The sequence below is a fragment of the Pedobacter sp. T50_32 genome (assembly GCF_057652195.1).
Genome location: NZ_JBYFBY010000002.1, coordinates 865,074 through 922,744, shown reverse-complemented (window position 1 = coordinate 922,744; position 57,671 = coordinate 865,074). Strand labels below are relative to the sequence as shown.

Genomic DNA, 57,671 nt, shown 5'->3' with positions numbered 1-57,671 from the left:
AATCGTTGGTTTTTAAGAAATATCAATATGAAAACGATAAAATATTTGATGGGAGTTGGGTTGTGCATGAGTTTGATAGTTTCATCTTGTACAAAAGACTTTTCGGAGATGAACACCAATCCGAATACGTCTGAAAAGGTATTGCCAGAAAATTTGCTTTCTAGGGCTTTGGTGCAAACCGTAAATAGTAATATGAACAGAAGCCGAACCATTACCAATGAGCTAATGCAGGTAACTGTAAACACTTTGGTAGAAACTGATCGTATTTTTAGATATGATATTAGGCGTAATATTGCCGAAGCCCCTTGGACTGGTTGGTATACGCAATTAACCAATTTTAAGGATATCTACATCTTATCAAAAGAAAACACGGTTGATGAAAACAACAGCAAGGCTTACATGGCTATATCGCTAATTTGCCAAGCTTGGGTGCATTCTATCATCACCGATACTTATGGAGATACGCCTTATAGTGAAGCTAACAGGGGGAAAGAAGGTATTTATACGCCAAAATTCGATCTTCAAAAAGATATCTATGCAGATATGTTTGCGAAACTGGAAGAGGCTAACAGTCTGCTAAAAACTGTGACCAAAAACGTAAGTTCTGTTCACGATCCGGTTTATAAAGGTAATGTAGCTTTGTGGCGTAAATTTGGCAATTCTCTATATCTACGTTTGTTATTAAGGGTTTCGGGCAAGGCCGAAGTTGCTGCGGATGCCGTGGCAAAAATTAAAGAAATAGTAGATGTAAGCCCTGCAAATTATCCAATCATCAACACAAATGATGAGTCTGCAATTTTAAGGTGGACGGGATTGACGCCATTTAATTCGCCTTTTGCTAATATGCAAGATTCAGATTGGCGTTATCCAAAGGCTTGCAGTTACTTTGTAGATAAATTGGATTTGTCTTCAGATCCTTGTCTAAGTAGATGGGTTACTGAATTTAATGGTCTTTATGAGGGAATTCCGAGTGGATATACTTACGGAGAAACTCCTGCGGCAAAGTCTAATTTGGTTTACCTAAGAACCGAGCCGCTTTTGGGAAATATGTTAAACTATGCAGAGGTGCAGCTAATTTTAGCCGAAGCTGCTGCAAAAGGTTGGGTTACCGCTAGAACTACAAAATCTTATTACGATGCTGGTACTACAGCTCGTATCACGCTATGGGGTAGGTCTGTAGGGAGCTACTTAAATGGCGCAATGGTAGTTTGGAATGATGCCGCAAGTTTAGAGAGTAAAATGGAGAAAATTCATTGGCAGAAATATTTGGCGCTTTTCTATACTGATATGCAGGCTTGGGTAGAGTACCGTAGAACAGGTTATCCGGTTTTGCCAAAAGGTATAGGTTTAAGAAATGATGGTGTGATGCCAACACGACTTTTTTACCCAATTTCTATTCAGGCGGCAAACGTAACAAATTATAACAACGCTGTTTCGGCTCAAGGGGCTGATGATTTAAAAACATTAATGTGGTGGCAAAAACCTTAATCATGTTAAAATCTAAAAAGATGAAAAATATATTATCAATTTTATTTGTATTGAGCGTATGCTTTGCGGTTTCGTGCAAAAAAGAAGAAAAGATAACGGGAAAGCCAAGTCCATTAATTTCTGTAGCTGATATTAAATCGATGTATCAGGAGACTCCATTGTTGTTAAAAACTGATAACATGATGGGGGCTACAAGCATCTGTGGAATTGTAATTTCAGATCCTGGAAACGGCAATGCGCCGAATGGATTGGTGATCATGCAAAGTTATCGTCGTAAGCAGCTTCGCGGAATTGCCTTGGCACTAGGTGCAGAGGCAAGCCAATATACTGCTGGCGATTCTATTGTTGTGAGAGTAGATGGGTCTACTTTGGAGAGGGTGAACGGTATTTTGCAGATTTCTAAGCTGCCAGCAGGTGCAGTAGCTAAAATATCTAGTGGCAACCCACAAAAAATACACACGTCAGCTACAACTTTTACTTCTGTAACTAACAGTATGGCTATTTATGAAAGCACTTTGGTTCAGTTAAGGTCGGCGGTGGTAGAAAACATGACCGTAGGACAAACTTTTGCAGGAGAAATACCGCTTAGCGATTGGGCGAATACAATTTTGATGCACACCGAAGCTGCGGCTAGTTTTGCGAGCAAGCCAGTGCCAGGATTGGGAGATTACACGGGTATTGCATTGTTTAACACAGCTAACAAGCCGAGTTTCTGGTTAAGGAGCGAAAATGATTATGTGGGACAGTCTTTAGAACCGTACAAGCCAGATCAATTGTACCTCAATTTCCCAGAGGGATGGGAAACGCACACTACAAATCCAGCTCGTAAAAGCGCTTATGCAGGTGCTTCAGATGTTTTTCCGTCTGGCGAATGGTTGATGTCTGATATGTATTCTATCAGCTCTGCTAACATTGTAAATAAGAACGGCACTTGGGCAGTAATGATGAGAAACAATTCGGCACCATCTTTGGTAATGAATTTTAACTTGCCTTATGGAGCTTCTAAGTTCTCTTTTTACTACGGTGCGGCTACTTTGTCTGCAACCGATGCTAACTTGCCAATTACGGTAAAGGCAGAATATTCGCAAGATTCAGGTAACACTTGGCAGTCACTGGGCGATGATTTGTTGGTGACGGTTCAAAATATGAAGTATTTCAAAGAGTATGTGCTTGATATTAAAGGGCCGATAAGGTTTAGAATAACCAAAGATGCAGCAAATGCGAGGTTGTTTGTTGATGATATTGCAGTTTATCAAAATTAATTTTTCTATCAAAAGGTATTTGGTTAACTTTCCAAATACCTTTTAATTTATTTCAAATGATTACATATCCTAATTTTTCATCGAGCATTTTAAAGAAGAGATTAGTTGTTCTTTACACTTTTTTAAGCTTGTTGGTGCTTACACAAGGTGTAAGGCATTTGGGTTTTTTTACCAAAGAGGCAGCGCTGATAGCTCAAACTGCAGACGATCGGTATTTTCAAATTGCCGTACTGGGTGACACGCAATATTATACTGCAGAGAAACATAATGGCACCATGGCTATGTTTTATAATCAAATCGATTGGATAACTGCAAATGCCGAAAAGGAAAAAATAGCGTATGTGGTGCATGTAGGCGATATTACCGATCATGGTGATAAAACACCCGAAGAATGGGAACGAGCAAAAGACGCAATGTATCGTTTAGAAAAACCCCGACCAGGTTTGCCGCATGGTATTCCGTACGGTGTTGCAGTAGGTAATCACGATGTACGACCAAACGGTGATCCAAACGGTACAAAAATTGGCTACACAAAATACTTTGGACGCAAGCACTTCGAAGGTAAGCCACATTATGGAGGATCGTTTGAAAACAATGAATCAAGCGATAGCCATTTTGATCTGTTTACTGCAAACGGAGAGAAATTTATTGTGCTTTACCTAATGTATAATGATCCTGGTAAGAAAGAGCTTTATGATGCTGCTTTAGAAGAAAAAGTGCATAATTGGGGTGCTGAGGTGTTATCGAAACATGCCGATCGTAAAGCGATCGTAGTTAGCCATACTATCCTTAGGCCAGACACTTCTAGCAAGAGCAATTTTATAGCTGGTGCTGGAAAAGCACCAAAACCAGGTAATTTCACTAAGCAAGGCAAGCGTATCATAGATAAGTTTAAGCATTCGCCAAATGTGTTTATGATGCTTTGTGGTCATATTAGTGGCGAAGCGCTAAAAGAAGTAGAGTTCGAAGGTAGGAAAATCAAGGTTTTGTTAACCGATTATCAAGGCAGAAGAAATCCAGAGTATACCGAAAAAGATAGAAATGGTGGTAATGGTATTTTAAGGTTGATGAAGTTTAACCAAACCCAGCAAACTTTAAATATTAGAACTTTTATTCCGCATGCCGATGGTGTGCAGGAAGAAAATGATGAAGACAGCAACTTCTCACTCCCACTTTATAAATAGATGATGAAAAAGATTTGGATGCTCCTTATTGCTCTCTTTTGTGGGGTAGATCTAGTTGCGCAAGATAAAAATTTGCATACTTTATCAATAAAGTCTACTAAAGATTTAAGGGAGTTTTTTCGATATACGCCAGATAGAATTCCTTTAGTATGTGGACATAGAGGCGGTGCACAAGAACTTTATCCAGAAAATTCCATTGCTGGGTTGGAGTATATCCTTACCAAGATGCCTGCTTTTTTCGAAATAGATCCGCGACTGACTAAAGACAGTGTTGCCGTGGTGCTGCATGATGCCACTTTGGATCGAACTACCAATGGCAAAGGAAAGCTATCCGACTATACGTGGGATGAAGTGAAGAAGTTAAGGTTGAAAGATAGTAAGGGTAAGTTAACCAATTATCGTATCCATACTTTAGATGACGTTTTGCAATGGGCAAAAGGTAAAACCATCATCATGTTAGATAAAAAAGATGTGCCATTGCCTCAGCTTTACGATATCATCAAAAGAAATAAGGCAGAAAGCAGTGTGCTAATTTCGGCTTACGAGCCTAAAGAAGTCGCCTTTTACTATGCGAAAGATAAAAACCTGATGTTCGAAATTTTTGTAAGCAATGAAGAAAAATTAAAAGCTTACGAAGAAACGGGCGTACCTCCGCAAAATATGGTTGCTTATTTTGGCCAGCCAAAGAAAAAATCATTTTATGAATTGGTGCACAGCAAAGGGATGATGGTTTTTGTGTATACTGCAAAAGTAATGGAAAAGGAAAAGGACAAAGAAGTTAGGGTGAAATCGTACCAAAGCACAATAGAAGGCGGTGCCGATATTCTTTTGAGTGATAGGGCATTGGAAGCCTACGAGTCTATCCAACAATATATGCCCGAAAAAAGTACCAAACGTAAGTTTTTTAAAACAAGTAAACCATAATGAAGAAAACCATTCTTTCGCTATTAACGCTAGCAATTATATCAAACCATATTTGGGCACAGGATAGAGCTAAACCTAAAATAGTTATTGGTTTGGTGGTAGATCAAATGCGTTGGGACTATCTGTATAAATTCAAGGACAGATATGGCTCAGATGGTTTTAAACGATTGCAAAACGAAGGTTTTTCTGTAGAAAATGCCTATATCAACCATATACCTTCTAAAACTGCGGTTGGTCATGCTACTATTTTTACAGGTTCGGTACCGGCTATCCACGGCATTACTGGCAACAGTTGGATAGAGCGTTATACTGGAGAAAAAGTTTACTGCGTTGGTGATACTTCCGTAAAGGCCTTGGGCATAGATAATGTGAAATCAGGCGATGATGGCGACGGAGGGCAAATATCGCCACGTAATTTATTGGTGAATACAGTAGCTGATGAGCTTAAGCTGGCAACTAATTTTCGATCGAAGGTAGTTGGTGTTTCTTTAAAAGACAGGGCTGCTATTTTGCCTTCGGGACATTCGGCAAATGCTGCTTTTTGGTATGATGATAACTCGGCAAAATTCATTACCAGTACTTACTACATGAAAGAATTGCCAGCTTGGGTTGATCAATTCAATCAAAAAAATGAGCCCGCAAAGCTGATGTCACAAGATTGGAAAACACTTTATCCTATCAAAACTTATACGCAAAGCTCGGCTGATGATGTAAAATGGGAAGGTTTGTTTAAAGGGCATGCAAAATCAACATTTCCTTATCCTTTATCAGAAATTTACAAAGCAGACAAATCTGCAATTAGAACTACACCGTTTGGAAACGATTTGACTCTAAGTTTTGCGAAGGCGGCTATCGAAGGTTATCAGTTAGGAGAGGGTGCCGATACAGATTTTTTAACAGTTAATTTGGCTTCGACAGATTATGTGGGGCATAAATTTGGTCCCAATGCTATCGAGATTGAAGATGTTTATTTGAGATTGGACAAGACTATTGCTGGTTTTCTAAAATATCTTGATACTAAATATGGCAAAGGTAATTATCTGATTTTTTTAACTGCAGATCATGGTGTTGCACACTCGCTAGATTTCCTCGAAGAGAATAAAATGCCTAACGGACAATTATTAATGTCGCCGCTAAGAAAATCATTAAATGAATATTTGGAGAAGCAGTTTAAGGTAAAAGGCTTGGTAGAAGGTACTGCTAATTACGGCGTTTATTTCAAAATGGATAGGGTAGAAGGTTTAGATTTTGCACTTGTAAAGCAATCAGCAGTAAAGTTTTTGGAACAGCAAGCTGGTGTGCTTTTCGCTATTGATGTAGACCAGATTGGAAGTTCGCCCGTGCCAGAGCCTTTAAAAACAATGGTTGTTAACGGGAATAATAGGAAACGTACAGGTTCTATTCTAATAGTTCCAAATGCAGCCTATTTAGACGCGAGTAAAAGAAGTGGTTCTACACACGCCGTTTGGAACCCGTACGATACGCATATCCCGCTGTTATTTATGGGCTGGGGTGTTAAGTCTGGTGCAACAAATCGAATATATCACCAAAATGATATTGCCATTACCCTATCCAATTTATTAAAGATACAAGCTCCTAATGGAAATGTGGGTGTGCCGATTTTAGAATTGTTGGGCAAATAATTTTAGTATATGAAAGGAAGAAGAAGTTTTCTGAAAAGCGCAGCGATATTGTCTGTATTGCCAACAATTTCGATTGATGTACTAGCGAGTAATGACAAGGCTGGTAAATTTAGGGTGATGACTGCTAACATTAGAGTAGATCTGAAAGAAGACGAAGAAAAGGGAGTGGGGTGGAAGAAGCGTAAAGATTATTGTTTTGAGGTGATCAAAAAATATAGTCCAGATATTGTGGGGCTTCAAGAGGTATTTTACCAACAAGCGATAGATTTAAGAAATGAATTTAAAGACTATTATGTTTTAGGTTACGATGGTCCCGAAATGGATGGAATTACCGAGTATGCGGGTATTGCTAAAAATCCATTGTTAATTAAAAAATCGAGGTTTGAACTGCTTTCTGTTGGTATATATTGGCTTTCGGAAACACCACATATTGCAGGAAGCGAAGCTTGGGGCACGTATAGGGCTCGTCATGTAAATTATGCTTTGTTAAAAGACTTAACTACTGGAAAATCGTTTAGGTTTTCTAACACACATCTTACTACCGCAAAAAATAGTACAGAAATAGCCAAGACTAAACAGGTAGAAATGATTGTGGCAGAAGCTGGCCAATACAAAAAAGATTTTCCTCAGATTTTGACAGGCGATTTTAACTCTGCGCCAACAAGTGCGGCGTTAAAGATGATAACTGATGCTAACTTTGTTGATGAGTACGCGGCTATCAATGGAACTGAAAATCCTGGCGCTACTGGGCATGGTTTTTTAGGGGATAAGTACAGAACTGCAAGTGGGAAAATGGGAAATAGAATTGATTATATTCTTACCAAAGGAAATGTGAAAGCGAAAAATTGTGTTCTGGTTAAAGATTCTAAGAATGGCTTTTATCCAAGCGATCATTATTTCATGTATTCGGATGTAGAGCTGTAGGTTTCGTTTTTTAAAAAAAAGCCAGCTTCGTTGTTTTTCGGAGCTGGCTTTTTTGTGCTATTTCATCGACACTACTAAGTCTTTCGGACGGTTCATGGTTTCGCTGTAAACATTGCCAAATCTATCGGTAACTCTAACCTCTATAGGTGTGGTAGCCCCGTTAGCTTTTGCTTTAAAGAAATGTGCCGAGTTGGTGGTCACAAAATCTTCGGTAGGAACAGCGTTTGCGTTCACTCTCAACGCTTCGTAAGAAATAATATGCAATGGGTCTAAGGTTCTCACCCTAGAAACTGCTAATGGTGAGCCACTTTCCAGTATTTCCACCTTCCATTGTTTATCAAAACCCCAAACATTTACTAAAATTTCATTGTTGGTGTTGGCATTTGCATAAGGTCCCTTGTAGGGCTGTAATAAAGCTTCGGTGCTTTGTGGTGCATACTTGGCTGCGGTAATATGTACTTTGTTTAAGTCGTAAGCCCTAAACTGGTAATTTTCTTCAAATCCAATAGACTTATACTTCCAGTCATAATTTTTATTGTTGAATTTCCAGATGCCATATCCGCCAGGAGCTCCATCTTTACAAATATGGTTGTTGGCATAACCGCTTCTGCCGGTCCACCACCAAGTGGCGCAAATAGCTCCAGAGTTATGCTCCATAACGCTTGCGCTGTTTTCGTAAGCATAACAAACGTGGGTATGTCCGGTAATTACATTCACATCTGTAAAACCCGCAAGTGTATTGATGAATTCCGTAGAATTATTCAATCGTAATGTAGCAGTTTCATTCTGTCCGCTTAAAGTAGGGGCATTGTTCAGTTGAATATGCATTCCAATAACAATTGGCGTAGATTTATCGGTAATCGTCGCTAAATCTTTTTTTAGCCAAGCAATTTGATCAGCCACAATTACACCGTTGTAGTTTCTGTCGCCTGATGTTCCCTGTTTGCCATTTGTGTTAATGTATTGCACGTTATCTAGTACAATGTAATGGACTTTACCAATATTGAATGAATAGTAAGTAGGTCCTAAACTCGCTCTGTAGGCGGTTTCTGCTTGCCAGTCTGCATTAATGTAGGGGTCATTATCGTGATTTCCCATAGTATGAAACACAGGGATATTGATGCTTTTCATTAGGGCTAAATACTGGCTGAAGCTATAATTGTTTTCATACCAGTAAGTCTCCCAAGTCATATCTCCAAGGGTTAGGCCATAAACTTTGTAGCCTTCGTTTTTATATTTGGTAATCGTTTTTGCTGCATCGGTTAAAAATCCATTTTGAAACTGAGTGACGTCGTTGTTTCTGTTAGCGAGGTGCATATCTCCCAAGGCAAGCATTACGTGTTTGTCATTATTTGCTGTATTAAGTTCAAAATCAATAACCTCTACCGTAGTGGCGTTTGCAGTAAAGCTTTTATGGAATGCGGGTAAAATTGTATTGTTGTTGCTCGCTTCGTATCCTCCCGGGATAGAAACAAAAACAAAATTCTTAGTCTTGTTTGATGGTAAATAGTAAATGCCATTTTGATCGGTCTTGGTAACCTCAACGCCATCAGAAACCACTACGTTTGCCAATCCAACTCCAGCAGCATGTACACTTCCTTTAACGGTCATTCCTGCAACATCTGGTATGTTTTGAAACGCGATTTCTACAGTGCTAGATCCAAGTAGCAAGCTCTCGTTGCCACGGGTAATATTAATGCGGTAACTGCTGGCAATAAAACCTGCTGGTATAGTGAAAGTGCAGCTATTGGCGGTTACAGATTTAATTTCTGCAGTAAAGCTTTTAGTAGCGTCTGTTTGTGAAACAAAAATTAGTTTATCGCCAACAGCAAAACCCTCTCCTTGAAAAGTATGCTCTTTTCCTATGGTGAAGTTTAATTTGTTGGGGATGCTTGCGTTTGTAATCTTCAGTCCGTTTCCTGCTGTTGGCGGTGGGGTTGGTGTGGGTGGTGCCGGTTCCGATTTTTTGCATCCAAAAACGGTGAGGCTTAAGCCAGCAACAGTAGTAGTAATAATAAAGTCTCGCCTAGTTATGGTAGTTCTACTGCGCTTTTCTTTCCTTTTGTTCATTTTGGTTTAATTTAAGATGAAGAGTGTTTAAGCTAAAGTAATAAATAAAAACTTTTTTTGGTTAATTTAATTTCTTTTTGTTTCATTTTAACGTTAATTTAATTTTGATTTGTTTTAGTGGTTTATTATTTAATGATATCGAAACAATAATTTGATGTTGATTTAATAAACTTGTACGCCGTTGCTAGACGTAGGAAATCATGCTTTAAATTGCTAATGATTAAAAGAGTAGAATATGTTGAAATAATTTAAGATGTTTTTGAGTTTCTGAGACCTTCCGATTAGTTTTGTTTTTGATGACTTATTTTTCTAAAAAGTTATTTTAAAATTAAATTTTATTAAATTATCTTTTATTTTGTTTAATTTTTTCTTTTATTTGAATTAGCAATACAGATCAAACCAAATTATCTAGTCATGAACAATTCATCTTACTTTCTTTTTGAAATTCAGAATGTGTAGTCGCTTGGCTTGTGAACAGTGTTTGTCGGATAAAATAAGAGGTGGCTTAGCTGTTGGGCTTTTTATATATTGTATAGCTATATTTTATAAGTAATCCGAGCAGGAGTTAGCAGAAATAAATTGAATAGATTGATACAGAATATGAGAATATTGGTTACTGCACCTTACAATGAAAGTGGCAGAAAATTTATAGCAGAAAATATTGGTGAAGTGATCTACAAACCTTGGAAGGAGCATGGAAGAGCATACAATGAACAGGAGTTAATTGCTTTATTGGCCAGCTCAAAAGCAAATGCTTTAATTACAGAGCACGATCACGTTACAGAAAAAGTAATTGCTGAAAATAACCATCTGCAATTTATTGGTGTATGTAGGGGCACGCCTTCGAATGTGTCGCTAGCTACTGCAGAAAAATTTGGTATTCAGGTGTTTCACACACCGGCACGTAACGCACAAGCTGTGGCAGAGCTATGGATATCTAATGTGATCTGTTTCATGCGTAAGGTGATTTCAAGTGCAGACTGGTTAAAAGCCAAGCACTGGGGAGAAGGAGCGCATACGTCGTATTTGCAATTTAAAGGCAATGAGTTAGCTAATAAAACAGTTGGTATGGTAGGTTTTGGTGCGGTTGGCATGCGAATTGCCGAAATGCTGAAACCTTTTCCGTGCCCGGTTAAGTTTTACGATCCTTTTGTAGAAAAATATGATTCAGCTTATCAGAAAGTAAGTTTGCAAGCCATTTTTACTGATTGTGATATCGTCTCTATTCACTTGCCCGTAAACAAACATACTATTGGAATGATAAATGCCGATCTGATAAATTCCATGCGAAAGGATGCCATATTTATCAATACTGCAAGAGCAAGTGTTGTAGATAGAAATGCCTTGATAGACGCGGTACTGAACCAAAAAATTAAAGGTGCTATTTTGGATGTTTTTGATCATGAACCGCCAGATGAATTAGATTACCAGTTAATTGATGCACCAAACGTACTAGCTACGCCACATACCGCAGGCGCTACTTTTGAGGTTGAAGACCATCACGTAGAGATATTAAATAAACAACTGCTGGCTTGGAAACAAGAAGCTTTAGTAGTTAAATCCTAATCTTATGACAGAAGCTTATTTGGTGATAGATATTGGTACTGGAAATGCTCGTGTAGCCGTAATTGCTACTGATGGCAGTGTGTTAAGTATACAAACACAAGACATCCAATATCACAAAGATCACCTTTATCCAGATGCATTGTATTTCGAGCCCGCATTTTTGTGGCAGCAAATCAAATCAATGTGTGCCGAAATTTTTTCTAGTGTGCCGTGTAAAATCATTGCGGTGACTGCTACCAGCCAAAGAGAAGGAATTGTTTTGGTAGGTAAAGATGAGCAAGCGTTGATAGGCTTACCAAATATCGACCATAGAGGGAGAGAATGGGAAAGCATCATGACTGATAAGGATAAGATTTATCAGTTGTCGGGCAGATATCCAACTTCGTTGTTTTCGGCATTAAAAATTGTTGGTATTAGAGAACGAAAACAAGATATCGCAAACGAAACTGTTCTAGTATTAAGTATCAGCGATTGGATCGAATACGTATTTAGTGGCGTACCACATTTTGAGCACTCACACGCATCAGAAACCCTGCTCTACGATGTGCAAAAGCAAGAATGGTCTGCTTATCTGTGTGATGTTTTCGGAATTGATCCGGCTATTCTTCCCCCATTAACGGCTTCCGGTACTATTTTAGGAAGAGTTAAAGAAGGCATTGCGGCAGAATTTGGGATCGATAACCAAGCTGTTGTGGTTGTAGGCGGCGCAGATACACAATTGGCTGCAAAAAGCACACAGCCTTTAGCAAATGATGTCATCATTGTTTCTGGCACTACTACGCCGATCATTAAAATATGTAAAAATTACGAAACCGACCAACAACAACGTACTTGGACTGGCAGGCATATCGAACCCGACACTTTTATGTTAGAAACCAACGCGGGTGTTACAGGTCTTAACTACCAACGTTTAAAGGAAGTTTTCTATCCGAACGAGAGTTACGAGGTAATGGAAGAGGAATTGCAACAAGCAGACGGTTTACAGTGTGTGGCTTCTTTGGGTTCTTTGGTGGCTTCCGAAAAATCATCCATTTTAAAAGGCGGTTTTATTTTCGATGCTCCGGTATCACATTCATTAAAACGTGCCGATTTTGTCTTTGCCACACTGTGGGACATCGCTTGTAGCATTAAAGAAAATTACGATTGCTTAAATGAAGTAGCTAAACATGAAGCTGATTACGTATTAGCTTGTGGAGGAGGCGTACAGAGTAAACAGTTGAGGCGGCTAATAGCTAATCTTATTGGTAAAAAAGTTTTGATTTGCGATACGTATAGACAGTCATCGGCAATTGGTGGCGCGCTAATTTGTAACCAAGCGTTAGGAAAACCTGCTATTGAAAGAGTGGTGATCGACGAAACCCATCCCGTGTTTACGGAAAGAGATAAGCAGAATTACGAAACTTGGAAAAAAGCAAGGAAATCCTTTAAAGAAGTGATTATTTAAGATGAGTGGAGAAGCATATTTTGTAGGGATTGATGTGGGAACGCAAGGCGTGAGGGTGGTGCTGTTAGACGTAAAAGGTTCATTGCTTTTTGATGATGGATGGGTATTTCAGCTCAATGAAAAATCAAGACAAGAGCAAGATCCCGACGAATGGTGGACTTGTTGCGTTGAGCTTTTACAGCGAATGGTTTTGGCGGTTAAAGGCAAGATTGATCTAGCTCGCATCAAAGCCATTGGAGTAACCTCTACATCTGGAACGGTCATCCCGCTAGATGCGGAAAATAAGCCATTGCACAATGCGTTGATGTACAGTGATAAGCGTTCTGAAGATGCTGGCAAATTGTGTACTATGGCAGCAGCCGAATATTATGGTAATGGCTTTAATACCTTCAATTCATCGAGTGGTTTGGCTAAAATGTTATGGTTCTCACAAAGTTATCCTGATAAGGCTAAAAAAATAGCTAAATGGATACACGCTGCAGATTACATTACTGGAAAATTGAGTGGAAAGAGGGGAATTACCGACTATACAAATGCATTTAAATCTGGCTACGATGTAAATGAATTAAAATGGCCGAGTTACATCGGTACTCATTTGGGAATTAAAGAGGAATGGTTGCCAAAAGTAATGCCTTCTGGAACAGTGATTGGGAATTTAGATCAGGAACAGGCCAATTTACTAGGCTTAAATGGCAATACCGTGGTTACGGTCGGAATTACCGATGGTTGTGCTTCGCAAATTGCTGCTGGTGCAATTAAGCCTGGCGACTGGAATACCACCATAGGGACAACTTTGGTAATTAAAGGGGTTACACAGAAACAAATTGTGGATGCCAAAGGAAGAATTTACAGTCACAGGCATGCTATCGATGGATTGTGGATGCCAGGCGGAGCAAGTAATACAGGAGCAGATTGGATAAGTGAAAAATTTGCTAACGAAGATTTAGCGCTTCTAAATACTAATGCAGCGCAACTAATTCCCACAGGTAAAGTGGTTTATCCTCTAATGCAACAAGGTGAGCGTTTTCCAATATCAGCGCCTCATGCTATAGGTTTTGGTATGGATAATTTGAGTAAAGATAAAATGTTTGCCGCTGCTATGGAAGGCGTAGCTTATTTAGAAAGATATGCTTACGAATTATTAGAAGAACTTTCTGATGAAAAAGTAGAGGTAGTTTATACGGCAGGCGGTGCCAGTAATAGCGATGTTTGGTTAAAAATTAGGAGTTCGGTTTTGAACAAAAAAATAGTGAAGATGAAGCATGTTTCTGGTGGTGTAGGCGCTGCAATATTAGCAGCTTCAAAAACATATTTTGATAATATTATAAATGCTGTTGCTCAACTTACCATTATGGAAAAAGAAATAAAACCTGATCAAGAGCTTTCAAAAAAATATGAAGAAGGTTATCGCCAGTTTTTACAACAATTAATTGATAGAGAAATTATTACACAAGAGGAGGTTTATGCTTAACGTTTATTTATTAAGACATGGCGAAACCCAATACAATGCAGACGGAAATAGATACTGTGGAAGAACAGATATTACCTTAACTGATAAAGGAATTGCGCAGGCAAAAGCTGTTGCGTTGCAATTGCAAGAAAAAAGAATAGATGCGGTGTACTCGTCGCCGTTAAAAAGGGCAAATGAAACTGCAAAAATTGCATCTGGTAACAATTTGGTAATTGCAGATGAACGTTTAATTGAGATAGATTTCGGTACTTGGGAGGGTAAAAAAAGAGAAGAATTTGTAGCAGAAAATCCAGCTTTATGGAACGAATGGTCTGCAGATCCGGCTAAAGCAGCAGCAGGTGGCACAGGCGAAAATGCTACCGAAGTGGTGACAAGAGTAGACGACTTTTTTAATGAGATGCTACAGAAACATCAAGACGGAACCATTTTAGTGGTTGGGCATAACGGCATCAACAGATTGTTTATGGCGCATAAATTGGGCATGCCACTTAAAAATTACCGACGAATTGTACAACACAACTCTTCTTTAACCTTCTTCCAAATGGATGAGAATGGAGAGTTTTTACTAGAAAAATTGAATACAACATCATAAAAACATAGAGATGAAATCATTTGTGAAACAAGCTACGTTAGCGGCCTTATTATTTCCTTTTGCAGCTTTTGCGCAGCAGACCGAAATCAATGTGCTAAAGTTTAAAAACGTAAAAGAACTAAAAACCTTTTTTAAACACGGTGAAACCAATTATCCAATAATTAGCGGACACCGTGGTGGTATGACTAAAGGTTTTCCAGAAAATTCAATGGAAACTTTTGCAAATACCTTAAAATATATGCCTTCTTTTTTTGAGATAGACCCTAGATTAACAAAAGATAGTGTGGCGGTTTTAATGCATGATGCAACTTTAGAAAGAACTACAAATGGAACGGGCAAACTATCGGATTATACTTATGCCGAAATCCAAAAACTACGTTTAAAAGATCCAGAAGGAAATGTAACTGATGCTAAAATTCCAACCTTAAAAGAAGCTATTTTATGGAGTAAAGGGAGAACGGTGATGAATTTGGATAAAAAAGATGTGCCCTTAGAAATGACTGCCCGTATTTTAAAGGAATGCAATAACGAAGCGGTAATGCTCACTGTTCATAACGCTAAGCAGGCAAAATTCTATCTGGAGCAAAACCCAAATTGGATGTTGTCGGTGCATATCAAAACGAAAAAAGCTTATGACGAATATGTTAAAGCAGGTATTCCTTGGGAGAGTATTATTGCTTACATAGGTCCAGAATATACGCCAGAAAATAGAGAGTTAATGAAGTGGTTGCAGGAAAAGAAAGTGATGGTAATGATATCTTCTGCCCCAACTTACGACAAATTACCAACAGCAGAAGAACGTGCGAAAGCTTTTGTAGAAATCTTTAAAGGAGGTGCTGATATTTTAGAGTCGGATTTACCTGTTGAAGTTGCGGAAGCGATTAAAACGTTAGTGCCCAAGAAGACACCTCAGCATAAATATTTGGGTAAAGCTAAGCTATAGAATCAAATCTGATCCTTAAACCAAGACTATGAGCAAACCATTTCTAATTCCAGAGCGTAGGCGCTGGGCAATTGTTGCGGTCATTTTTTTCGCTATCGTGTTCAATTATTTCGATAGACAAATTGTGTCCATTTTAAAACCAATACTTAAAGAAGAATTTCAACTTAAAGATGATGGATATGCTGTAATAGTTAACATTTTCACAGTTTGCTATGCTTTAATGTATCCAGTTACTGGTTGGTTGGTTGATAGGTTTGGTGCAAGATTAACTATGTTTTGGGGTGTGATTGGCTGGTCGTTGGCATGTATTGGTGGCGGTTTTTCACGAACCGTTGGTCAGTTTACATTTTTCAGGGGGATGTTGGGGGCAGCAGAACCAACTAACTTTCCAGCTCAGTTGCGTGTCATCACCATTTGGTTTCCAGGTAAATTACGGGCAACTGCAAACAGTCTTTGCATTGCAGGTAGTTCTATCGGTGCCATTATTGCTCCTCCGTTAGTCGCTTGGTTAGCGTTAAAATATGATTGGCATACTGTTTTCTTCGTAGCTGGTATAATCGGTTTAATCATTGCGCTGCTATGGATCACAATTTATAAAGATCCGCCAGCTAGAATTTTGGCCGAAAGCACCGAAAGCAAGACAGAAACCGAAGCCACAGGTTTTAAATGGTCGCAACTGTGGAAAACGCAAAGTCTTTGGGGCATATTGCTCATTCGTTTCGTAACCGACCCAGTTTGGTATTTCTGTCTATTTTGGTTGCCTGGATATTTGCAGGAGCAATCTGGGTTATCACTAAAAGAAATGGGACTTTACGGTTGGATACCTTTTTTAGTTGCAGACTTAGGTGCTATTGCAACATCGGCTTGGTCAGATCGGATGGTGCGCAAGGGTAAAAAGCCCTTAGCGGCTAGGAAAGTAATGCTGACAGTAGTTGCAATTTTATCGCCACTTTGTGCCTTTACGCCTTATTTACCAAGTGCTTTTTCAACAGTGTTGATTTTCAGTTTCGTAGCTATTGCCTGCTTAAGTTGGCTTTTTACCATCAGTGTGGTGGTTGCAGAAGCTTTCCCTTCAAAAAATGTAGCTAGTGTATTGGGTATTGCAGGAGGTTTTGGTGCAGGAGGAGCAGTGTTGTTCAACTATTTTGTTGGGCAATTAATGGGCACGTTGGGAGCTGAGAAAATATTTATAGCTATGGCTTTTTTACATCCAATAGGGGTAATACTTCTATGGACAATGATTAAGCCAGAAAAACCAAAAAATGAAGAACTAATATTGAAAATATAATGAATGAGCAAGTGAAGACATTTACAGAGCCAGCTAAAGAACTAGCTATAAAAAAAGAGGTTGATGTATTAGTGGTAGGCGGTGGTCCAGCTGGATTAATTGCTGCACAAGCCGCTGCCGAAGATGGTTTGAAAGTAATGCTAATCGAAAACAGAAGTTTTGTTGGCGGTAATATGACTATTGGGTTGCCTATCCTAGGTTTTTTAGGTCAGAAAGGAAATCAAATCATTAAAGGTATTCCCCAAAAATTTATAGACAAACTTAGAACTGTTGATGGCGCCAGTGAACATAGACCTTGTCCATTGCACATGAGCTTAACATTAGTTGAGCCAGAAGCAGTAAAAAATGTTGGCCTCGAAATGCTCATTGAAGCCGGAGTTGACGTATTGCTGTATGCTTTCTGTGTGGGTGTAATTAAGGAAGAAAACCAATTGAAAGGTGTAATTATCGAAAGCAAATCTGGAAGGGAAGTGATTTTAGCGAAAACAATTATAGATTGTACTGGCGATGCCGATGTTGCTTTTAAAGCTGGAGTACCTTGCGAACAAGGAAATGAGGTGGGAGGGGCGCAGCCGCCAACCTTAATGTTTTGCATGGGAGGTGTTGATACAGAAAAATTGAGAATGTCTATTGCCGAAGAACCTAGAACCTACTTAACAGATTTTATCCCTGCAGAATATTTTGGGCAAAATAACCAATTTATAGTGGTGGGTTTAAGAAGTGTAATGCAAAAAGCTCGTGAGGCTGGCTATCATTTGCCTGTAGAAAGAACAATTTTAATTACTGGTTTACGTGAAGGCGAAGTATGGGTAAATATGTCTAGAATTAATGGTGTTGATGGCACTAGTCCAGATAGTTTAACTCATGGAGAAATAGAAGGACGTAAACAGGTAGAAGAAATACAGCGCTATTTGAAAGAGTTTGTACCAGGGTTTGAAGGTTCATATTTCACAAAAATGGCGCCTTTCTTGGGAATTAGAGAAACCCGTCGTATCGTAGGGCAATATGTAATGACCGCAGATGATATTTTAAGTTGCCGTAGATTTGATGATTCGGTTGCAGTAGCAAGCTATCCGTTAGATATTCACCATCCCGAAGGTGGTGGTTGTACATTAACTTGGTGCGGCGATTGTTACGACATTCCCTACCGTACATTAATCCCACAAAAAATTGAAAATTTGATCATTGCTGGCAGATGTATTTCTACTACACATGAGGCAATGTCTGCAATTAGGGTAATGGCACCTTGTATGGCTATGGGCGAGGCTGCAGGCAGGGCAGCTAAATTAGCTATCCGCAATGGCGTGCTTCCTTCGCAATTAGATGTACAAAAATTACGTGCCGAGTTGCTCGAAAAAGGAGCCTATTTAAATGAAACCGAAGTTATTGCTTAAGTTAGAAGTTGTATATAAGTAAAGGGTGGAGGTTATACAACGATAACTTTCACTCCTTTTTCTTCTAACTGTTGTACCGCCATTGCTGGTACTTTATCATCGGTAATTACATAAGATACCTGCTCAAAAGTACAAACCTTACCTAAGCCTCGCTTGTCGAATTTAGTACTATCAGCCACAATTACCACAGTTTGGGCAGTTTCAATCATTTTTTGATCTAGTGCCGCTTCTGCTAAATTGGTGATAGAAAATCCGAAATCTAGATCAATCCCATCAACACCTAGAAAAAGAATACCGCAAGAAATTTCTTCCAATGTTTTTTCTGCAAAATTTCCTGCAACAGATGAAGAGTTAGATCGTATCATTCCGCCTAGTTGCAAAACCTCAACATTGTTTCGGTTGCTTAATTCCAAACCAACCTTTAAAGCTGGCGTAATTACGGTAATATGTTCTGTTGGGTTTAAAAATCTCGCAATCTCAAAAACAGTAGATCCAGACCCAATAGTAATCGAGTCTGTATTCTTGATGAGTTTTAAAGCGGCTTTTGCGATGCGCTGCTTCTCATCAGCATTAATCAGCTCTTTTTCATAAATGCTGCGTTCGCTTGCGTAAGGATTTTTGATAGAACCACCACCTCTAGTTCTAAATAGCAAGTTTTTATCTTCCAACATCTTTAAATCCTTTCTGATGGTTACACCAGAAACTTTCATTAAATCTATCAGTTCAATAATGCTTACTTTACCATCGTCTTTTAGTTTTTTAAGGATGTATTCGTGTCTATCGGTGATGCTTTTCATTTTCTTACAATAAGTTTTGCTGCTAATATATAGATTTATTGTTGCATAAAAAAAGCGCTACACCTAACCGATATAGCGCTTTGAATTTGTGTGTGTAGTATTATTTAGCTTTTGCGTAATCCGCAGAATTTCTGTTTTCAACCTCGGTTTTTGCAGCTTTAAAATTCTTAGTATTCAACGTAGCCAGCTCGTTAGTAGAAATAGCATGTAGCTGAGTGCTGCCGTTTAATTTCAAAGCGCTTTCATTACTTAATTTAGTAAATAAGCTTTCTGTTTTAGAACTGATATCGGCTTTAGCATCATCTTGTAAAATGATTTGTAGATGCTTCGTGTTTAGGGTATTTTTAGTATTAACTACTGCGTTGCCTGCTACGTCAATTCTATAAATATTGCCCACATAAAGCGTGATTTTTACTGTTTCAGAATTTTTTTTGGTCGATACGTGAATAGCATCGTCTGTAGTGTAAACTCTAGCTTTTGCGGTTCCTTCTGTTGTGTAAAGTTTCTTGCTGTCGTGGTCTTGTACTAAAGTTACTTCTACATTGCCCGAAACGATTAATTTCTTTGGAGCATTTTGCTCTTCAGTATGTTTATATTTATAGGTAGTTGCAATCGGATTAACTGCGTCTTTTGCATTAACTGATGATGTGCTGATGGCTAAAGCTAACATCCCGATAGCGAATAGCGAAGTAGTTCTTTGTTTCATAATTGATTTGTGTTTTTTTAGTAAGACGCAAACCAGAGAAAAACGTTGCACGCAAATTACGAGTAATCGACAAACGCCGGATTTTTATCGACGAAACTCCGAAAGTCTTCGTAGATGATTAAGTTTTTGTTAAAATATTTTAAAGAAAAATCTTGTGAAGTTCATTTAATCATTCTCTCATTCAGTCATTTCAAATTTACACCGTCCAACTTTCGCACTTCTCTAAGAAAAACTCATCTGCTTCGGCGCCAATTCCAGGAGTATCTGGTACGTCTAGCATGAAACCTTCGTAGGTTAACCCGCCAACAACAGGGTCGGCTAGGTGTCCAAGTAAGCAGGTATCTAAATCAAAGTACACCACATTTGGGCTCGCTAAAGCAAAATGTAAATTAGCGGTCAACGCTAAGCGGCTTTCTAACATACTTCCAATCATACATTTTACGCCATTTTGCAAAGCGATTTCATGTATTTTCTGTGCTTCTAAAATTCCGCCAGATTTAGAAAACTTGATATTTAGGAATGTAGTGGCTTGTGAATTGATTAATTTTCGAGCATCGTGATGGTTGTAACAACTCTCATCAGCCATTAATTTAATAGGGGAGTTCACATTTAGTTCTGGTAATTTATCGTCGAACCAAGTACGCATGGGTTGCTCACAAAACTCGATGTTAAATTTCTCCAGTTCTGTTAAAGCAAAAAGCGCATCATCAAAGCTCCAGCCTTGGTTCGCATCTAATCGTAAAGTGATGTCATCGCCAACTGCATTTCTAATGGCAGCAACACGGTCAATATCTTCATGTACTTTCTTGCCCAGCTTAATTTTGATAATTGTACAGCCATTATTTACATGCTCAACTGCTTTGGCTGCCATTTCTTCTGGCGTACCAATTCCCAAAGTCATATCTGTTTCTATGGTGCGCTTGTGTCCGCCTAAGAACTGATATAATGGTTGATTGGCATGTTTTGCTGCAATGTCAAACAGTGCCATATCAAAAGCACTCTTAATAGTTGGATTGTGTGCTGCATAACCTAATAAATCGTTCATTCTCGCTGGAATATCCAACGGGTCTTTGCCTTTCAAAATCGTTGCAAAATCCTTCGCCATTGCCAAGCAGGTTTCTTGTGTTTCCCCAACAATCATCGGAAAGGCAGAACATTCCCCGTTACCATGAATACCTTCGTCGGTAAAAATCCTTACTAAAACATTTTGCGCAAAATGCATGGTACCTGTAGCAATTACAAAAGGCTCCATCGGGATACTAAAACGGTAAATTTCGGTGTGGGTAATTTTCATTTTCTTTTTTGAGATATGAGACAACAGATACGAGATGTGAGATTTGACAGCACTAAAGTAAAAAACAAAACTAAATGAAAAGGGTTAAATAGATAATTTATATTTTTACTTGATTTCAGCGAAATATCTCAAATCTCACATCTCAAATCTCACCTCCAAATGCAAGAAGCCAATAGTCTCATCAATGCCTCATCCCCTTATTTATTGCAACACGCTTATAATCCCGTAGAATGGTACGAGTGGAATGAAACATCCTTAAAAAAAGCGAAGGATGAAAATAAGTTGATTATTGTAAGTGTTGGATATTCTGCTTGCCATTGGTGCCACGTGATGGAGCATGAAAGTTTCGAAAGCCACGAGGTTGCCGAAGTAATGAACAAGCACTTTGTTTGTATTAAGGTAGATAGGGAGGAGCGACCAGATATTGACCAGATTTATATGTTGGCGGTACAATTGATGAATGGGAACGGTGGTTGGCCGCTAAACGCGATTTGTTTGCCCGACCAACGTCCAATTTATGGTGGCACGTATTTTCGTAAAGCAGATTGGATTAATATTTTGCTCAACCTCGCTAATTTGTGGGAAAAAGAACCTGAAAAAGCTATCAAATACGCAGAGCGATTAACGGAAGGTTTGCAGCAAGCAGAGTTGATAGAGGCTGGTAATGAAGATTTGACTTTCAACGAAGAGCAGCTAGTGGAAATTGCAGAACCTTGGAAAAGGAACTTCGACCCGATTGAAGGCGGTTACAACAGAGCTCCTAAATTCCCTCTGCCAAACAACTGGTCTTTTTTGTTACGCTATGCTTATTTAAAGGATGACCAAGCCGCAATGATGCAAGTAATGACTACGCTAGAAGCAATGGCTACAGGTGGTATTTACGACCAGATTGGTGGCGGTTTTGCACGCTACTCGGTTGATGGGCAATGGCATGTGCCGCATTTCGAGAAGATGCTTTACGACAATGCACAGCTGGTAAGTTTGTACGCTGAGGCTTATCAATGCTTAAAACTAGAGCCCTACGTAGCGGTAATTAAGCAAACTATAGATTGGATTGATAGAGAAATGACATCGCCCGATGGCTTATTTTATTCTGCATTAGATGCGGACAGCGAAGGTGTGGAAGGTAAGTTTTACGTTTGGAGCAAAGCTGATTTTGAAGCTGTAGTTGGTGCAAATCCGATGTTGTTAGATTACTTTAACATTACCGAAGATGGCAATTGGGAAGAGGAGCATACAAATATCTTACGTCGCAATTTTTCGGATGAAACGTTAATTGAAAAATACAATTTGAGCAAAGCTGATTTTGAAACTGCCATTGAAGAAGCGAAATCAAAATTGTTAGCAAAAAGAGCGGAACGCGTAAGACCAGGATTGGATGATAAATGCCTGACCGCCTGGAATGCGCAAGTGATTAAAGGTCTAGCGGATGCTGCTCAAGTTTTAAATGATGATGCTTATTACGAAAAAGCTAAGAAGGCGGCAAGCTTTATCCTTAATAACTTAATGGCTGAAGATGGTGGTTTGTATCGAAACTACAAAAATGGCAACGCTAGTATCAAAGGTTTTCTTGATGATTACGCTTTTTTAATTGAGGCTTTAATTGCACTTTACGAAACTGATTTTAATGAAGCTTGGTTAAACGAAGCACAAGAACTAACGGATTATGTCTTGTCAAACTTTGCTGATGAGCACAATGTGATGTTCTTCTACACTTCTAATAAAGGCGAAAGTTTAATTGCTCGTAAACACGAAGTAATGGATAATGTAATTCCTGCTTCTAACTCGGTAATGGCGCAGAACTTGCAAAAATTGGGTCTGTTTTTCGATGATGAAGCTTACAGAGAACGGGCATCAGCTATGCTAAAAGCTGTGCAACCTCGTATTAAAGCTTATGGTTCTGCATACTCTAATTGGAGTATCCAGTTATTAAACGAAATTTACGGTATCAACGAAATTGCTGTTGCCGGAAATGATTTTAGAACCGTGAAAAAGGAGTTGGATAAGCAATACATCCCAAATAAAATTACTTTGGCGGGTAACAAGAGCAGCTTGCCTTTACTGCAACATAAGCAAAGTGAGGAAACGAAGATTTATGTGTGTAGAAATAAAACCTGCCAGTTGCCAGTTGGTACCGTTGAAGAAGCGTTGGAGCACATTAAATAACGGCATTTTATTTGTACCCGTTTTGCCAAACATAACCTATGAAATTTTTTAAACTTCCGCTATTACTTGTTACTTTACTTACCGGCTGCGTTGGTAATATGAACCCAACTGGAGGTAACAGTCGGCCAAATTATCCTTATTTCGTAACCACAAAACCTTTGGTTGTTAAGAAAATACCAGTGCCCGCAGGTACAACATTGGTTTACGAAGAAAGTTGGTTTAAAAAAGGAAAGCAGGATAAGATGTTGAGCGAAAGTAAGCTAACGGCTATCAGGCTTCCTGAGGGTGAAACGATACATTGGGGCGGAGTTCCGATAACTTCAATTGCTCAGTTTTTCAACTCCGAAATACGTGGGTTTAACGTATCTGCCGATTTTCGTAAGTTGACAAAAGAGCAACGCAATAGGTTTACAGATATGTGGCAAAGCTGCGACGATGAGCTCGGCATCGCTATTAAAAACAAAGATGATTGGTCTTTCAATCCCGATAATATTGCTGATGTGCAAAGTTGCAGCGTGCTCTATCAAAGATATTTTAAGAATAACAAAGAGCAGCAAGGCTTTCTAGACGAGATGTATGCAGAAATGATGAAAAGCGGGATGCGTAATGTGTCAAAATAGTCGCTCTTTATCTAGATAGACATATTAAATTCATAATCCTTTCAACAATAGCACTGGTTTTTTGTTAACCTAATAATTAAGCTATATTTGCCGAGCATTTAGAAGAGGCGTTAAATGTGTAATAATACACTTAAATAGCCTCATCAATTGATAAAATAAAATAGAAAATAATGAAGATTACATCTAACACGGTAGTTTCTCTTACTTACGAGCTACATACCACAACTCCAGAAGGAAACAAAGTTTTTGTAGAGAAAGCTACTGAAGAAAATCCACTTGTATTTTTATATGGTGTGGGTATGATGTTGCCAAAATTTGAAGAGCACTTAGCAGGTTTGACTGTTGGTGATGAATACGCTTTTGAGTTAGAAGCTGCTGATGGTTACGGAGAAATTGACCCAGGAGCTCACGTAGATTTGCCTGTAAGCATGTTTAAAGAAGGTGGTGCTGAACAATTACCTAACGTTGGTGATGTAATTCCTTTGCAAGATAACCAAGGTAACCAATTCCGTGCTGGCGTAACTGCAGTAGGCGAGGAGATTATCTCGGTAGACTTAAACCACCCGATGGCTGGTAAAAACCTAATCTTCGCTGGTAAAATTTTAACAGTAAGAGAAGCAACAGCTGATGAATTGTCGCATGGTCACGCTCACGGCGCTGACGGACATTCTGGTCACTAGTAATTAGCTTTTAGTTATTTCTTTTGAGGAATTTAATTAGATTTCTCACATGCGTTCGAAATGACAAAGCGTATAATAAAAAAAGTCCCTAGGCATTCTGCTTAGGGACTTTTTTATTTTTATTCTTGCCGTCATTGCGAGGTACGAAGCAATCTTAAAGCTATTTATTTGTCGTTGTAAGATTGCTTTCCCGACTGCTCGGGATAAACTGTGCCTCGCAATGACGAATTATTTATGGCTCTATTACTTTACCACCACACCATTCAATAACGAAATTGGCGAAGCATCTAATGCATTTGCAGTACTTAGTTTCAAAGTACCTTTTACTTTAATGGTCTGATAAGTGAACTTTGTAGGTTCTTTCAATTGAACTTCTACCATGATAGGTACACCATTTTTACCGCAATAAAAACACTGGTTAATTGGCAGCGTAGAAAGCATAAACTTAGTTTGTTTCATGCCATCTTTAATTGGCACGATATAACCTTCCAATTCAAAAGGTTTGCCCGCTCGTTTCTTGATGTCGTTGTTAAAGATGGCGTACATTTCACTATCGTCTTTTGCCATTTTAAACTCTACATCGCCAATTACATCCCAATTAGCAGAAAGGATTTGGTCGCTGGGGTCGTGTTGTGCTTGAGCTTTGTTAATGCCAAATCCGATAAATAATAAGAATATGAATGTTAGTTTTTTCATCTGTGTTTATGTTTTACCACATAGAAACATAGTTTTAATTTCTATTATGTCTATGTGCCTATGTGTTTTTATATTAATTCTTTGCTAAAATCTTCGATATGTTCGAACGGTAAGCTTGTATTGCTGGAATAATCGCTGCAATAATTCCAATTAATAAACCTGCCGCCAGTATATAAAATTCTTCATTTATGAAAAGCAAACCATTCATCTTCGCCTGACTGCTTTCCTGATAACTTCCAATCAAATGTAAAATGCTGTGTCCTAAAGCAACTCCAATTATTGTGCCTATTAAGGTCAAAATTAAGCCTTCTAAAATGATTAACGAAAAAAGTTTGCCTTTTGATGCGCCCAAAGTACGCATGATGGCTAAATCGTAACTTCTTTCTTTTAAGGAATTGTATAAGTTTACAAACACGCTGATGGCTGCAATGAACATAATCAGTAGGGCAAACCATTGTAAAGTATCTACCCCAACGCCAATTAAAGAGAACAAACGAGTGCTTTCTTGTGCTGGACTAGCCGCTTGCATATTGGTAGTTTGATTTACCATCATCGGAAACATAGCCACAGCCATTGAAGAACGGTATTGGATTAACAACGAAGTAAATTCCCTGTCTTCATCGTGAGCGTGGTCGGCTTCGGTTCCGTGTTTATGGTCATGGTGTTCTTCTTCGGTATGACCTTCGTCGCCATGCATCTTCCAGACACTGCCGATAGCCGTTAAAATCAAATTATCGGTTACGTTTTGCTGCGGTGACAAAATGCCGACTACTTTGTAAGCGTGGTCTTTGTGTTCGTCCTTCATTTCGGTTAAACCGTGACCGCCAAAAAAGGTATCGCCCACTTTCAGGTTTTGTTCTTTTGCTACGTTTGCGCCAATAGTTGCTTCTAAATCAGCTTCCCAAAACTTGCCGCTTTGCGTGGTTAAGCCATAAAGGCTGATGTAATTACTATCGGTACCAACAATGCGTACACCATTGTAGTTATCGCCTAAAGCCAAAGGTACAGCACGTTTTACGAAAGGACTTTTCATTAATTTCTTGGCCTCTTTCATCGGGATGTTTCCAGTTGGAAAATCGATGTAATAGATGCTACTTAAAATTAATTGTAGCGGACTACCTTTGGCACCAACTACCAAGTCAATATCTTTCGAATTCTTTTCTAATTTATCTTCTATTTGGGTTGATGCCAGTAGCAGAACTGTTAAAATCGCAGTTCCAAATGCAATTAACAAGATGTTTAGCGATGCATTTAATGGCTTAGACCAAATGTTTTTCCAGCTTATTTTAAAAGGGCTCATGACAGGCTGTAAGTTAGGTTAAACGCATCTTTTACTCTTTTGTCGTGGGTGGCAACTACCAAAGTAGCTTTATTTAGTTCCGATTGTTCTTTTAACAAAGCCAATACTGCTTCCGCATTTTTGTCGTCTAAACTTGAGGTTGGTTCATCGGCAATTAATAACGTTGGTTTGTTAATTACTGCTCTGGCAATAGTCACACGTTGCAACTGCCCCTGACTTAGCTCTTGTGGATAAGCATTCTTTTTGTGTGCCATATCTAAGGAAGCCAAAACTTCTTCAATACGATTTTTATCGGTAGGTAGGCCTGCAAAACTTTGTGCTAAAATTAGATTCTCGGTTATATTTAGACTTTTAATCAGGTGTGGCTTTTGGAACACAATGCCAATATGCTGCCCTCTAAATTCATCCAATTTTTTAGATGAAAGTGAGTATAAATTAGTATCGTTAATTTTGATTTCGCCAGCAGTTGGTTTAAGCAAACCCGTTAAAATGTGCAATAAAGTAGTTTTTCCACTGCCTGATTGTCCAAGTAGTAGCCATTGCTCGCCGTTGTTCACTTGCCAATCGGCAAATGTTAGTGCTTGCTCAGCGCCATATTGATGTGAAACAGATGTAATTGAAATCATTCGTTTTTCTGTAAGCTACAAAAATAAGATAAGCGCTTAAATAGAACGTTGTGAATGTGTAAAGTATTTGCTACTGCGAAGTTATTAATAAACGTTGGCGGGGACGCGAACATTAGCAGGTGCAGCTTTTGGTTTTTTTGCACAATCTTTTGTTAGTCAAACCCGATTGAAGTGGAAATACTTTTTGTTGCGTCATCCTGAGCCCGTCGAAGGATTATTTGTTGATGAGTAGATGTTTCGACAAGCTCAACATGAAAGGTATGAACGGCAGTGCCAACAAAAAGATTTTAACGAAAAGCGGGACTATCCTTAAATAGCATTACAAAACCTGCTTTTCTAAAAATTAAAATAATTCCAACTTTTGCCCAGTCTTAGTGTTAATTGTACGTTAAGTGGTTTTTGAAGCCTAATTAGGTTGTAAACGTGTTTAATCTGGAAAACTTAACATTCGTTTTATTTGCCTTAAAAGGTAATTATTATATATTTACGGTATCATTAAAACATCTATTAAATACATATCTATCAACAAAACAGTTAAATAAATGAGGTTTTGTTGAGGCAAGTTTAAATTAAAAATTATATGGGAGACGAACTGAACAAAGATTTTGAGGTTACGGAAATACATAACAAGGAACAGTTTGAAGAAGAAGTAGTTCAGCATTTAAATAATCCGGTGACGGATATAAAAGCGATTGAAAAAGAGTACTTAACGTCGGTAAAAAGTGTTAAAAAAGAGGGCAATAAGTTCTATTTTTCTGATGGTAGTGCAAGCGTTGAGGTGCGTGTGGTGAGCGATGAAATTATCAGGGTTCGTTTAGCGCCACATGGTACTTTCTTGGCCGATTTTTCTTACGCGGTAGAACAGGTAGACCAAAAAGTGACTACTTTTAAGTTGGAAGACACTACGGATGCCTACCTAATTTCGACCAATACGGTTACTTGTAAGGTTAGCAAAGCTGATTTTCTGATTTCGTTTATTTGCAATGCTACGGGTTTGGTAACCAGTAGTGATGCATCGCCAATGCACTGGGAAGAGAATGCGGAGTTCGGCGGTTTCTATGTATATGCAACCAAACAATGCCAGGCGGAAGAGAATTTCTTTGGCTTGGGCGATAAGTCGGGAAATATGAATTTGAGGGGCAGAAAGTTCCAAAACTGGAATACTGATGCTTATTCTTACGGTTGGGACCAAGACCCTTTGTATCGTACTATTCCGTTTTACACGTGTATTAACCAAGGCGAGGCTTACGGAATTTTCTTCGATAATACGTTTAAATCGTACTTCGATTTTGGAATGCAGGACAACACGAAGACTAGTTTTTGGTCTGACGGTGGCGAATTGCAGTACTATTATATCCACGGTCCACACATGATGGACGTGGTAAAACGCTATCAATCGTTAACGGGGACGCACCAATTGCCACCAAAATGGGCAATCGGTTACCACCAATGTCGTTGGAGCTACTATCCAGAAAGTAAGGTAAGAGAAATTGTGGATGGTTTTAGGTCGCAGAATATTCCTTGCGATGCCATTTATTTGGATATTGATTACATGGACGGCTACCGTTGCTTTACATGGAATAAAAAATATTTCCCAGACCCTAAAAAGATGATTAAGGAGTTGGCTGACGTGGGGATGAAAACCGTGGTAATGATTGACCCGGGAATTAAGGTTGACGAAAATTACTGGGTATTTAAGGAAGGAAAAGACAATAATTATTTCTGTCGTAGAAGTGATGATTACTTTATGGAAGGTCATGTTTGGCCCGGTCGCTGCCAGTTTCCAGATTTTACCAACCCAACCGTGAGAGAATGGTGGGGCGGTTTGTACAAGGAATTGGTAGATATGGGCGTTGCCGGATTTTGGAACGATATGAACGAGCCAGCGGTGTTTGGTGCGGGAACTTTTCCTAACGATGTACGCCACAATTATGACGGCTACCGTGGTTCGCACCGTAAGGCACACAACGTTTACGGTATGCAAATGGTGCGTTCTACTTACGAAGGTTTGAAGAAATTACAACGCAATAAACGTCCGTTTACCATCACCAGAGCGGGTTATTCGGGTATGCAGCGCTATGCTTCGGTTTGGACTGGCGATAACGTGGCAACTTGGGAGCATTTGAAATTGGCTAACATTCAGTGTCAACGTATGTCGATTTCTGGCGTGCCGTTCTGCGGTACAGATATTGGTGGTTTTAGCGGCGAGCCAGATGGTGAATTGTTCACTCGTTGGATACAACTAGGCGTGTTTTCTCCATTTATGCGTGCCCACTCTGCAGGTGATACCCGTGAGCGTGAGCCTTGGAGTTTCGGCGAGCCATTTACTTCGATTAACCGTAAGTTCATTGAGCTACGTTATAAATTGATGCCGTACATTTATTCGGTGTTTTGGGAGCATCACCGTCATGGTTTCCCAATTTTGCGCCCATTGGCGATGTTGGAGCAGGAAAATATTGGTAACCACTATCGTCAGGATGAGTTTACTTTTGGCGATAAGATTTTGGTTTGCCCAGTTTTGGAGCAAGGTGCAACCTCAAGACGTGTTTACCTACCAAAAGGAAAATGGTTTAACTATTGGACTTTGGAATTGCTAGAAGGTGGCAGCGAATATGTAATTGATACGCCTTTAGATACGATGCCTTTGTTCGTAAGAGCTGGTTCGGTAATGCCAGAATATCCAGTAATGCAGTATGTTGGCGAAAAACATATCGACGAAGTGTGGTTGAACGTTTACTATTCTGATTATGAAGTGAACTCGTTTATGTACGAAGACCATGGCGATACTTTTGCTTACGAGCAGGATATTTACTTGGAGAAGAAATTCAATGTGAAGGGCGATGGAAACAGTTTCAATATCGAACAAAGTATTGAAGGTTTGTTTACACCAACTTATGAATTGTATGATTTCCGTATCATCGCTTTGCCGTTTAACGTAGGTAAAGTGTATGTTGATGATAAAGAAGTGAAAGATTTTATCGTAAACGACCGTGGTATTTTACGTTTTAAATCGAACAAAAACTTCTCTAGAATTAATATTTTGAAGGGATAAAACTCACATAGACCTGTAAGGTTTCAAAAACCTTGCAGGTCTTGAATAACCCAATTTGAAATGTATCAAAAGCTAAAAATTCTTTACTTACATCATTTCAAATTGGTTTTTGTACTCAACTTTGCGCTTAGCCTATTCTTTCTCAATCTTTTTTACCTCAAAGGATTTGACAAGGTAAACCTATATAATCTAGCTTTTGCTTTTAAATTGATAGGCTATGCCACTACTGTCGCTATCGAAAAGCTATTCTTCAGTTATCGTATTTTCTATTATTATAATTTAAGGATAAGTTACCGACGAATTTTAGGAACTTTCTTTGGAATTGAGTTCGGTCTTTTTGTTTTATCATTGATAATCTGCTGGCTATGGATGAATTTTTTGTAGACAGCGTACAGCATAGTTTCGGCGATAGAAAAATCCTGAATAACGTTTATTTGAAATGTGGTGTAGGGGAGGTGGTTGGTGTTTTAGGTAGAAATGGCTGCGGTAAATCAACCTTGTTAAAAATTATCTTCGGTACAATTAAACCGCATTATAAACATTTGCGGATTGACGATAAAATAGCACAGAAAGGTTTTTTAACTGGAAAAATTGCCTATTTGTCACAATCGTTTTTCATTCCTCACTATTTGAAGCTAAGTGTTGCAGTAAAGCTATACACTAATAGGTATCAAGGCTTATTGCTAGAGCAGCCTCTTTTTCGAGATAACTTAAATGAGAAAATTGGTAACCTGTCTGGAGGAAACAGGCGTTTAGCAGAAGCTTTGCTCATGATTTATAGCGATGCCAGATATGTGCTGCTCGACGAACCTTTTTCTCAATTATCGCCTTTGCTAATTGAAGAAATCAAAACAAATATCAACCTAATGTTGTCGTACAAGGGCTTTGTAATTACAGACCATTACTATCAACACGTATTGAATTATGCATCTCGAACTATACTGCTTCACAACGGATGCAATTATCAAATTAAAGATTTGGAAGATTTGCAATTACACGGCTATTTGCCTAATATGCTTCAATAAATATCTATCTTACCTGAAAGAAACCAACCATGGCCAAACGAACCACAAAAACCACTAAACCCAAAGCGGTTGCTACAGAAAATGCTTTTGAAAAATATCAATCTGCAGTTTGGCAGCATAGTTTATTAACCGATTTTGATATTTCCTTATTCCTTTTAGGCAAACACTTTAAGCTCTATGAAAAAATGGGCGCTCATTTATGTAAAGTGAATGGGGTAGACGGTGTGTATTTCTCAGTTTGGGCGCCAAATGCGCAAAAGGTTTGTGTGATGGCTAATTTCAATGGTTGGAACAGGGAAAGTCATTTGTTATATAATCGTTGGGATGCCTCTGGTATTTGGGAAGGATTTATTCCCCACCTAAAAAAAGGCGAGGTTTATAAATATTATATCAAAGGTTTTAATGGCGAGGATTTAGAAAAAAGCGACCCTTATGCTTTGCATGCAGAGCATCCGCCACAAAAAGCATCTGTAGTTTGGGACACTGATTATCAGTGGAAAGATAAAACTTGGATAAACAAAAGGGAGAAGAAAAATGTGCTAGACCAGCCGATTTCGGTTTACGAAGTGCACTTAGGTTCTTGGCAACGCGACCCATCCGACCCAGAAAGAGTGCTGAGCTATGGCGAAATTGCCAAAGCGCTGGTGCCTTACGTGGTAGAAATGGGTTTTACCCACGTAGAGTTCCTGCCGGTGATGGAATATCCTTATTACCCATCTTGGGGATATCAGGTGACTGGCTATTATGCAGCAAGTTCTCGTCATGGTTCGCCGCAAGATTTGATGCTGCTGGTTGAAGAATTTCACAAAAATAACATCGCTGTAATTTTGGATTGGGTGCCATCGCATTTCCCTGGTGATGCTAACGGATTATATCATTTTGATGGTACGCATTTGTACGAGCACTCGGATATGCGCAAAGGTTTTCATCCCGATTGGAAGTCGTATATTTTTAATTACGATAGAAACGAGGTGCGTTCCTTCTTAATCAGCAATGCGATGTTTTGGATTGATAAATATCATTTGGATGGTTTGCGAGTAGATGCTGTTGCTTCGATGTTGTATTTCGATTTTAGCAGAAACGAAGGTGAATACGGTACCAATGAATATGGAGGAACCGAGAATTTAGGTGCAGTGAAATTCCTAAAAGACATGAACGAAGCGCTGTATGGAAACTTTAAAGGTGTGCAAACTATTGCCGAAGAAAGTAGTACTTACGATGGTGTAACTCGCCCCGTTTACGCTGGTGGTTTAGGTTTTGGTATGAAATGGATGATGGGTTGGATGAACGATACGTTGAAGTATTTCAAACTCGACCCAATCGCTAGAAAGCATAACCACCACCAGCTGACTTTTAGCATGACTTACGCTTTTACGGAGAATTTCATGTTGCCGCTATCGCATGACGAGGTGGTGCATGGTAAATCGCCAATGATTTATAAAATGCCAGGTGATGAATGGCAGAAGTTTGCAAACTTGAGAGCCTTATATACTTATATGTGGACACACCCTGGAGCGAAGCTGTTATTTATGGGTGGGGAATTTGCACAAACTTCGGAGTGGAACTGTTTGCAATCTTTAAATTGGGATTTGCTAGAGCATGCGCCACACAAAGGAATGGCAGCTGTGGTAAAATCGTTGAATGAGCTGCTTAAAGGCGAACCAGCGTTATATCACTACAATTTCTCACACGAAGGTTTCGAATGGCAAGAAGCGGATGATGCTGATAGTTCCGTTTATGTGTATCAGCGTAGGTCAAACAAAGCGAAGGATACTTTGGTTATCGCCATCAACCTAACGCCAGTTTATAGAGAAAACTACAGAATTGGAATACCAGTGAAAGGTAAATGGAAAGAAATTTTTAATTCTGACGCTCAAGAATTTTACGGAAGTAACAAATTAAATTCTGCAGCAAAGCAAACTGAAAATATTGTTCATCAACGTCAAAAACAATCTATAGCCATTAATCTACCACCATTAGCGGTAACTATCTTCAAGAAAACTACTAAATAAATGAAACGCGATTTTAGGTTTTATAAGATTGCCAGCGGCGATTGGTATATCGATTTGCCCGAATGGAACGGCGACCCTGAAGATTTACAAATGATACAAGGAGCGGACGAATGGTTAGATTTAGTTAGCGATGCTGAAGAAGTAACGCTCACCATTGCAGATGCTGATTTCGGTAATGCAGAATTTATGACTTTAATCCGTTTGGGAGAACCAAATTTAGGAGGTGGCGGGAATTATTTTTTGGAAAGCTATCAAGGGAATAAGGTTGAAATCAAAATATGGCTTTGTGAAATTGTTGAATTTGTTTTCAATCGATATCCTCAGCGTATTTACTTTAAAATTTCTTAGAATTGTGTAATGTGTTGCGCTAGGTGTGTAAATTTCTACACTTTATATAGCCCTGTCTCTTTGCCGTTCGTATTTTTTCTATTTTGTTGAAAACTCTATAGTTAGGTTCTTAATGCATCTAATTGTGTTTTCGGTGACATTCCCTATTTAAATCTTATTTAGATTGCTTTGTTAGGAAAAATGCGGCAATTTTTGCAATAGGGGGCTCATCAACCTAGTAAAAAAACATGGATGCATTAGTTTTATCAGATTTTTCTACAGCCGAAACTTTAGAAGCGAGAGAACGCAGTTTAATTAAAAATGCAAAAAAGATCATTACAAGTTCTGTAGCAAAGATCTTTTTAATTTCTATTGTAGGCTTAGTAGCTGGATTTCGTGGAAGCCCACTCTTTATGATCAATTCAAATTAGATCAAAGATTTATGGCGCAGCAGCTCGCCAATTCAAGATATGAAGAGTTTAAACAAGCTGCTGAGTTTATTAAGGTTGGTGATTACTATCAGGCTAGACAAGTAGCTTCTGAACTAGTGCTTAAAAATATACATAATGTTGAGATAGCTAAGCAATATGCGGGTATCCTAATAGCTAGCGATTGCTTTGAGACCAGCAAGCAAGTACTGTATCCATTATTTGAAAGTAAGAAACTAAATGATAAAGCTGCCGCTGCCTATTTGTTAGGGGTTACTTTTTTAAAGGAAGAGAATTATGCGGGGGCAAAACATTGGTTAAGTAAAGTTCCTGAAGCATCATCAGAATATTATCAGGCGAAAGAGATTATATCAAGACTTGAGGCAATTTAATTTTATTGACTCAATTGTAGAGCACATTATTTTAATGTGCTTTTTTTTGTGTACAAAATTCCTCAATTTGTTGTGGGTTTTAAGATTTGTTGCGTGGATTTTGGATGATGTTTGGAGTCTTTTATTTTCTAATAAATTTGATTTATTAAATATGTGTGTATATATTTACTCTAAGTGAGATTTGTTGGGGAAAACATTTCCTGTTTTTGATTGTTTTCTTTAATAAATTAACTGTGGCAATAAATACACACTTCTATGGATAAAGTTCTACTTACTGTAAAATACGTTGATGGCGATTTAAGCCGTCAAGAGCATGAGGCATTCGAAAACGCAGTTCAAAATGATAGAGAATTGCGTGACTACTTAGCTTATTACAAAGAAATCAATCGAAACATTACTAGCCACCTTAAAGAGGCGCTTGGAAGAAATAAGCAAGAGGCGGTTGAAAGTAATGATGTTTACGTTGCAGAGAAATTAAATTTTAGATTCGATTATTTCTGGTTTTTCGGTTGGGCACTTGTTTTATTAGTAGCATTAATGTTGTGGAAACCTTGGAAGGTGAATTTATTTGATGAATATGGATTTAACAATAACACTATCGCTGCGAAGTTAATAGTTGCGCCTTATCAGGAATTCCAGCAAGCTGCGAAGTATTTGGAAAAGAAAGATTATTACGAAGCAAAGCGTATTGTATCTAAATCATTCACCCAGAACCCAGATGATTTTAAACTAGCTAGCTATTATGCAATGCTTTTAATTTCTGATGACTGTTTGGAGATTGGTAGAGAAGTACTTTATCCTTTTGCATCTGCTAATTCGCAATATAAATATGATGCCGCGTATATGCTGGCTTTGTCTTATTTAAAAGCAGGTGATAATGAAAACTGTGTATATTGGTTAAAACGCATTAAAGACGATTCCAACTATTTTAGCCAATCTAAACAACTTTTGCAGAAAATAGCTGCTGACGGCAATGCAAAGCCAAGTTTTATTTAATTGTTTTCTTTCTGCGGCTATAGATAATGAATCCAAGTGCTGCTACGACAGCAATTGTTCCATACCATACCCAATTTTTTGGACTTCTTAGTTGAATTTGCTGATCTTTACCGATGTAAATTAAACTGTCCCAATAATAGGGTAGCAGCATAGCATTATTAGTTTTTGCACTACTGAGCCAATTCAATTTTGCCTGTCTTAATGCTTCGCTGGCATTTTTATTTTGGGATAAAACTTCGTAGAAATTCCCCATAATTGTAGCTGTCGCATCATCGTTTACGTTCCACAAGCTAGCTACCGTGGCTGCAGTTCCAATAGCGCTAAATCCTCTCGACAAACTAATAATACCCTCACCATCTGCTAATATGCCATCAGCAGTTTGACATGCACTTAATACTACTAAAGATGGTGCGCTTTTCTTTGCAGAAAGTTCAAAAAGGTACAGTTTCTTCGTACCTAAATCTAAAGTGGGCTCGTTGTTTGGTCCGCTTAAGTAGGCGTGTGCGCTAATGTGGATTACTTCTTTTTCGGTAAAAAATGCTTCGAAAGTTTCTGGCGTTGCCTTATCATCAAATATAAAATCTCCACTTACTGATTTGCTAAGTAAAGTTGCTTCGTTTTTTACTGCGCTCAGTGTTGTTTTATAATCACCGTAATTGCTAACAAATAAGCCTGCGAAGCCATTCGATGTACTATTTGTTCGGTTGGATTGTAGTGTTTTAATCGAAAATGCGTAGTCGATACGATGATTTTTGATCAAGAACGGCCATTTGCTGATATTTTCAACATAGCCGCCATTGCCAATTAACCCGTCGAAAGAAAGATAGCCTAAAATACCATCGGGAATAATGGTGAGCTGTTCGTTTGGTTTAAGTTCGAGTGGAGCGAGAATACGTTTGTAAATATGGTTTGATGATAGGAAAAAGTCTTTCGGATTATTCATCATGGCATTTGCACCACTGTGAAAATAGGTAGCTACGAAACTACTTACCTCAGATGTGATTTTTTCTGCCGCCGGAAGCTTTACAACTTGTTCAATATTATTTTGATAGATGTTGATGACGTAGATATCTTTTTCGCCGATAAAATATTCGATAAAACGATGGCTAGGTAGTTTGTTCAACTGTAAGTTGTAGCTTATATCCGTGTTTAGTTGAGGATATTTTTTAGTGAGTGTCTTATTGATTAAAGCCAGGTCAAACTTTAGTGCCTCAATCTCTTTTGTGTTACTTTTTCTCTCTTCTATAGCTTGTTTTTCGAGATAACTGATGTTTTGCTCTAACTTTTGTTTTTTAACGAAAAGTGTGTCGCCTTTCACATTTTGGGAGATAGCGTGTTGGTTTCGTTGAATTTGATCCAATAGCGTTCTTGCTTTGCTTTGTTCTGCTAAAGCTAAAATTTGATGTAGGTATTTGCCGTTTTTGCTTTGTTCATAAAGCTGATAACTGATTGCCATTCCCTGTTCAGATATTTGCTTGAGGTAGTTTTGCAATCGTTCTTTGGTTCTATCTGCGGCAAATTCATTTCTAATTTTATCAGCAGAAAGTAGACCTAAATTGATGTTCTTTAACGCTTTTTCTGGCTGCTTTAACTGCAAATTGGCTTTGGCCAATAATACGAAAACATCTACTAGATTATAGTCTCCGTAAATATTCTTTGTGTATTTAATGCCTAATGTGTTTAATGTTTTCTGTCCATAAGTGATAGCTTCATTTGGTTTATTTTTGGCTAAATAAGTTTCTGCAATTTGGGTATAGAGGTTTGCCTTCTCCCGTAATCTCCCGTTAGAATAATAGCGGTTTAAAAGTTTTAAAGCTTCAAAATACGAAGCTTGGGCTTTTGTGTGCTGCTGTAATTTTCGATGAATGTTTCCAACTGTAGTGTGAGCGCTCATTAGCCAATAAGCAGTTTCTGTGTCGGTAGCTTTTTGTTTGTTGATGTTTTTTTCTATAATGTCTGCAGCTTTTTTATATTTCCCGTCGTGATATAGAATATCTGCCAATACGTTGTTCAACATAGTTTGCTGAAAATAACTTGGCTTTAATGCTAAACCATCATCAATTGCCTTATAAGCTTCTTCTAGCTTATCCATCGATCTGTAGGAGATGGCCATGTTGCAGTAAATGGCAGCTATTTTGTTGGCATCTTCGCTATGTTTCTTTTGAAAGTCGATACTTTCTTTTTGAAGATAAAGTGCACGTTCGTAATCGCCTAAGCGGGTGTAGTTGTTGCTTAAAGGCTTAAATGTGTACTCTACAATATCGTAAGTATTGATTTGATGTCGTCTATAAAATTTTAGTGCGTTTTCGTAGGTATTAATGGAGGCTATAATTTTTCCATCTAATAATTGATAATAGCCAAGCGTGTTGAGCAGATTTAACCAAGCAAAATGTTCGTCATCATTATTTGTTTTTCGCCAACTCGATTTTTCTGCATTTTGAAGTAGTAAAGTTGCTTTTTGGGAGTTGTTATTGGCATAATCTAGTTGTTCGTATATCCAGTTACTAAGATCATTTTGCGATTTAAATTGGTTTAATTTTTTTGATAAATCATCGCTTTGCGCAAAAATGAAGCTGCTTTGAAAAAGTAGATAGCAAAAACATAAATATTTGAGATATTTACTGCACATCTAGCTAAAATAATAAAAAATCCTAAGTCACATTAGTTAGTGCGACAGAATAGCAACTTTATGTAATTCTCTAAAACTTCCAACTCACGTAGGTAGTCATACGGTTGTTGTTTGTTTTAGGATCGTAAATGTACCTAATCCCTAAAGCTGGCCCCACACGAACTAAACCTAGCTGAATATCAGTAAAAAATGAAGCGCTAACTTCTGAGAAACTATCTTTAACTTCATCCATAGCTCGGTTTAAATCAATATCAGTAGTTGTACCACTGGCATTTTGAGTTCTAAGTTTGTAGCGTAGTTCACTGGCAGTTCTATTGTACATATCTAATGCAACCAAAGCACCTGCACCAACACCTACATATTTGTGTAGGTTATAGCGTATCTGTAACGGAACTGCATTTATAGTAGCTACTTTTGTGGTTTTGTATAACTGCTTATCCATAATTTGATAGGCAACATTGTTAATTACCGTATCCTTTCTAATCTCTGTTTCCAAAGGAACTTGATATGTTCTTTCATTAAACGAATTAAAATAAAGTTCTGCCTGCCAATAATATCGGTGCGAAGCATAAGGAGATAGTGTAGCGCCAACAACGACATTTCTGTTATTCAAATAATTTCCATTGTCTGTTTGGAAAGGAAATCCATAACCCACAATAATACCGGGTGATAAGCCCATCTTAAACCTACCAACAGCTCTATTGGTATAAATAGGTTCGTTCTTATCAAAAACAATAGCTGCTCCACTTTTAATAGGCAATTTCGGTGGTTTTTCTTTGAATTTAATTTTATATTCTACAAAACCTTGGGTAGAGTCTGCATCGTTCACTCCCTTTTGCTGTGTTCCCGGTAAATAGATATTGGTAAAGACAAAATGAACACTATCTGCACGGAAAAATGTTTTCAAGCAACTTTGATTGGCGTAAGCAGAATCGCAAGTGACTACTGCTGGCTTGGTATCTACGACTTTTAGTGTAGAAGGATCAAAAACTTCAGAAATATTTACACCAACATCTATTTTTTTGGCGGGACCTTTACCTGTATTCTGAAAACGCACTTTGTAGGTTAGCTCCCTGTTATTTCCGGTAAGACGGTAGTTCATCCTACTTTTTCTCAGCACCATTTTGTTTGGATCGTGAGAAGCCACAATTTGCAATTCTAGGTTAAAGAACTCGGTTTCTACCAAAGGATTGTCAGGGATGAAGGCACCTGAAATACGCACAATCGCATTGGTGTCTTTCAGCATTTCTGGAGTGGTTTTAAAGTGCATAAAAACAAAACGCTCTTCGTTCTGTTGCAGATTTTCAAACTTCCAGCTTTGCTGACTTCTAAAAGCTTTAGCTTGATCTTTCAGCAATACTTTTTCGGCAGGGGAGATGTTTAAATTATTTTCTAATGAAGCATAGTAAATTGGTTCTTGAGCTTTTTTATTTAGAAATGCAGTGTTTAGTAATGGCTTTAATTCAGATTTTTTCTCATTGTGATAAGTTCTGGCAGCTGCCAATTCGAAATTGTTCTTGTTAAATTCTACATCATTATACAGGATTGCAATAGTTCCATTTAAATTCTGCTGACCGTTTTCTGCTTTGTTTCTATAGCCAAGCACCAACATCATATCATCACCTGGCTTTGGCATACAGTTGGTCTTCATTTCTATATTGCCGCCCATTTTAAACAGGTTATAACTACCATTAGCGGCCAACATTGGTTTGGTAACGGCAGGTTTTGGGGTTGCAGGTGGTCTTACAATAGGTTTTGGTCGGGTTGGAGGGCGTTTGCCATCATCGTAGTTATTGGTAGCAAAAAGGCGCACCATGATCGAATCGTATTTTGTAAAGATATGCGATGGACTTTCTTCGAAACTAAAGCCTCCATCCCCAAACTCCCAAAAGTAAGTGTAAAATGGAGCTGGAGCCCCCGCAATAGCTCTTAAAGGTCTAAGTTCGCTAGTGAATTTGGTGATGCCATTTTCTGTACGATGGTGAATAATCGTTGGAACGGTATCACTAGGTAATACCTGCGCTTGCAATGTGGTAAAGCATAAGCAGAGCAATATGGATGTCAACAATTTGGTCATAGCTAAATAAATATAAGGAAATATTCTTTGTGCAAACATTTTTAACCACATAGAAAATTATATGAGGTGATTTTAAAAACGAAAAATAGACAAAGCCCAAAATGAGCTTTGCCTAATATGTTAACTAATTGGTGCTTTTAATAATTGTTGAGGGCATTAATCGCATCTTGGATACCTGCTTCGGTAGTTTCTGCTAAGTTTAAAGTGATGTGTTGGTTAGCGGTTATAGTGGTTGCTTGTTCGGTATAATAGTATTTTCCATTCTTAATCGAGAAGGATATGTATTTGCCTTCTGCTCCGATAGGCATAATGTCCTCATAACTTTTAAAAGTATTTGCACCATCTGGGTGATAAAATTGCGCCACCACGTTACTACCTTTCGCACAGAAGAAAACAAAGGTTTCGCCGGTGAAGCCCATGAATGTGGCAAAACTACCTGGATTATTAGCAACCGTTACTTTCACTGTAGTTTTAGGATTGGTCATGCTGTAAAAAACATCACAATTCATCCAACCTAAGTTTCCCATTTGGAAGTTGTAAAAACCATTAATGGGATTGCTTTCGCGGGGAACTCCGCCTGCGCCATTAGGATTAGCCACTGGAACCTGCCATGCCATTTGATTAAAATTATCTACTTTCTCAACACCCTCCCAAATTTGTGTTACTCTTGTATTGGTGGTAGGGATGGCTATTTGAATATTTGCCGCTAACTGTTTATCTACATTTGTTCCGTTTACAGAAGCATTTAAGAAGATGAAGCCATCAGATTCTAACGGTGCGCCACTAATGTGATTGGTGTTAGTACCGCTAAAAAGGATATGGCTACGTTTTAGAAATTCACCTGCGGTAATTACTACAGTGCCAGTTACAGTTACACCGTTCATCTTAAAAGCATTTGCTGGGATGGTTACTTTGGTGCCTCCTTGTAAAATAAGCGAGTTGGATGTGCCGGCATTTATCTGCATTTGCTGTGCTCTAGGCCCAAATAAGGCTGTAAACTCTCTAGCGCTATAGGCTGAATTTGTTGGTGTTTTATCTTTTTTGCAAGCTTGAAATAAGGCTGTGCACATCAGTAGTAAAGCAATGGTCGAAAGTGTATGTTTTAAGTTTAGAGTTTTCATAACATTTATTTTTAGTGGAGCTTACTCTTTTTGGGCTTTTCAGCAACCGCCGTTTGCTGGTATATCAACTACACTAAAAAAATGTTACCCTGTTTTTTTAAATTTGAGGAGAAAATAGGTGAATGGATTAAATTATAGCTCCTTGGGTCGACTATTATTATCGTAAATTACCTTTTGCCCGCTCTTCTCGCAACAATGCAGCTAAATCTAATCTTGGTTGTTCCAATAATATTATCCGTGTACCAGCTTCCCTTGCAAAAAGGTTTTCTATTTTTTCTACCTCGGTAATTTTATTAAATAGTTTTAGATCTCGGGTTGAGCCTATGTTTTTTAAAGTTTTAATCCTTACAACAGTGTTGATTTGCCTATCCAAATTTACCCATTTCTCATAGTCTGTATTGAAAGCATCTGCCTGTAGCCCATCAATTTTTGTGTAATAATTGATAGCTCCAGCTTGTCCATAGTTATCGCATAAAATTAAAATTGTTTCTTTATTTGGTAAGGATAGGTAAATGGAATCCACTTTGTGGGCTAATTCTTTCCATCCAAGCATATCGGCAAAATCTTGAGAAATTGGATATTTCTTGCCATCTTCCCAAGTATGCTCACTAAATGGTAGCTTTTGTTCAGCATCCTTTAAATATTTCTGCGGCGTATAAATTGGCAAGGCAATTTCTAGCATTAAATAGAAAAAAAATAAAATGATAGCGACTAAAGCATACCTGATATAGTATTTCCATCCCTTATTTAAAAGATGAGCAATATAAATTGAGCCAAAAGCAAAAAAGATAGGATAAAGTCCGATGGCGTAATAAGCTTTTGCCTTTAAGAAAATGAAAACACCAATGGTTATGAAGTAGGCAAAGAATAGAAATCGATAAGGTTTAAAGGGAGCGTAAGTGAAAAATGAAATAAAAGCAGCAAGAAGTATGAAAATAGAGCCGATGAAAAAGAAGAGTTGTTCTTTCAAAAAACCAATTCTACTCACATGAACCAATTGCGTTTCCGCAAGTTCTTTCATGTGTGCAAACACTGGAAATCCATTTTGATATTGCCAGATGAGATTGGGACTAACTAGCAATAATGCCAGCAAACCTGCAAAGTATAAATGCTTGTTTAAGTATAGTTTTCTATGGATGCTAAGAGCTATTGCAGGCAAAATACCAACTAAGCAAAATGCGATATTGTACTTGTTTAGAAAACCGATAGCAAAACCTACAGCTAGCCAATACAGCCATTTTTTATCGTCTGTTTGTATAAATCTGATGGTGGTATAATATAAGAAAGTCCAGCAAAGAATATCTAATGAATTGGGTTGGTACAGAATGTTGATCCTTACTAAAACGGAAAATAGCAGTGCTGTAGCTGCCAATACACAGGCACATAAACTTCCTTTTAGGCTCTCAATGGTTTTCCAGACGATAAGAATGGTTAGTGCGCCAAAAAGAGATGGAAAGAACTTAACCCAAAAGTGACTGTTGCCAAGTTGTAGGATGATCCAAGAAATCCATGAGGTGACAGGCGGAACCGAGTGATAACCCCAGGCGAGATGTTTGGCTTGATCTAGGTGTAAATATTCGTCGCGTTGTAGTTCATAAACTGGATTTACAACTAAGTATTGTAGTGCTATTTTGAAAAAAAGGAATGAAAACAGCAGTAAGTAATTTAATCTTTTCTGAGTTTCCATTCCTTTAATAGCCATCATATATTATATTTAATATGGCAAAATAGCTTTTTATTTTTTCAATGGTGCTCTTTTATTCAATTCTTCAATCGGCATATTCATCATTCTACCGATCGGTTTTTTCCCGCGATAGGTAATTACCCTTAACATATTCGCATCTACTGGTACCACCAAAGGCTCATTGTATTTCGGATAAAAATGATCAGGGAATGAATTGTCGAAGCTGTAATAGATATCTAGATCTTCCACTTCTTTACCTAGCGTTACCAAAAGCTTTCCATCCGCTGTGCGTTTTACAGTAAAAATAGGATCGTAAACACTTGGTGCATATTTGGTTTCTGCGATATCTAAACGCTCAAAATGTTGTTCGGTACGAGCAAAAAAGTTCTTCCAGTTTTTCTTTTCTTTCGGGCTCCACACACTTTCTGCCAAGGCAAAACCACGTGGCCAAGTTTGGTATTCTGCCTGGCGGATATTGTAAACCTGCTCTGTCCACAAATTACCTTGACCACCTTTTATATATTTAGGATCAACACCGTCTGGAACTGGATCAAATTCATAAGTTCTGATTAACCTCAATCCTTTGTAAACTTTAGGCTCGGTAATTTCATCAGCTTGCATATAATCTAGATAAGCATATTGCGTTGGGCTCATCACCACTTCATGCTTGTTTTTTGCAGCCTGAACGCCATATTTCATATCTCTCCAGCTCATCACGGCTGTACTTTGAGATACACCGCCTTCTAAAACTTCATCCCAAGCCATGAAACGTTTACCATGTTTAGCTACAATTTTTTCCAGCCTACGCTCGAAATAACTTTGTACTTGATGCATGTTTTTCAAATTCTCACGCTTCATTAAATCAAGTATTTGCGGAGTTTTTTCCCAGAAATTATGAGGAGCTTCGTCGCCACCCATGTGCATATATTCGAAAGGGAAAATCTTTGCCACTTGAGAAACTACGGTATCCAAAAACTCGTAAACTTTTTCGTTAGCTGGACACAGGGTGTTATCTACCATTGCCAATGGCGGGGCGCCACGGCTCCAATCCATGATACGCTCGCCGCTACGCACTTTGTAGTTTACAGCATCTGGCGTACATGAAAGCTCTGGATAAGAAGCAACTGCAGCCAAGCTATGCCCAGGAACATCTACTTCTGGTAAAATATTTACGAAGCGCTCTTTCGCATAAGCTACCAATTCTTTTAAATCTTCTTGCGTATAGAAACCGCCGTAGTTACGAGGTTCATCTGCTTTTGGAGGAATAAAATTGCCGAAAGTACCCACTTTTTTTACATTCCAAGCGCCAACTTCCGTTAGTTTTGGATAGCCTTTAATTTCAATTCTCCAACCTTCATCATCCGTAAGGTGTAAATGAAGAATGTTGTATTTGTAGCGAACCATCGCGTCGATGTACTGTTTTACCTCTTCTTTAGTGAAAAAATGTCTAGCCACATCAAACATCAAACCTCTCCAACCCAAACGTGGATAATCGGTAATGTTTACGCATGGAACTTTCCACTTTACATCCTTCACTTCTTCCTTGCTTTCTATCTCTTTCGGCAATAATTGCATCAGCGTTTGTACGCCATAAAAAATGCCGCTAGGTTTGTTTGCTGTAATGGTTATTTGTTGTGGAGTAACTTGAAGATGATAGCCTTCTGTTCCAATTACCACATCGTTTTTATCTGTAAGTATTAATCTGATGTCGGCTCTACCAGAAGTAGCAACAGCTGTTGAGCTCACGAAATATCCGGTAGGTAAACTTAAACGTTCCTGTAAAAAAGCAATAGACTGCTTTAGTTCTGCTGGTTTTGCAGTTTGTATTAAAATATTTTCAGGTAATGTAAAGTGACCTTCCTGTTTGGTGACACTTACTGGTTCTGGGATGATAGCGATTTCGCTATATGCATGACTAACAGGTTGCTCAAAAATCATGTTGTCTCTGGTAGCCATACTCGTTTGGGCAACACTGCCTAAGGAAACGGACAGTAAAATTGACGATAGTAATAATCTCATTCTAAATTTGGTTGTGTGAAATGGCAATTTACCAATTATGGATGGCTTAGACAATCTAATTATTAAAAAATATTAAAAACTAACTATAGAATTGAACATTAAGGAATTAAGATGCATTAAGAATATTTTGCAATTGTAGTATTTACGATACCACCTAAGGTATCTTAGATAACCTAAGTTTCCTCAAAAACTAAAGTGTGCTTAGGTATCTAAGGTGGTAAAAATACTATTTCAACGCATCCAACACTTGAAACAATTTCCTGCTAATTCCAGAACCGCTATAATTGTTAATGTTAATCAGAGCGACATACTTATTACCTTTTTTATCGGTGTAGTAGCCAGCATATGCTGTAACATCGTTGATATTTCCGCTTTTAATGCTCATGCCGTTGTAATCTGGAAACGATTTGATATAATCTGCAAACCACTCTTCTTTTTGTGCTTGAAACAGGATAGAAGCCATTGCCATTGAAGTAATTTTGTTGCCTGGAGAAAGTCCACTGCCGTCAATCATATTCAAAGCGTTTTTATCTACACCTTTGCCAGCCCAAAAATCAATTACTGCTTTTGCACCATTTCGGGTACTGCCCTCTTTTCCTTGTTTAAAAGCGATGGTTTTTAATAATTGCTCGCCATATAGATTGATGCTTTTCTTGTTAAACCAATACACCATTTGGCTTAAAGTAGGAGAGAAGATAGTCAGTAATGGTTTTTGCTCTTTGCCGATTTGCTTGTTCTCTAATGCCGATAAGCGAGATGAACTGGCATTTTTACCACATTCTATACTCAATCTTTTCAAGGTGTCTTGCAGGCGATAAGCAACATCGAAAGCAGCATCAGGAAGTGCTAAGGAAATCCCAGTTTTCTTAATTCCCATTCCCCAAGTGCCACGTAAATAGCCGATGTTGGTATAAGGTGCTAGAAATCCGTATGCATTATCGCCAGTGCCACTAGCACCAGTTTTTAGTTCATTTACCAATTGGATATAAGGTGTTTGAGGAACGGTTTTTAAAACTTCCACTTCACTTCCTGTACTCGAACCTGCTTTAAGATGCACATCAAATTGGTTTTCTCTCCAACACATAGAACCTGCGCCAGCACCATAATAGTTGCCGATGTCTTGCCAAATCCATCCGGTTGGAATAGTTGATGTGCCGAAAGTACTATCGTCACTAATTACACTTCCTTCAATTTTTTTAATGCCGGCAGCTTTAATTGCTGTAACCCACTGGTTAAGGACGTTGTTTTCTTTAGTCTGCTCGTAGCGCCACGAACCTAACGTTGGGTCGCCAGAACCTGTGATAATGACATCGCCTTGTAAAGTGCCATCTGCGGTAATAGTTCCAGTATAGGAAAGTTTCGTTTCGTAACGGAAATCTTTACCTAAAGTATAAAAAGCCGTAGCTGATGTAATGGTTTTTAAGGTCGATGCTGTTGCCAAACCAATGTTTTCATTGTTTGCAAAAATTACTTTTCCTGTAGCAGCATCTAAAACGCAAAGCGATGTAATGGCATATTTAGCCTGCTCATCTTTAACTAAATTTTGATATGCTCTTTCTAGCTTTTGAGCTGTGGTTTGAGCAAAGCTGAAGCTGCTAGAAATTAATAATAATAGAAGTGGCTTGAAAAATTTCATTGAAATGGCTGTATTTGGGCTAAAAGGATGTATTTGAATTTAGAAACGTACCTAAACAAAAAAAGTGATGCTATTCACATCACTTTTTTATTATTGTTACAAAGCTTATACAAGCTTGTTTGCTACTAGATATTCTGCAATTTGTACTGTGTTTGTAGCAGCGCCTTTACGCAAGTTATCAGCAACAATCCACATGTTTAATGCTTTATCGTGCGATTCGTCTCTACGTAAACGACCTACAAACACCTCATCTTTTTCATGAGCATCTTTTGGCATTGGGTATTTCAAGTTAGCTACGTCATCAACCACGATTAATCCTGGTGCTTCTTCCAAAATACGACGAACGTCAGCTAAATCGAAATCATTTTCAAACTCAACGTTTACCGACTCAGAGTGACCGCCCATTACAGGAATACGAACTGTAGTCGCAGTAACTTTGATACTGTCATCGCCCATAATCTTGTTGGTTTCTTTCACCATTTTCATTTCTTCTTTGGTGTAACCATTGTCGGTGAAAACATCAATGTGAGGTAATACGTTCAAGTCAATTTCGTATGGATAAGCTTTTGGTCCATCAATACCTTTACGCTCGTTCATTAACTGATCTACAGCTTTTACGCCAGTACCAGTAACCGATTGATAAGTAGATACAATTACACGTTTGATTTTGTATTTCTCGTGCAAAGGTTGTAAAGCTACCACCATTTGGATAGTAGAACAGTTAGGGTTAGCAATAATTTTATCCTCTTTGGTTAATACGTGTGCATTAACTTCTGGTACTACCAATTTCTTAGTCGGGTCCATTCTCCAAGCCGAAGAGTTATCGATAACTGTAGTGCCAACTTCAGCAAAACGTGGTGCAACTTCTAAAGATGTGCTTCCACCTGCAGAAAAAATAGCAATTTCTGGAGCTAAACCAATCGCAGTATCAATGCTAACGATTGGATACTCCTTACCCTTAAACTTAATTAACTTACCAACGCTCTTCTCAGATGCTACTGGGATTAACTCAGTTAACGGGAAATTTCTTTCTTCCAATACTTTTAACATTACGGTACCAACCAATCCGGTAGCACCTACTACTGCAACTTTCATCTTTTTTTTGTTTTTTTGTTTTATATTTAAATTGAAAATGTCTATTCCCCAAATATGAGAAAAACTTTACTATTATTACTGTTATTATGCACTAAACTTACTTTTGCTCAGTTAAATGATAATTTTAGTGATGGGGATTTCACCAATAATCCAGCATGGGGAGGGAGTACAGCGAACTTCTTCATCAATGGAAGTGGGCAGTTACAGTCCAATGGGCCGAATGTAGCTAATCAAAATATCTACTTATCTACGCCTAACTCTTACGCTAAAAATGCTGTTTGGGAGTTTTTTGTACAATTAAACTTCGACCCAACGACTTCAAATTTTCCACGAGTATATCTAGTTTCTAATCAAGCGGATTTATCAGGAGCGTTGCAGGGATATTTTTTTCAGATAGGTGAAACTGGACAAACAGATGGTTTTCACTTGTATAGACAGAATGGTACAAGTACTACCCAAATTATTACAGGTGCAGCTAAAACTAGAGCAAATGCGAATTTGGTAAGTGCTAAAATAAGAGTTACCAGAGATGCAGATGGAAGATGGGAGCTTTACTCTGACGTAACTGGCGGTACAAATTATACGCTTGAAGGAGCGGTAACCGATAATAATTATACAACTACCACACATTTCGGTGTAAATTGTAGATACGGTACAGCTTCAAGATATAATCAGTTTATCTTCGATGATTTTAGGATCACTGAACTCGTTCCAGATATAATACCGCCTAAAGTTACGGCACTAAGATCAATAGATACAAAAACACTAGAGGTTACTTTTGACGAACCACTAGGAACAACATCTGCACAAACTTTAACTAACTATTCGTTATCTAATGGACAAGGAAATCCTATCACTGCGGTCATGGGAAGTGCCAACAACATCGTAAACCTGATTTATGCGAATGACTTCGTTTCGGGTAGTTATACTTTGACTGTTAGCAATGTTGCCGATGCCAAAGGAAACGCCATTACTACGCCTATAGCTGCGCAACTTTTTTACGTCGAACCTTACACGGCTAAACGGGGCGATGTTATTTTCAACGAAATTATGGCAGCGCCGATATCCAGTGCGGCAACATTAAACAAAGAATATTTCGAGCTTTACAACACTACAGACAAATATATCATCATCACAGGGTGGAAATATAAAGATGCGTCTACTTCAACCGCCACTTTTGCAGCTGATACTTTAGCGCCAAAATCTTACCGAATTGTTTGCGCAAATGCAGATGTAGATCAGTTTAAGGCGTACGGCAAAACCTTGGGCATATCTCCTTGGCCTATCTTAAATAACGATAAGGACGATTTGAACTTATTTTTGCCAGATGGAACTACCGTGATCGATTTTGTTTCTTATACAGATGCTTGGTATCAAGACAATACTAAAAGAACCGGTTACGCTTTGGAGTTAATTAATTTAAAAAGCAATTGTCCTGGTGCGCCCAATTGGATTGCAAGTACAGCTACAATAGGAGGGACACCTGGTGCGCAAAATTCAGTTTATTCAGAATTGGATCCCGTAGCTCCGAAATTGATAGGATTAGAAATACTTAGCACCACAAGCGTTAGGGTAGATTTTGATAAAACTATACAAGTTGATGCTTTGAGTTTGCCAGTTAACTACTCGTTTAACAACGGAATTGGTTCGCCGACAACTGCGGTTCCGGTCTCTGCATTCAACAAAAGCGTTACCTTAACTTTGGCTACTCCAATTGTAAGAGGCGTAGAAAGTGTGTTAACGGTTAGTAATTTGGCAAGTTGTGGAGGCGTTTTAATCGACCCAGCTCATACAACTGCTAAGATTTTCTTGGCAAAAGAAATTAAACCCAACGACATACTCATTAGCGAGGTGCTTTTTAATGAGAGGGCTGGAGGTGCAGAATTTGTAGAAATTTATAATGCAACTAATGATATTCTAGATCTGAAAGATTTACAGATTTCTAATGCCAATTATACCGGTGCAAATGATAAAAAGGTAATTACCGCAACTTCTGTGTTTATTCAACCAAAAACTTACTGGGTACTTTCTAGAAATCCTGAAGCGGTTAAACAGCATTACGATGTGAAAAATCCACAGCAAATGGTACAAGTTGCTGCATTGCCAACTTATACTAATTCGGCAGGAAGTGTAAAACTTTGGAAAGCTGCTGAATTAATTGACGATTTATCATACACAGAAAAAATGCACCACGCTTTGTTGAGAGAAGTTAAAGGCGTTTCACTTGAACGTGTTTCTTTCACCAAAAGTGCAAATGAAGCAGGTAATTTACAGTCGGCGGCAGCTTCAGTTGGTTTTGCTACACCTACCTATAAAAATTCACAAAGTGAAGATACGAGCGTTAAAAATTCGGTTACAGTAGCTAACAAGACTTTTTCGCCAGATAATGATGGCTTTGAAGATTTGCTGCAGATCGATTACCGCTTCAAAGAAAATGGAAACTTAGCGACTATCAATATTTATACAGATAAAGGTGTACTTGTACGCAGGTTGGCAAGAAACATCACGATGTCTACACAGGGAACCATCAATTGGGATGGCTTAAATGATGGAGGTCAACTTTGCAAAGTGGGGCTGTATGTGATAAAAATAGATACTTTTCATGTTAACGGTACTGCCGACAGTTTTAAACAAACGTGTGTATTGGCATCGAAGTTAAACTAGTACATCATGTCGTTTTTTCTTTCCAAGTTTCTGTTGTTTATCATCCGTCCCATGGTATGGATTGTGGTACTAGCGCTTTACAGCTTGTTTTCTAAAAATAAGCGGTACAAGAAAAGAGCATTGATAACATCCATTGCGCTATTTTTATTCTTAACCAATAATTTCATACTTGGAATGGTAGCTGGTTGGTACGAACCTAAGTATCCGAGTTTAAAACACTATGATATTGGTATGCTTTTAGGCGGTTTTTCAAGTTATAACACAAATACTAAGTCCTTAAAAGCAGAAATTTCTGGCGATAGACTTGCGCAAACTATTAAGTTGTACAATCAAGGTGTAATCGATAAGATTTTAATGAGTGGTGGAAGCGGTAATTTTTTAGAAAAAAATCCAGTGGAGGCTATCTATACCGAAGAATACCTTAAGGCAATTCAAATTCCAGATAGTGCTATTATTATAGAAAAGAAAAGCAGAAATACGAAGGAGAATTTTGCTTACACTATAGAGATTTTGAAAAAGATGAATAAACCTGATGCTAAGATTTTGGTAATTACCAGTGCTTGGCATATTCCAAGAACCAAATTGCTGGCAGAAAAGCAGGGGCTGAAAAATGTAGACTATTATTCTACAAATTCTTTAAAGGATAACTACAGTTTCGAAGATTATCTACTACCACAATCTAAAGCCATTATGGGATGGGAGCTTTTAATCAAAGAGTGGGTTGGGTATTTGACTACGAAGTTAGGGATAACTTAATATGTAGAATAGCACGTCATTTCGAACGTAGAGAGAAATCTTTGAAAATGTAATGAATTATTAATCCAAAGATTTCTCCATTTTGTTTCACTTCAGTCGAAATGACGTCATGCTATTTCAGCAAACTACCCTTAATGTAATCTATACTAGCCTTAATTGAACCAATATGATCTGGTTTATAATTAGTTTCTTGTTCTAAGTAAATATGTTTTACACCAGAAAGTTCGGCTTTAGCGAATATGGATTTGAAATCGATACTACCTTTTCCTATTTCAGTGTTCCAATCTTTTTTGGTTTTATCCATATCCTTTACATGCCACATTTTAAACCTGCCAGGATACTTTTTAAATAGCTCTACCAGATTACGACCAGCATGCGCCGCCCAATATAAATCTAGTTCGTAATAAACTAAGTTAGGGTCGGTTTCTGCTAGCATGATATCCAGACCAGTTTTGTCACCAAATTTATCAAATTCGAAACCGTGGTTATGGTAGCCTACATTAAGACCAGCTTTGATACAAAGCTCACCAGCCACATTTAATCTTTCTGCTACTCTTTTATAGTCATCTGCCGTTTTACGTAGTTTATCATCTAGCCAAGGTGCTACAACATACTTGCTGCCTAATGTATTAGAAGCATCAATGTATGCTTTGATGTCATCCAAATTTCCTGTAGTAACATAGTTGTCAAATGCAAAATGCCCACTGGGAGAAGTTAGGCCATTTGCATCTAGTAATGCCTTAAATTCCATTGGGTTTAATCCCCAAAAGCTGCCATTAACAGCAGCATAGCCATAAGTTTCTACTTCTTTAAAACCAGCTTTGGCAACTTTTTCAATTACACCTTTAACATCTTTGCCAATAATATCTCTTAAGCTGTATAATTGTATGCCAACAGCTTTTTTGGCAGGAGCAAAGGCATTGCTCAATGAAGGGGCTAATGCTAAACTTGCAGCAAGTATGCCCGTTTCTTTAATGAAATTTCTTCTGGTGCTCATTATGCAGCCTCCGTTTTAGTTTTATCGTTAAATAATACACTGAATAAAAGAAATACAACAAAAGCAATACCAGCTGGGATTGTCCAAATCATCTTCCAATCTTCTATTCCGTTAACTTTATATGTTTCGGTAATTTGACCAGCAACAATGAAACCAATTAACATCCCCACACCGTAAGTGGCCAATGTGATTAAACCTTGTGCAGAACTTTTAAACTTTTCGCCAGCTTTGGAATTGGTGTAAATCTGACCAGAAACAAAGAAGAAATCATAGCAAATACCGTGTAATGCAATACCAAGTAATAACATAAAACTCAATTCTCCTGCATTTCCGAAAGCAAATAAAATGTACCTAACTGTCCAAGCTAGCATACCTACTAAGATGGTTTTCTTAAATCCGAATTTCTTAAAGAAAACTGGAATAGCTAATAAAAATAATACCTCAGAAACTTGACCAATAGTCATTTTACCTGTAGGATTATCTACACCGATTTTAGATAAGAATAAGTTAGCATTTTGGTAATAGAATGCTAATGGAATACATATCAAAATAGAAGATACGAAGAAGATAAGGAAGTTTTTATCCTTCAATAATTTTAACGCGTCTAAGCCTAATATTTCAGAAACTTTAATATTCTCTGTTGATTTGTTTTTTGGAGGAGTTTTAGGTAATAAGAAACTAAAAAGACCTAAGCCTAATGAGGCAACAGCAGACATCAAGAAAGTATTTTTTAATGCTCCGTTTGCTGATGCTTCCTGAGAATCCCAATGGAAGAAATAGCTGATAAGAACGCCTGCTAAAATCCACCCAATGGTGCCCCAAATTCTGATGTTTGAAAACTCTTTCTCTGGATCTCCCATTTGATTAAAAGAAACAGAATTTACTAACGCTAAAGTTGGCATATACAATACCATATAAACAAAAACGTAAGGGTAAAATACGCTGATGTCAGTTGCACTGTACATTTGGTACATCAAAATAGCACCAATAATATGTAGTACTCCTAATATTTTTTCTGCATTAAAATATCTATCCGCAATTAAACCAATAATGAATGGCGCTATGATAGCCCCCCAAGATTGTGTAGAGAATACCGATCCAATTTCTGGTCCAGAAGCACTTAAGTTTTTGTCTAGGAAAGTACCTAATGTTACAAACCATCCGCCCCAAATAAAAAATTCGAGGAACATCATAAAGGATAGCTTGAAGCGAGTAGTAGAGTTCATATTTAGTTAGTTATGGTTTATGGTTATTAGGTATAAGGTTTGGTACGTTTGTAAAATCCTACGCACTAAACCTTATACCTTTACAGCTTATTAAAGTTCTTTAATCATTATGTTACGAAACCAAACTTCATCGCCGTGATCTTGTAAGGCAATTTTACCAGTTTTATAAGTCCCAAAGCCTTCCCATTTAGCAAATTTGCTGTTAGCGATCAAATTTTTCCAGTTGTCATCCCACATGGTGGTTTCTACAACCTTTACACCATTTAGCTTAAAAGTTAATTTGCCTTTGTTACTAATGATTTCTGCCAAATTCCATTCGCCAACTGCTTTTACAGGCTCGCTTTTGCTTTGGATCATATCGTACAAATCGCCAGAACGGTGCTTCGTAATTTTGCCATCTGGATGACCATCGTTATCCAAAACCTGCATTTCAGGACCAGTTAGATAGGTTTGTTTGTATTTAGAAACATCCTCATGTACAAAGAAAATGATACCGCTGTTAGCTTTTGGAGCTACTTTCCATTCTAACTTTAAATGGAAGTTGCCATATTCTTTGTCGGTTACTAAGTCGCCACCGTCTTTGTTTTTTAATTTGGGATCGAAGTGTAAAACACCATTTTCAGCGTTCCATGCTTTGCCTACAAAATCTTTTCCGTAGGTGTGCCAACCTGTTGTTGTTTTTCCATCGAAAAGAGGAGTGAAGCCTTTTTTCTTTTGTGCGTTAACGCTAATTGAAGCAACCATAAGTGCTGCTATTAATATCTTTTTCATTTTCTTTAATTGGTCGTCATTTCGAGCGAAACGTAGTGAAGTCGAGAAATCTTTGGATTACATCTTTAAAAGATTTCTCACGTGCGTTCGAAATGACGATATATTTATGTTTACTGCTAACTGTCTATTTCTCTCCTAATTTCCAACCTTCGCGGTAATCTCTCTTCACGAATTGATTTACATCATCGAAGTTGGTTACTTTCATTTGGTCGTTATCCCAAAGCAGTTTTCTGTATCTGCCAGGGTAGCTTACCTTACCTTTGTCGTTAATTCTTTGAACGTCGGCAGCTCTAATTGCCAAGTTTGCCATCAATAAACTTTCTGTTAAAGGACCCGCAATTTCGAAAGGAGAACTCAACTCTTTTTTGCCATAACCAGCGATACAACCTTCTACCCATTGTCCGTAGTGACCATTAGCCTGACCAGGAACACGAGCAAATTTCTGTGCCACGTTTAAGTTTTCGTTACGAGAAAGTGGAATTAACCTAGCTTTATCGCCATAAGTGTTAGCCATCATTTTACCTTTGGTACCGATAAATAACGTTCCATTACCACCATCGCCAAATAGTTCATCAGCACCTAATTCTTCTGGACGAGTAGGTTGAATACCTCCATCCATCCAATGAACAGTAACATCGCCTTGCGTTTTATTGGTTTTAGGGAATTTTAAGGTTACGTGGCTAGACGGAGGACAACTTTCTGGGAAATATCCACGCTTAAACTCATCAACGTAAACCGAACCTACACTCGCTTCAACTTCTGTAGCATATTTCAAATTGAGCACACTAAAAGGAGTTTCTAACAAGTGACAGCCCATATCACCTAGTGCGCCAGTTCCGTAATCCCACCAACCACGCCAGTTAAAAGGAACTAATTTTTCTACATAATCTTTGTAAGGAGCTGTTCCTAACCACAAATCCCAATCTAAGTCTTTTGGTACATCAGCTTTGTTTTTAGACCAAGGAATACCTTGAGGCCAAACCGGTCTATCTGTCCAGGCGTAAACGGTATGTACATCGCCAATTAAACCAGCATCATACCATTCGCGTAGTAAACGTGGGCCGTCATTACTAGCGCCTTGGTTACCCATTTGCGTAACTACTTTATATTTTTTAGCAGCTTCGGTAAGTATACGAGCTTCGTAAATATCGTGAGTTAATGGTTTTTGAACATACACGTGCTTACGTAATTGCATTGCTGCAAGAGATTGTATAGCGTGGTTATGATCGGGAGTAGATACGGTAACAGCATCAAAATGCTTGTGTTCCTTATCGTACATTTCTCTCCAATCTTTGTAAAACTTAGCTTTTGGGAAACGTTTGACACTGTTTGCTGCCCTACGAGCATCTACATCACATAAAAAAGCAACTTCTGCTTTGCCACTTTCGTGAATTAAACGTAAATCGCTATCTCCTTTTCCGCCCACACCTACGCCTGCTACAATTAGTCTGTCGCTAGGTGCAAGGTAGCCTTTGCCACCTAAAACGTGACGAGGTACAATGGTAAATGCTGTAGCAGCAACTGCACCCATTTTCAGGAAGTTACGTCTACTCTGATTATTATCTTGGTTCATATGGTTTGGTTTTAGTTTATTAGGCCTTTTATCAAATCAATGATGTCTGCCAACGGTTATCTGATAATTATTTCTTTAACGATAGGATATATTTAGCCATCAACTTAGCATCGCTTTGCGAAATTTTTGGATGCGGTGTCATAGGGATTTTGCCCCAAACGCCAGAGCCACCTTTAATAATTTTATCAGCAAGGTAATTGATGCTTTTATCATTTTTAGGATACTTTTTAGCTACGTCTGTGTATGACGGACCAATAAGTTTATTGATTTTGTGGTGACAACCAATACAGTCTGACTTGTTGATTAATAACTCGCCACCGCTCATTTGCATAGTAGCAATTTTTGGTGCCAAAGCATTATTGATATTCACCGCTGGCTCTGTTTTTGGCTCGGGCTTAAACGCCGATAATGAAGCAACAAATATTGAGGCTACTCCAAGAATTAAAAAGGTTCGTTTCATGTGTGTTTTGTATTAGGGGTAATAATTAAAGTTAATCTCAATTGTTGTAAATACGTCTCTATAATCCAAGTATTTTTTTGTTGAAAGCAGCATCACTTCCGGCAGCGGCAAAGTCATCAAAGGCTTTATCTGTTACATTGATAATGTGTTTCTTGATAAATTCTGCGCCTTCTCTAGCTCCATCTTGCTGATTTTTAATGCAGCATTCCCATTCCATTACTGCCCAACCTTTATAATCGTACTGTGCTAACTTGCTGAAAATAGTTTTAAAATCAACTTGGCCATCGCCCGGTGAACGGTAACGACCAGCACGATTTGCCCAACTTTGGTAACCTCCAAAAGTTCCTTGTCTTCCCGTTGGATTAAACTCAGAATCTTTTACGTGGAAAGCCTTAATTCTTTCGTGATATAAATCGATGTATTGGATATAATCTAATTGCTGTAGCACAAAGTGCGATGGGTCATACAATAAACAAGCTCTAGGGTGTTGATTTACTTTGTCTAAGAACATTTCGTAGGTAATACCATCGAATAAATCTTCTCCAGGGTGAATTTCATAACAAACATCTACGCCACAATTATCAAATTCATTTAAAATAGGTAACCAACGTTTAGCTAATTCGGTAAAAGCTTCGTCAACCAATCCATCTGGGCGTTGCGGCCACGGATGGAAGAACTGCCAGAGCAACGAGCCACTAAAAGTGGCGTGGGCATTTAAGCCTAAATTTTGCGAAGCTTTAGCAGCGTATTTTAGTTGTTGTACCGCCCATTCGGTGCGTGCTTTCGGATTGTTTTTTACTTCTGGCGCAGCAAAAGCATCGAACAATTCGTTGTAGGCAGGATGAACTGCCACCAACTGACCTTGCAAATGCGTAGAAAGTTCAGTGATCTTTAAACCATGCGCAGCAACTTTGCCAGTTAATTCATCTGCGTAGGTTTTACTTTCTGCTGCTAATTTCAAATCGATAAAACGATTATCTAAAGTAGGCATTTGAATACCTTTAAAACCTAAATCTGCAGCCCATTTGCAAATATTATCTAACGAGTTGAAAGGAGCTTCATCGCTTATAAATTGTGCTAAAAATACCGCAGGTCCTTGTATTGTAGTCATCGGTTGTTGTTCATTTTTGGTTGGTGGTTGATAGCTTATAGACAAATTGCCCTTTTATCAACCATTATCTATTAAACTATAAAATCATGCCATTTTTGCTCCGATTTGCTCGAGGCAACTACGTTTTCTATAAAAGCCATCCCTCTAACACCATCTTTCGCTGTAGGGAAATCTAACATATCTTCGGTAGGAGTTTCGCCGTTTAACTTTGCATCTAATGTTAAAGCGAAGTTGCTATAAATGTTGGCGAAAGCTTCCAAATATCCCTCTGGGTGACCCGAAGGCGTTCTAGTGTTATGAGCTGCAACGCTATGTAAATAACCATTACCTGTCCTGTAGATTTGCGTAGGCTGGTTTAGCCATTTTACCAATAAGGTGTTTGGCTCCATTTGATGCCATTCTAAACTGCCTTTTTCGCCATATACGTTAATGCGCAAAGCATTTTCTTCGCCAGTAGCAATTTGGCTTGCCATTAATAAACCGTTGGCGCCATTGTCGAATTTTAAAAGCACATTCCCGTCATCATCTAAAGCTCTTCCATC

The 57,671-nt window shown here is 38.2% G+C and carries 47 protein-coding genes (2 of these 47 cut by a window edge); 26 read left to right on the top strand and 21 right to left on the bottom strand.

Features of this window, described 5'->3' with window-relative positions; genetic code table 11:
• The 7 genes in view from AC23ME_RS09310 to AC23ME_RS09280 are tightly spaced (at most 56 nt apart) and all read left to right on the top strand, a layout consistent with a single transcriptional unit that may run on beyond the window.
• Positions 1-16 carry the final stretch of a SusC/RagA family TonB-linked outer membrane protein gene (locus AC23ME_RS09310; protein WP_487727484.1) on the top strand. 3,191 nt of this gene lie to the left of the window's left edge, so only the last 16 of its 3,207 coding nucleotides appear in the window; its start codon lies off the left edge, out of view; the stop codon is at positions 14-16.
• 11 nt (positions 17-27) lie between these two features.
• Positions 28-1,488 (top strand): SusD/RagB family nutrient-binding outer membrane lipoprotein, encoded by a 1,461-nt coding sequence (locus tag AC23ME_RS09305; protein ID WP_487727483.1) that lies wholly within the window; start codon positions 28-30, stop codon positions 1,486-1,488.
• Between the two features lie 20 nt (positions 1,489-1,508).
• Positions 1,509-2,750 carry a DUF5689 domain-containing protein gene (locus AC23ME_RS09300; RefSeq protein ID WP_487727482.1) on the top strand — a complete coding sequence of 414 codons (1,242 nt, stop codon included), beginning with the start codon at positions 1,509-1,511 and terminating at the stop codon, positions 2,748-2,750.
• 56 nt (positions 2,751-2,806) lie between these two features.
• A complete protein-coding gene (locus AC23ME_RS09295; protein WP_487727481.1) occupies positions 2,807-3,934 on the top strand; it encodes a metallophosphoesterase in 1,128 nt (375 codons plus the stop codon).
• Positions 3,935-4,858 (top strand): glycerophosphodiester phosphodiesterase family protein, encoded by a 924-nt coding sequence (locus AC23ME_RS09290; RefSeq protein ID WP_487727480.1) that lies wholly within the window; start codon positions 3,935-3,937, stop codon positions 4,856-4,858. It begins immediately after the preceding gene.
• Complete coding sequence (gene pafA, locus AC23ME_RS09285; protein ID WP_487727479.1) at positions 4,858-6,501, top strand: alkaline phosphatase PafA; 1,644 nt, start codon at positions 4,858-4,860, stop codon at positions 6,499-6,501. Before AC23ME_RS09290 ends, pafA begins: the two co-directional genes overlap by 1 nt.
• 9 nt (positions 6,502-6,510) lie before the next feature.
• Positions 6,511-7,425: an endonuclease/exonuclease/phosphatase family protein gene (locus AC23ME_RS09280; protein ID WP_487727478.1), complete on the top strand. Its 915-nt coding sequence runs from the start codon at positions 6,511-6,513 to the stop codon at positions 7,423-7,425.
• A gap of 57 nt (positions 7,426-7,482) precedes the next feature.
• Here AC23ME_RS09280 and AC23ME_RS09275 read toward each other — a convergent pair whose 3' ends face one another.
• Entirely contained in the window at positions 7,483-9,495 is a 2,013-nt protein-coding gene (locus AC23ME_RS09275) for a calcineurin-like phosphoesterase C-terminal domain-containing protein (RefSeq protein ID WP_487727477.1), read from the bottom strand.
• 579 nt (positions 9,496-10,074) lie between these two features.
• Between AC23ME_RS09275 and AC23ME_RS09270 the strand changes: the two genes are divergently transcribed.
• The 7 genes from AC23ME_RS09270 to AC23ME_RS09240 are packed head-to-tail and all read left to right on the top strand — an operon-like array spanning position 10,075 to position 18,193.
• Positions 10,075-11,061, top strand: a complete 987-nt coding sequence (locus AC23ME_RS09270) for an NAD(P)-dependent oxidoreductase (RefSeq protein WP_487727476.1) — start codon at positions 10,075-10,077, stop codon at positions 11,059-11,061.
• A 4-nt stretch (positions 11,062-11,065) separates the two neighbouring features.
• Positions 11,066-12,505, top strand: a complete 1,440-nt coding sequence (locus tag AC23ME_RS09265; protein ID WP_487727475.1) for an FGGY-family carbohydrate kinase — start codon at positions 11,066-11,068, stop codon at positions 12,503-12,505.
• A 1-nt stretch (position 12,506) separates the two neighbouring features.
• Complete coding sequence (locus tag AC23ME_RS09260; RefSeq protein ID WP_487727474.1) at positions 12,507-13,976, top strand: FGGY-family carbohydrate kinase; 1,470 nt, start codon at positions 12,507-12,509, stop codon at positions 13,974-13,976.
• Positions 13,969-14,568: a histidine phosphatase family protein gene (locus AC23ME_RS09255; protein WP_487727473.1), complete on the top strand. Its 600-nt coding sequence runs from the start codon at positions 13,969-13,971 to the stop codon at positions 14,566-14,568. The genes AC23ME_RS09260 and AC23ME_RS09255 overlap by 8 nt, the downstream gene beginning before the upstream one ends.
• 10 nt (positions 14,569-14,578) lie before the next feature.
• Positions 14,579-15,511 carry a glycerophosphodiester phosphodiesterase family protein gene (locus AC23ME_RS09250; protein WP_487727472.1) on the top strand — a complete coding sequence of 311 codons (933 nt, stop codon included), beginning with the start codon at positions 14,579-14,581 and terminating at the stop codon, positions 15,509-15,511.
• Between the two features lie 28 nt (positions 15,512-15,539).
• A complete protein-coding gene (locus tag AC23ME_RS09245) occupies positions 15,540-16,799 on the top strand; it encodes an MFS transporter (protein ID WP_487727471.1) in 1,260 nt (419 codons plus the stop codon).
• Positions 16,799-18,193, top strand: a complete 1,395-nt coding sequence (locus AC23ME_RS09240; RefSeq protein WP_487727470.1) for an FAD-dependent oxidoreductase — start codon at positions 16,799-16,801, stop codon at positions 18,191-18,193. The genes AC23ME_RS09245 and AC23ME_RS09240 overlap by 1 nt, the downstream gene beginning before the upstream one ends.
• A 32-nt stretch (positions 18,194-18,225) precedes the next feature.
• On the opposite strand, the gene AC23ME_RS09235 is transcribed toward AC23ME_RS09240, so the two are convergent.
• The 3 genes from AC23ME_RS09235 to AC23ME_RS09225 form a co-directional block, all read right to left on the bottom strand.
• On the bottom strand, positions 18,226-18,990 hold the full coding sequence (locus tag AC23ME_RS09235) for a DeoR/GlpR family DNA-binding transcription regulator (protein WP_487727469.1): 765 nt from the start codon (positions 18,988-18,990) through the stop codon (positions 18,226-18,228).
• A gap of 100 nt (positions 18,991-19,090) precedes the next feature.
• Entirely contained in the window at positions 19,091-19,696 is a 606-nt protein-coding gene (locus AC23ME_RS09230) for a GIN domain-containing protein (RefSeq protein WP_487727468.1), read from the bottom strand.
• Between the two features lie 196 nt (positions 19,697-19,892).
• Positions 19,893-20,990, bottom strand: a complete 1,098-nt coding sequence (locus AC23ME_RS09225; RefSeq protein WP_487727467.1) for a mandelate racemase/muconate lactonizing enzyme family protein — start codon at positions 20,988-20,990, stop codon at positions 19,893-19,895.
• Between the two features lie 159 nt (positions 20,991-21,149).
• Between AC23ME_RS09225 and AC23ME_RS09220 the strand changes: the two genes are divergently transcribed.
• From AC23ME_RS09220 to AC23ME_RS09210, 3 genes are all read left to right on the top strand, one after another.
• The gene (locus tag AC23ME_RS09220; RefSeq protein ID WP_487727466.1) at positions 21,150-23,156 is read left to right on the top strand and encodes a thioredoxin domain-containing protein; all 2,007 of its coding nucleotides are present in this window, start codon (positions 21,150-21,152) and stop codon (positions 23,154-23,156) included.
• A gap of 38 nt (positions 23,157-23,194) precedes the next feature.
• Positions 23,195-23,776 (top strand): hypothetical protein, encoded by a 582-nt coding sequence (locus tag AC23ME_RS09215; RefSeq protein ID WP_487727465.1) that lies wholly within the window; start codon positions 23,195-23,197, stop codon positions 23,774-23,776.
• Between the two features lie 170 nt (positions 23,777-23,946).
• Positions 23,947-24,456, top strand: a complete 510-nt coding sequence (locus AC23ME_RS09210; RefSeq protein WP_487727464.1) for an FKBP-type peptidyl-prolyl cis-trans isomerase — start codon at positions 23,947-23,949, stop codon at positions 24,454-24,456.
• 243 nt (positions 24,457-24,699) lie between these two features.
• Here AC23ME_RS09210 and AC23ME_RS09205 read toward each other — a convergent pair whose 3' ends face one another.
• The 3 genes from AC23ME_RS09205 to AC23ME_RS09195 all read right to left on the bottom strand — a co-directional run bounded on the left by AC23ME_RS09205 (position 24,700) and on the right by AC23ME_RS09195 (position 27,078).
• Positions 24,700-25,152, bottom strand: coding sequence for a hypothetical protein (locus tag AC23ME_RS09205; RefSeq protein ID WP_487727463.1), 453 nt, complete (start codon positions 25,150-25,152; stop codon positions 24,700-24,702).
• Positions 25,153-25,225: 73 nt separating this feature from the next.
• Positions 25,226-26,452, bottom strand: coding sequence for an ABC transporter permease (locus AC23ME_RS09200; RefSeq protein ID WP_487727462.1), 1,227 nt, complete (start codon positions 26,450-26,452; stop codon positions 25,226-25,228).
• Positions 26,449-27,078, bottom strand: coding sequence for an ABC transporter ATP-binding protein (locus AC23ME_RS09195; protein WP_487727461.1), 630 nt, complete (start codon positions 27,076-27,078; stop codon positions 26,449-26,451). Before AC23ME_RS09195 ends, AC23ME_RS09200 begins: the two co-directional genes overlap by 4 nt.
• 580 nt (positions 27,079-27,658) lie before the next feature.
• On the opposite strand from AC23ME_RS09195, the gene AC23ME_RS09190 reads away from it, so the two are divergent.
• The 7 genes from AC23ME_RS09190 (at position 27,659) to AC23ME_RS09160 (ending at position 35,310) form a co-directional block, all read left to right on the top strand.
• Entirely contained in the window at positions 27,659-30,130 is a 2,472-nt protein-coding gene (locus AC23ME_RS09190) for a glycoside hydrolase family 31 protein (protein WP_487727460.1), read from the top strand.
• Between the two features lie 365 nt (positions 30,131-30,495).
• Positions 30,496-31,155 (top strand): ATP-binding cassette domain-containing protein, encoded by a 660-nt coding sequence (locus AC23ME_RS09185; protein WP_487727459.1) that lies wholly within the window; start codon positions 30,496-30,498, stop codon positions 31,153-31,155.
• Positions 31,156-31,184: 29 nt separating this feature from the next.
• A complete protein-coding gene (glgB, locus tag AC23ME_RS09180; protein ID WP_487727458.1) occupies positions 31,185-33,167 on the top strand; it encodes a 1,4-alpha-glucan branching protein GlgB in 1,983 nt (660 codons plus the stop codon).
• The gene (locus tag AC23ME_RS09175; protein ID WP_487727457.1) at positions 33,168-33,515 is read left to right on the top strand and encodes a DUF6717 family protein; all 348 of its coding nucleotides are present in this window, start codon (positions 33,168-33,170) and stop codon (positions 33,513-33,515) included.
• Positions 33,516-33,742: 227 nt separating this feature from the next.
• The gene (locus tag AC23ME_RS09170; RefSeq protein ID WP_487727456.1) at positions 33,743-33,925 is read left to right on the top strand and encodes a hypothetical protein; all 183 of its coding nucleotides are present in this window, start codon (positions 33,743-33,745) and stop codon (positions 33,923-33,925) included.
• An 11-nt stretch (positions 33,926-33,936) separates the two neighbouring features.
• Positions 33,937-34,314, top strand: a complete 378-nt coding sequence (locus AC23ME_RS09165; protein WP_487727455.1) for a hypothetical protein — start codon at positions 33,937-33,939, stop codon at positions 34,312-34,314.
• Positions 34,315-34,569: 255 nt separating this feature from the next.
• Positions 34,570-35,310 carry a hypothetical protein gene (locus AC23ME_RS09160; RefSeq protein ID WP_487727454.1) on the top strand — a complete coding sequence of 247 codons (741 nt, stop codon included), beginning with the start codon at positions 34,570-34,572 and terminating at the stop codon, positions 35,308-35,310.
• Here the strand turns inward: AC23ME_RS09160 and AC23ME_RS09155 are convergent.
• The 7 genes from AC23ME_RS09155 to AC23ME_RS09125 all read right to left on the bottom strand — a co-directional run bounded on the left by AC23ME_RS09155 (position 35,303) and on the right by AC23ME_RS09125 (position 47,571).
• Positions 35,303-37,939, bottom strand: a complete 2,637-nt coding sequence (locus AC23ME_RS09155) for a CHAT domain-containing protein (RefSeq protein ID WP_487727453.1) — start codon at positions 37,937-37,939, stop codon at positions 35,303-35,305. The two genes, AC23ME_RS09160 and AC23ME_RS09155, sit on opposite strands and share 8 nt — an antisense overlap.
• 70 nt (positions 37,940-38,009) lie before the next feature.
• Positions 38,010-40,016, bottom strand: a complete 2,007-nt coding sequence (locus AC23ME_RS09150; RefSeq protein WP_487727452.1) for a DUF7849 domain-containing protein — start codon at positions 40,014-40,016, stop codon at positions 38,010-38,012.
• 137 nt (positions 40,017-40,153) lie between these two features.
• The gene (locus AC23ME_RS09145) at positions 40,154-41,137 is read right to left on the bottom strand and encodes a hypothetical protein (RefSeq protein WP_487727451.1); all 984 of its coding nucleotides are present in this window, start codon (positions 41,135-41,137) and stop codon (positions 40,154-40,156) included.
• 157 nt (positions 41,138-41,294) lie between these two features.
• Entirely contained in the window at positions 41,295-42,842 is a 1,548-nt protein-coding gene (locus AC23ME_RS09140) for a glycosyltransferase family 39 protein (RefSeq protein ID WP_487727450.1), read from the bottom strand.
• Positions 42,843-42,872: 30 nt separating this feature from the next.
• Positions 42,873-44,840, bottom strand: coding sequence for a beta-N-acetylhexosaminidase (locus tag AC23ME_RS09135; protein ID WP_487727449.1), 1,968 nt, complete (start codon positions 44,838-44,840; stop codon positions 42,873-42,875).
• Between the two features lie 226 nt (positions 44,841-45,066).
• The gene (gene dacB, locus AC23ME_RS09130; protein WP_487727448.1) at positions 45,067-46,476 is read right to left on the bottom strand and encodes a D-alanyl-D-alanine carboxypeptidase/D-alanyl-D-alanine endopeptidase; all 1,410 of its coding nucleotides are present in this window, start codon (positions 46,474-46,476) and stop codon (positions 45,067-45,069) included.
• Between the two features lie 105 nt (positions 46,477-46,581).
• Positions 46,582-47,571: an aspartate-semialdehyde dehydrogenase gene (locus AC23ME_RS09125; protein ID WP_487727447.1), complete on the bottom strand. Its 990-nt coding sequence runs from the start codon at positions 47,569-47,571 to the stop codon at positions 46,582-46,584.
• Positions 47,572-47,625: 54 nt separating this feature from the next.
• Here AC23ME_RS09125 and AC23ME_RS09120 point away from each other — a divergent pair, with 54 nt between their 5' ends.
• Positions 47,626-50,235 carry a lamin tail domain-containing protein gene (locus tag AC23ME_RS09120; protein ID WP_487727446.1) on the top strand — a complete coding sequence of 870 codons (2,610 nt, stop codon included), beginning with the start codon at positions 47,626-47,628 and terminating at the stop codon, positions 50,233-50,235.
• Between the two features lie 6 nt (positions 50,236-50,241).
• Positions 50,242-50,991, top strand: a complete 750-nt coding sequence (locus AC23ME_RS09115; protein ID WP_487727445.1) for a YdcF family protein — start codon at positions 50,242-50,244, stop codon at positions 50,989-50,991.
• Between the two features lie 112 nt (positions 50,992-51,103).
• Here the strand turns inward: AC23ME_RS09115 and AC23ME_RS09110 are convergent, their stop codons facing one another.
• From AC23ME_RS09110 to AC23ME_RS09080, 7 genes are all read right to left on the bottom strand, one after another.
• Positions 51,104-51,988 carry a sugar phosphate isomerase/epimerase family protein gene (locus AC23ME_RS09110; RefSeq protein ID WP_487727444.1) on the bottom strand — a complete coding sequence of 295 codons (885 nt, stop codon included), beginning with the start codon at positions 51,986-51,988 and terminating at the stop codon, positions 51,104-51,106.
• The gene (locus tag AC23ME_RS09105) at positions 51,988-53,214 is read right to left on the bottom strand and encodes an MFS transporter (protein WP_487727443.1); all 1,227 of its coding nucleotides are present in this window, start codon (positions 53,212-53,214) and stop codon (positions 51,988-51,990) included. Before AC23ME_RS09105 ends, AC23ME_RS09110 begins: the two co-directional genes overlap by 1 nt.
• 90 nt (positions 53,215-53,304) lie before the next feature.
• Entirely contained in the window at positions 53,305-53,985 is a 681-nt protein-coding gene (locus AC23ME_RS09100; RefSeq protein ID WP_487727442.1) for a 3-keto-disaccharide hydrolase, read from the bottom strand.
• Positions 53,986-54,109: 124 nt separating this feature from the next.
• Complete coding sequence (locus AC23ME_RS09095; RefSeq protein ID WP_487727441.1) at positions 54,110-55,558, bottom strand: Gfo/Idh/MocA family protein; 1,449 nt, start codon at positions 55,556-55,558, stop codon at positions 54,110-54,112.
• A 67-nt stretch (positions 55,559-55,625) separates the two neighbouring features.
• Positions 55,626-56,018, bottom strand: coding sequence for a c-type cytochrome (locus AC23ME_RS09090; RefSeq protein ID WP_487727440.1), 393 nt, complete (start codon positions 56,016-56,018; stop codon positions 55,626-55,628).
• Between the two features lie 58 nt (positions 56,019-56,076).
• A complete protein-coding gene (locus AC23ME_RS09085) occupies positions 56,077-57,129 on the bottom strand; it encodes a sugar phosphate isomerase/epimerase family protein (protein WP_487727439.1) in 1,053 nt (350 codons plus the stop codon).
• Positions 57,130-57,200: 71 nt separating this feature from the next.
• Positions 57,201-57,671, bottom strand: the end of a protein-coding gene (locus tag AC23ME_RS09080) for a Gfo/Idh/MocA family protein (RefSeq protein ID WP_487727438.1). The gene runs 684 nt beyond the window's last position; the window shows 471 of its 1,155 coding nt (coding positions 685-1,155); the start codon falls outside the window, past its right edge — the gene reads right to left on this strand; the stop codon is at positions 57,201-57,203.

Bases quoted from the DNA above. Each gene is read 5' to 3' on its own strand.
- AC23ME_RS09305 (WP_487727483.1), top strand. From the start codon at position 28: ATGAAAACGATAAAATATTTGATGGGAGTTGGGTTGTGCATGAGTTTG.
- AC23ME_RS09300 (WP_487727482.1), top strand. From the start codon at position 1,509: ATGAAAAATATATTATCAATTTTATTTGTATTGAGCGTATGCTTTGCG.
- AC23ME_RS09295 (WP_487727481.1), top strand. From the start codon at position 2,807: ATGATTACATATCCTAATTTTTCATCGAGCATTTTAAAGAAGAGATTA.
- AC23ME_RS09290 (WP_487727480.1), top strand. From the start codon at position 3,935: ATGATGAAAAAGATTTGGATGCTCCTTATTGCTCTCTTTTGTGGGGTA.
- pafA (WP_487727479.1), top strand. From the start codon at position 4,858: ATGAAGAAAACCATTCTTTCGCTATTAACGCTAGCAATTATATCAAAC.
- AC23ME_RS09280 (WP_487727478.1), top strand. From the start codon at position 6,511: ATGAAAGGAAGAAGAAGTTTTCTGAAAAGCGCAGCGATATTGTCTGTA.
- AC23ME_RS09275 (WP_487727477.1), bottom strand. From the start codon at position 9,495: ATGAACAAAAGGAAAGAAAAGCGCAGTAGAACTACCATAACTAGGCGA.
- AC23ME_RS09265 (WP_487727475.1), top strand. From the start codon at position 11,066: ATGACAGAAGCTTATTTGGTGATAGATATTGGTACTGGAAATGCTCGT.
- AC23ME_RS09260 (WP_487727474.1), top strand. From the start codon at position 12,507: ATGAGTGGAGAAGCATATTTTGTAGGGATTGATGTGGGAACGCAAGGC.
- AC23ME_RS09255 (WP_487727473.1), top strand. From the start codon at position 13,969: ATGCTTAACGTTTATTTATTAAGACATGGCGAAACCCAATACAATGCA.
- AC23ME_RS09250 (WP_487727472.1), top strand. From the start codon at position 14,579: ATGAAATCATTTGTGAAACAAGCTACGTTAGCGGCCTTATTATTTCCT.
- AC23ME_RS09245 (WP_487727471.1), top strand. From the start codon at position 15,540: ATGAGCAAACCATTTCTAATTCCAGAGCGTAGGCGCTGGGCAATTGTT.
- AC23ME_RS09240 (WP_487727470.1), top strand. From the start codon at position 16,799: ATGAATGAGCAAGTGAAGACATTTACAGAGCCAGCTAAAGAACTAGCT.
- AC23ME_RS09235 (WP_487727469.1), bottom strand. From the start codon at position 18,990: ATGAAAAGCATCACCGATAGACACGAATACATCCTTAAAAAACTAAAA.
- AC23ME_RS09230 (WP_487727468.1), bottom strand. From the start codon at position 19,696: ATGAAACAAAGAACTACTTCGCTATTCGCTATCGGGATGTTAGCTTTA.
- AC23ME_RS09225 (WP_487727467.1), bottom strand. From the start codon at position 20,990: ATGAAAATTACCCACACCGAAATTTACCGTTTTAGTATCCCGATGGAG.
- AC23ME_RS09220 (WP_487727466.1), top strand. From the start codon at position 21,150: ATGCAAGAAGCCAATAGTCTCATCAATGCCTCATCCCCTTATTTATTG.
- AC23ME_RS09215 (WP_487727465.1), top strand. From the start codon at position 23,195: ATGAAATTTTTTAAACTTCCGCTATTACTTGTTACTTTACTTACCGGC.
- AC23ME_RS09210 (WP_487727464.1), top strand. From the start codon at position 23,947: ATGAAGATTACATCTAACACGGTAGTTTCTCTTACTTACGAGCTACAT.
- AC23ME_RS09205 (WP_487727463.1), bottom strand. From the start codon at position 25,152: ATGAAAAAACTAACATTCATATTCTTATTATTTATCGGATTTGGCATT.
- AC23ME_RS09200 (WP_487727462.1), bottom strand. From the start codon at position 26,452: ATGAGCCCTTTTAAAATAAGCTGGAAAAACATTTGGTCTAAGCCATTA.
- AC23ME_RS09195 (WP_487727461.1), bottom strand. From the start codon at position 27,078: ATGATTTCAATTACATCTGTTTCACATCAATATGGCGCTGAGCAAGCA.
- AC23ME_RS09190 (WP_487727460.1), top strand. From the start codon at position 27,659: ATGGGAGACGAACTGAACAAAGATTTTGAGGTTACGGAAATACATAAC.
- AC23ME_RS09185 (WP_487727459.1), top strand. From the start codon at position 30,496: ATGGATGAATTTTTTGTAGACAGCGTACAGCATAGTTTCGGCGATAGA.
- glgB (WP_487727458.1), top strand. From the start codon at position 31,185: ATGGCCAAACGAACCACAAAAACCACTAAACCCAAAGCGGTTGCTACA.
- AC23ME_RS09175 (WP_487727457.1), top strand. From the start codon at position 33,168: ATGAAACGCGATTTTAGGTTTTATAAGATTGCCAGCGGCGATTGGTAT.
- AC23ME_RS09170 (WP_487727456.1), top strand. From the start codon at position 33,743: ATGGATGCATTAGTTTTATCAGATTTTTCTACAGCCGAAACTTTAGAA.
- AC23ME_RS09165 (WP_487727455.1), top strand. From the start codon at position 33,937: ATGGCGCAGCAGCTCGCCAATTCAAGATATGAAGAGTTTAAACAAGCT.
- AC23ME_RS09160 (WP_487727454.1), top strand. From the start codon at position 34,570: ATGGATAAAGTTCTACTTACTGTAAAATACGTTGATGGCGATTTAAGC.
- AC23ME_RS09155 (WP_487727453.1), bottom strand. From the start codon at position 37,939: ATGTGCAGTAAATATCTCAAATATTTATGTTTTTGCTATCTACTTTTT.
- AC23ME_RS09150 (WP_487727452.1), bottom strand. From the start codon at position 40,016: ATGACCAAATTGTTGACATCCATATTGCTCTGCTTATGCTTTACCACA.
- AC23ME_RS09145 (WP_487727451.1), bottom strand. From the start codon at position 41,137: ATGAAAACTCTAAACTTAAAACATACACTTTCGACCATTGCTTTACTA.
- AC23ME_RS09140 (WP_487727450.1), bottom strand. From the start codon at position 42,842: ATGATGGCTATTAAAGGAATGGAAACTCAGAAAAGATTAAATTACTTA.
- AC23ME_RS09135 (WP_487727449.1), bottom strand. From the start codon at position 44,840: ATGAGATTATTACTATCGTCAATTTTACTGTCCGTTTCCTTAGGCAGT.
- dacB (WP_487727448.1), bottom strand. From the start codon at position 46,476: ATGAAATTTTTCAAGCCACTTCTATTATTATTAATTTCTAGCAGCTTC.
- AC23ME_RS09125 (WP_487727447.1), bottom strand. From the start codon at position 47,571: ATGAAAGTTGCAGTAGTAGGTGCTACCGGATTGGTTGGTACCGTAATG.
- AC23ME_RS09120 (WP_487727446.1), top strand. From the start codon at position 47,626: ATGAGAAAAACTTTACTATTATTACTGTTATTATGCACTAAACTTACT.
- AC23ME_RS09115 (WP_487727445.1), top strand. From the start codon at position 50,242: ATGTCGTTTTTTCTTTCCAAGTTTCTGTTGTTTATCATCCGTCCCATG.
- AC23ME_RS09110 (WP_487727444.1), bottom strand. From the start codon at position 51,988: ATGAGCACCAGAAGAAATTTCATTAAAGAAACGGGCATACTTGCTGCA.
- AC23ME_RS09105 (WP_487727443.1), bottom strand. From the start codon at position 53,214: ATGAACTCTACTACTCGCTTCAAGCTATCCTTTATGATGTTCCTCGAA.
- AC23ME_RS09100 (WP_487727442.1), bottom strand. From the start codon at position 53,985: ATGAAAAAGATATTAATAGCAGCACTTATGGTTGCTTCAATTAGCGTT.
- AC23ME_RS09095 (WP_487727441.1), bottom strand. From the start codon at position 55,558: ATGAACCAAGATAATAATCAGAGTAGACGTAACTTCCTGAAAATGGGT.
- AC23ME_RS09090 (WP_487727440.1), bottom strand. From the start codon at position 56,018: ATGAAACGAACCTTTTTAATTCTTGGAGTAGCCTCAATATTTGTTGCT.
- AC23ME_RS09085 (WP_487727439.1), bottom strand. From the start codon at position 57,129: ATGACTACAATACAAGGACCTGCGGTATTTTTAGCACAATTTATAAGC.